The following is a 57,671-nucleotide window of genomic DNA, read 5'->3' on the forward strand; positions in this document are numbered from 1 at the left end:
GTTATTGCTTATAATTATTAATGTTTAACTAACATTTAAACTTCAAACGTTTGATTCACAACTAAAAAGAAATTGATATTTTGACTGTATTTGAAAATTTGGCTTTAAATTTGCCTTATCATCTTAATCAAAAATCATCAATCATGTTAAAACAATTTTTTATTCTATGTTCAGGAGTCGATAGAGACCTCTTGAAAGACTGCTCAGAAGGCGAACAAACCAAATATGTTGGTATTGGCGCCACCGTATTCTTTACAGCAGTTATGGCTTTCTTGGCCAGCGCTTATGCGCTTTTTACCGTTTTCGATTCTATTTATCCGGCTTTAATTTTCGGATTTGTTTGGAGTTTATTGATTTTTAATCTTGACCGTTTTATTGTTTCTACGATTAAAAAAAGAGATCGTTTCTTAGACGAATTTCTGCAAGCAACTCCGCGTATTGCTTTGGCTATTATTATTGCTATCGTAATTTCGAAACCTTTGGAAATTAAAATCTTCGAAAAAGAAATCAATACCGTTTTGCTGAAAGAGAAAAATGAAATGAAATTGGCTAATAAAAAGCAAATTGGAACGTATTTCAAAACAGACTTAGATAAAAATAAAGCTGAGATTGCCGCTTTAAAAGCTGATATTGTAAAGAAAGAAAAAGAAGTAAACGATTTGTATTCGGTTTATATTACCGAAGCAGAAGGAACTGCAGGAACTAAAAAACTAGGAAAAGGTCCAGTTTATAAAGAAAAACGAGAAAAGCACGATGCAGCTTTAAAAGAATTCGAAACGCTAAAAAAAACAAACGAAGCTAAAATTGCCGAAAAAGAAAAAGCAGGCGTTCAGCTTCAAGCTGATTTAGATAAAAAAGTTTCACAAACTCAGCCAATTATTGAAGGTTTCGACGGATTAATGGCGCGTATTAATGCTTTAAATAAACTGCCTTGGTTGCCGTCATTTTTCATTATGCTGTTGTTTTTAGCTATTGAAACTTCACCCATTATTGCCAAATTATTAGCACCAAAAGGAGAATTCGATTTCAAACAAGAAGAAGCCGAAACAGCAATGAAAGCGACTTTAGCTCAAAACAAATACCAACGTGAATTATTAGTTAAAACCAGCGCTGAAATGCATGATAAAGTTTACGCTGATATCGCAGAAGATAAAGGTTTGTTTGATCTGCAGCGAAAAAATGCAAAAGAGTTACTAGAACTGCAATCGCACAAATTTGTAGAAAAGCAGAAGGCGACTTTATAAGTACAAAGTGCAAAGTTTCTAAGTACAAAGTTATAAATGCAAAGCCCGAAATAGAATCTCTATTTCGGGCTTTTTTATTTTAGACAAAGTCAATAATCTTTGTACTTTGTACTCAGAACTTTGTACTTTAAAATTACATGTAACTTAAAATCTCTTTTTTGTAAGCATCATATTCTCCTTGCATGATTAAACCATTATCAAGAAGCTTTTTGTAATTCTGTAGTTTGTCAAAAAGTTCTTCTTTAGATAAGTCACTTAATCTACGTTCTCCAGCAGGTTGAGCTGGTTGTGTCGGAAGCGGTTCGTAAGTTTCTGTAACAGCAGGAGCAGCTGGTAAAATTTCAGCAAAGCTTGTTACTTCTTCTGTTTCTACTTCTTCGATTTCTTCCTCTGCTTCTTCTTCAAAAATTGGTTCAGCAGTTTCTTGAATTGGAGTTGCCGTTTGAACAGGATTTTTTAGTAAATCCAATTGTTCTTTAGCGTAAGTATAAATTTTTCTAGCTTGAATTTTTGGAATATAATCAATAGAAACGGCTAAATCTGTTTTTGTTCCAAATGAAAATTCAGAACCCAAAATATTCTCCTTTACAAAAGTACTTGCAATATCATCCCAAGTATAATCTGTAAAATCCATAGAAAGACCTAGATTTTTAGGTTTGCAGATAATGATACGTTTGTTTGTTAATACAATACTATCAGGAAAAACAGTAATTGCAGGTTTTTTTTGCACTGCAATATATCCAACTTCTTCGCCTTTCATCAATAAATCTGAGAGTTTCGAAGTGATTTTTTCAATCGCCTTTGGATCTTGTTCTTCGTTTAGAAATTTTTTAAATTGTTCTTTCATGATGCTATAAAATGCTAATTTGCAAACTGATTCGGGTTTTTAAGTTTTGATCTTACCCTGCAAATGTAATGCCTAATTTTTTAATTCGATAATTTCATTCTGAATTTTCTTTGTCAAACTTTTGAAAACCAAATCATACGAATGGTCTATCAATTCTTTGACGAATTTGTCTGGAAGATTTCCGTTTAAAGCGATCGTATTCCAATGCACTTTGCTCATATGATAACCGGGTTGAATTTCGTCATATTCAGCTCTGAGTTCCTGCGCGCGGTCTGGATCACATTTTAAATTTGCTGATTGCTCATTTTTTTCCCATTGAGAAAGAGAAGATAAAGCAAACATTTTTCCGCCTACTTTAAAAACCAAAGTATCTTCATCAAAAGGAAAATGTTCACTTACTCCTTTTTTCGACAGACAATATTCGTAAAACGTTTCTAAATTCATAATTGTTTATTTACCAATTTCACCCAAATGTGTGTATTTAAAACCTTTTTCATATTTAAGACCGTAACCAAAAATGCGATCCATTGCTGAATGTGAAAATAATATAATTCCAGCTAACTGAATACTTTCAATGTTTAAATAACATCCTAAAGCATAAATTAAAAGAGCAATTCCTTTATGATGAAATAAATTATAGGCAAATGCACCTGTTTTGTTTCCAAAAACATATCCAATCATCGATAAATCTGGAGCCAAAATTAAAACCAAAAACCACCACCATTCGTAATTCAAACGGTTAAAAAGAAATATTCCAAGAATAAATAAAGCGATTTCTTCTAGTTTTAAGATTGTTTTCATTTGACTATTTTTTCCATCATCTTTTCGGGATGATTCAGTTTTGTAAATCCGAATTTCTCATATAAAAAGTGAGCGTCAGTTGTTGCCAAGCGCCAGATTTTTACTTCTTGCAATTGAGGCTCATTCATCATAGCATCAATTAGAATAGATGAATAACCTTTTCCGCGATGTTCTTCATCAATAAAAACATCCATTAAATAAGCGAAAACGACATAATCAGTTATGACGCGTGCAAAACCAATTTGCTTGTCATCTAAATAAATTCCAAAACAAACCGAAGCATCAATCGTACGCTGGACTTCTTCAATAGTTCGTCCCGCAGCCCAGTAAATGTCTTTTAAAAAGTTCTGTATAAATGGAATGTCGAGTTTGGTTTTATCTGTAGAAACACTAATCATATTGTTTTTGTTTTTTTTGCCACGAATTTCACGAATTAATTTTTTGCCACAGATTAAAGGATTAAAATGATTAAATCTGTGCAAATCTTTTTAATCTGTGGCAAAAGAAAAAAAGAAATTCGTGCAAATTCGTGAAATTCGTGGCAAACCTTAAACCTTATATAAAATTGGTTTTGATGGACTTGCATCATTTTCAAACGAAGCGATTTGAAGATTTAGTATATAATTTCCATCTTCAATTTCGTCTGAAACATAAATCATTTCGGTTATTGTGGCATTAAATCTTGCATCAGAATTTAAATTGTGCGTGTCTTTTACATTCCAAAACGCTTTGTGCGCTAATAATTTTCCTTCGTCATGTTCTTTGTCTACACTTGGCAAATCGATCAATAAATGTTGAATTTCGCTTTCGCGGATGAAAATCGCAGCCTCTTCAGACAAATATGGTGGATTTGTATTCGAATATTTTCTTGATTTCTTTTCCTTCTGATTTGGAAGAGTCCGAATTATTATCGCTTCCAATTTTGTCACGCTGAGCGGAGTTGAAGCGCCCAACGCTTTTTCAATTAATTCTTTCGTAATCACAAAATCATCTCCAATCTTTTCAGGTTCAACTGTAATCAATTTAGCAGAAAAGAAAAACTGTTTCAACGACTGATTAATGCTATAAAAATCATTCGTAATATGACCTAAACATTCCGTGTGCGTTCCATGCCCATGCGGATTGAAGAAAATATTATTGAAATTAGTAGATGATTTCCCTTCTGAAACTTTTCCAATCCAGTCGCCAAAAACTACTGGTTCAATGACTGGTTTTTCAATATACCAAGCAATCGGATTTTCATCTGTATTGGTTAAAGGAATAGAAATATCAATAGGTTTTGATAAGTCGATTTGATATTTATTGTCGAGAATTACAATCATTTGGGACACGGATTTTACGGATATACTAACGCGGATTCTACGGATTTATCAGCGTTGCTTGCATCCGTTTTATCAGCGTCCTATTTTTAGTCTTCCAAATTTAAATAAAACAGATCACTTGCAATTCCATCCGTTAAAAATTTTCCTTTTGGAGTTGGTTTTAAAATGTTGTTTTCGATTGAAAGTAAATCGTCATTTAAGAATTTTTGAGATTGTTCAAGTAAATAATTCAAATATTCTGATCCAAATTCCTTTTCAATTCTGTCTAAAGAAACACCCCAAATCGTTCGTAAACCTGTCATAATATATTCGTTATAACGATCTGAAATGGTTAATATTTCTGTTTCAATAGGAAGTTCGTCGTTTTGAATCGCTTTCAAATACAAAGAATTATTGGCAATATTCCAGCCTCTTTTTTCACCATCATAACTATGTGCCGAAGGACCAATTCCGATATATTTTTTGCCCAGCCAATACGCCGAATTGTTTTTGGAGAAATAATTCTCTTTCCCAAAATTGGATAATTCGTAATGGATAAAACCATTTTTTTGAAGCATCTCAACCAAAATCATAAAATGGTTTGAAGCGACTTCGTCTTGCGGTTCAGCGATTTTTCCAGTTTGAATTAATTTGCTTAAAGCCGTTTTCGGTTCAACTGTCAAAGCATAACTCGAAATATGTGGAATGCCAAAATCCAAAGCAGTCTGAATATTCTGTTTCCACATTTCGTCGCTCAATCCTGGAATTCCATAAATCAAATCAAGCGAAATATTGTCAAAGTATTTTGTTGCTTCTTCCAAACATTTTTTGGCTTCCGCCGAATTATGAGCGCGATTCATCATCTTCAAATCTTCTTCGTAAAAAGATTGAATTCCGATGCTTAATCTATTTATTGGGCTTTTAGATAATTCTAAAATTCTTTCGGGCGACAAATCATCTGGATTTGCCTCAAGAGTAATTTCTGGATTTTCTACAACTTTATAGTTTTTATAAACTTCAGAAATTAAAAAGTTGATTTCGTTATTCGATAAAACCGAAGGAGTTCCACCACCAAAATAAATGGTTTCTATAATCTCATTGTCACTTCGAGCGGAGTCGAGAAGCTCATTTTTGCGCATGCCAATTTCTTTAGCCAGAGCCAAAACCATCTCGTCTTTCTTTTTCATTGAAGTCGAAAAATGAAAGTCACAATAATGACAAGCCTGCTTGCAAAAAGGTATGTGAATGTAGATACCGCTCATATTTTTAGTGTTCAGTGTTCAGAATATTAGTGTTCAGATTTTAGTGATCAGTCAGTGTTCAGTTTTTTAGTGATCAGTTTTTTACCAATTACAAACTGATCACTAAAAAACTGAACACTGATCACTCTTTTCTAACTCCAAACTTCTCCGGGTTTAAAAGCATATAGTTTAATAATTTACCTATTTCAATACTTTCGGATAAAAGTTCATCATAAGTTTCATTTGAAATATATTTACAAGCAAAAGCAAATTCTAGCCAAGTTTGTGTTTCAGAGTTTTCACCATCAGAATCGGTTAGTTTACTGTAGAAATGTTTTGGATAGATACGTTTTCTATAAGCTTCTGCAATAGTAACAGTAACACTTCTGGATGAGCGTCTAATTTGATCAGTTAATGAATAAGTTTCTTCTTTAGGAAACTGTTTTGTAATATTAAATATCTTCATCGCTAAAGAAAAAGATTTTTTGTAAGCTAATAAATCTTGAAATCTCATTATATTTTTTTAATCACAACGAAATATTTGAAAGAAAATTACTTCAAAATAAGATTGTTTTTTGGCAAGATCTGAATTAGCTGATCACTAAACACTGAAGACTGAACACTACTTCTTGACTCGATCCTCGTTTTGTTTCACAAAAGCATCCCAACCAGAATAGCTTTTTCCTGCCACAACTTTTCCTGAATTAAAGTGATGACAAACCGCAGCTGCCAAACCATCTGTTGAATCGAGATTTTTTGGTAATTCTTTTAAGCCTAAAAGCTGTTGTAGCATTTTGGCAACTTGTTCTTTGCTGGCATTTCCGTTTCCGGTAATCGCCATTTTTATCTTTTTAGGTTCGTATTCCGTAATCGGAATTCCTCTTGAAAGCCCTGCTGCCATTGCAACGCCTTGTGCGCGACCTAGTTTCAGCATCGATTGCACGTTTTTGCCAAAGAAAGGTGCTTCAATCGCAATTTCGTCTGGACAATGTGTTTCGATTAATTCGATGGTTCGTTCAAAAATGATTCTTAGTTTTTGGTAATGATTATCGTATTTGGATAATTGCAATTCGTTTAATTGCAGAAATTCCATTTTTTTATTGATTACTTTAATCAATCCAAAACCCATAATCGTGGTTCCGGGGTCAATACCTAATATGATTCGTTCTTGTGTCAATTTTTTTAATTGTAATAATAAGAGAATTTATTTTCTACTTCATTTTTGGAAAGATCCGATTTGATTACTTCATTTTTATTATTTATTATCGAATATTTTCCATTCTTCAAGACGTAAAATTCAGTTTCTTTTTTCTTTGAAAAGAAACTAGGCTCCAGATATATTTTTTCATAGATAAATGGAATTACCTGTTTATTTTGAATCGTAACAACACCATATTTACCATTTTTAGATAGAATAATTATTTTATCACTATCATAAAAAAGACTATCATAGATTACTGGGATAACGGTTTTTCCTTCTTTAGTAATTAAACCTTGTTTTTTATCTTTTGTTACGAAATGAAAGTTCGAGCCAGGGCCATATTCTACCCAATTTGACATTTCGGTATACTGAAAAGGAATAATAATTCCACCCAACCTATCTATAACACCATATAAACCATTTTGCTTGGCAATAAATTTATTAATCTGGTCATAAAAACAGGGTTGTAAATCTTGATAATCAAAATTTATTATTGTTTTTAATTCTTTGTTAATGATTCCAACTTTGCCATTTTTCTTTATGATATAATAAGCTAAATCCCGACTATTTTGCTCGATTTCTTCGTTGTCAATAGGATAAGTAGTTTTGTTGTTCAAATCAACAAGTCCAAATTTACCCTTATATTTTACGATTGCATTGTTATTGCTTCTAAAATCTCGAAATTCATCATACATAACAGGAATTACTAATTCCCCTTTGGTGTCAATTGCGCCATATTTTCCATTTAAGTCCTGAATATGGTAAATTTTTTGGATCTTGTTTGCTAAGGATGCATGATCAAATGAAAAGTCTTTTATCTTGTCGTAAATTTTCTTTCCATTCTTATCAAGTAAAACCAAATAATTGCCTTTTTTTGCAACAAAAATTTCAGATTCATGATATGATTCTTCAGGATGTTCTATAGTATCATATTCTGGTTTTACGCGTTCTTTTCCAAATTCATCAATGATGCCATATTTATGATTTTTTGAAACAATGGCAATTCTGTTTTTATTGAATCTTTCACCTGTGTTGTATTTTCCACAAGAAACTACTTCTTTTAAGTTTTTGTCCAAATAAGCAATTTGTTTGTTTTTTCGAACTAAGATCAATCCATTCTTCCAAAAGGTGCTTTCGCTTTCTCCGTCAATATTAATATTAGTTAAAGCAATTTCATCATAAATAAAATCAGATTTTTGCTTTCCAAATGAATCAAAAAATGCCCATTTTCCTTTTTTATTCAGAGAAACTAAACTGTCTGCTGTACCTTCGTTTGCGTTTTGATAAATGATAGGAATTATTTCTTTTCCTTGTTTATTTATAAAGCCATACAGTTTATTTTTCTCTACGAGAGCTAATCCTGTTTTTTGAAAGTACGTCTCATCTTCAAATTGAATTGGAATTACAATTTTTCCTCTTCGATTAACAAAACCATATTTATTGTCCTTTTTTATACAAGCTAAATCTTGACTAAACAGGCTAATGTCATCATAATCAAAAGGGACAATTACATTTTCATGAATGTCAATGTAGCCATGTTTGTTCTTTAATTCGGCTAATATCATCCCTTTTTCATCAATTGGATTTAGAAATTTATATTTTCCTAAAGGAATAATTACATTTCCTTTTTCATCATTATATCCCCAAGAGCCTTTGCCCATGATTCTAACATACTGTTTTGGCGCATTATTGTCAATTTTGCTACATGAGATCATTAGCATTAATAAAAAAGCAAATATGATGCGTTCTTGTGTCAAGAGATTGTGGTTTCAAGTTTAAGGTTTCAAGTTTAGAAAATTGCCTCATTTTCTCACTTCCTAATTGTCACATTTGATTACTTTTGCGGCATGATTTCAATTCCTCACAAAGCTAAGCAATTCCTAGTTCTTCTGGCCAAACTTTTAATTGTTGGCGGCGCATTTTATTTTATTTATAATCAGTTGGCTAACAACGATAAATTAGACTGGCAGAAGTTTATTGTTTTGTTTAAGAAAAATCAATCGGTTTTAGGGATTTCGTTTATCTTGCTTTTGAGTGTTTTGAATCGTTATTTCGAGATTTTGAAATGGCAGAATCTGGCACAAGTAATTCATAAAATATCGGTTTATGAAGCTACAAAACAGGTTTTAGCTGCTTTGACAGCAGGAATTTTTACGCCAAATGGAGTGGGAGAGTATGCTGGAAAAGCTTTGTATTATCCAAAATCGGAAGCTAAAAAAGTTGTTTTCTTAAACCTGATTTGCAACGGAATCCAGATGATTTTAACGATCATTTTTGGGATTTTCGGATTACTGTATTTTAATGCTGAATTTAATGTAATTACAACCAAAACGGTTCTAATTCTTTTTGGTGGATTTGCATTACTTTTAATTTTATTATTTTCAATAAAAAAGATAAAAGTAAAAGGATATTCAATTGAAAAACTGATTCACAAAATCAATGAAATTCCAAAATCTATTCATCAGAAAAATATCTTTTTAGGCATTTGCCGTTATTTGGTTTTCTCGCATCAATATTACTTTTTGTTTTTAGGTTTTGATGTCGATTTACCTTACTTAACTTTAATGGCAGCCATAACATCAGTTTACTTTTTAGCCTCTTCATTGCCAACTTTTCAGTTTTTAGATTTTGCGGTAAAGGGAAGTGTAGCAATATATTTCTTCGGAATTTTGGGTGTCAACGAATGGATTGTAATTTTCATCAGCACTTTAATGTGGTTTTTGAATGTTGTTTTACCAGTTGTTTTTGGAAGCTATTTTGTACTGAATTTTAGAACTAAAACAATAGAATGATATTGGCTCTATTTGTCATATTAGCAATTTATATTGTGAGCATTTCTTTGCTGATTTATGGTTTTTTCAGAGTGAAGAAATATCAAAAAACAGATTTAAAACCGCAAACGAGTTTTACGATTATAGTTCCGTTTCGGAATGAAGAAGAAAATCTGCCAAAGCTTTTAGAGAGTTTTTCAAAATTAAATTATCCAACAGATTTATTTGAAGTGATTTTAGTTGATGACGCTTCAATTAAAAAGTTTCAGGTTTCAAGTTTCAGGTTTCAAGTTTCAATAATTGAGAACATTAGAATTTCCAGTTCTCCCAAAAAGGACGCCATTACAACGGCAATACAGTACGTAAAAACCGATTGGGTTATTACAACCGATGCCGATTGTATTGTTCCCGAAAAGTGGTTGTTGACTCTTGATAACTATATTCAGCAGAACAAAGTTGCAATGCTTGCTGGAGCTGTAACTTATCAATGTGAAAATTCATTTTTAGATCATTTTCAGCAATTGGATTTAACCAGTTTACAAGGCGCAACAATTGGGAGTTTTGGTTTAAATAAAGGATTTATGTGTAACGGAGCCAATTTTGCGTACAGGAAATCATTGTTTGAAAAACTGAATGGCTTTGATGGGAACGACAAAATCGCCAGCGGAGACGATGTTTTTTTACTGCAGAAAGCAATTGAAAAGTTTCCTGATGAAGTTCATTATTTAAAAGCTCAAGAAGCAATTGTAGTTACAAAACCAACTGAAAATTGGAAGACATTATTTCATCAGAGAGTGCGTTGGGCGGCCAAAACTAGTTCGTATAGAAGTTCTTTCGGAAAACTATTAGGCTTAATTGTTTTCTTTGGAAATTTGAGTTTTGTAATTGGATTTTTCTTTCTCCTTTTTGGAATCTGGTCGTATCCGATTTTTGTGCTTTTTGCTTTTTCGAAGTTTGCAATTGATTGTGTTTTGCTTTCAATAACGAATCAATTTTTGACTAAAACCAGAATAAAAAGCCTTTTGTTGAGTAGTTTGCTGTATCCGTTTTTTAGTTCGACAGTTGCTTTGTACAGTCTTTTTGGTTCTTATGAATGGAAAGACCGTCAGTTTAGAAAATAGCTTCTTATAAAACTATTTATCGTCTTTTGCTTTTATAATAACAGGTAGAATAAATTGCGTTTTTACAGGAATTCCACGTTTTATTGCCGGATTTACTTTTGGGAAATCGACTAGACGCGCATGTAGAATACTGTCAATCTTTATGGTGTCATAAGCCACAGAGTCTTTTGGAAACTGAGGTTCGAACTTCATAGTCGAGTTTGGAAAAACAGTTACTTTGACTTCTATTGTGTCTAATTCTGGATATAATATAGAAAGAGTATCAACGTTTAATTTTTCTTGTATAAGGTTTGACATGACCTCAAAAAAACATTGCTGGCGCTTTTTTTTATCGGCAATTTTATCGCAATTTGGAACAGAAGGATATTCGTCAACTTCTTTCCAATTAATTGATTTTAATTCTTTTTGAAGTAGCTCTTTTTCAGACGGAACCTGCTTCTCAAAATATTGACAAGAATTAAAAAGAATACATATAAAAAAAGGGAAAAACTGCCTCAAAGTTTTAAAATTGAATGAATGAACAAAAATACGATTTTTTTTGCGAAGCTTACCGCTGTTATGAATCTTCCATACTTTAAAGATACATATTTTAAGGTTTGTGCGAAAAAAAATAAAGTAGTAATTTGTAAAAATAAATTGATAAAAATGATATGGATTTACTTTTAGTTCTGTTGGGTTTTATATGCGTAGTTGTGGGTGTTTTTGGGAGTTTTCTTCCTGTCTTACCTGGATTATCAAGTTGCTGGGTAGGGTTACTGTTGCTGTATCTGACCAAAGCAGTAGAAAATAATTACTGGATTCTAGGAGTCACTTTTGTTTTGATGGTAACGATTACAATTTTGGATTATGTGATTCCATCTAAGGGAACCAAAAAGTTTGGAGGAAGCTCTTATGGAGTCTGGGGAACTAACATTGGTTTGATTGTAGGGATTGTAGCGCCTATTCCGTTTGGAATCATCATAGGGCCGTTTGTTGGAGCACTTGTTGGTGAATTATTATACGATTCTCAAAATCACAAACGTGCGCTAAAAGCTGCTACGGGTTCTGTTCTCGGATTCTTAGCTTCGAGTTTTGTGAACTTCTTTTTTTCAGTAATTTATCTCGGGATTTTCTTGACTGTCCTATGGCAAAATAGGCAGCTTATTTTCTAAATGGTAATTTTGACTTTAAGCTTTTTCTTATATTTTTGATTTTTTGAAAAAAAACTCTTAAAATTTTAAAAATAAGTTTTGTATCTTATAAGTTACGCCAAGCTTTATATTTCCTCATTTTCCTATTTTTTAGGGCTAAATGCTTGAAAATCGACTACCTAAATTTTTAACTTAATTTTTGGAAATGTTAAAATATTTTATATTTTTATCACGATAATCGATGAAAAGCCTCACTTTATCGGTTATTTTAAATAAGTATAAATAATCATTTTTTAAGTTATGAGTATGACCCCAAACCTACAAATTGAACTTAGACGCTTTATTTCTTCTAATGTTGTCTCCAAGTTAAACAAGTTTTATTTTGAAAATGATGCACTTTTAATCAAGGGAATAGATGTCTCGATCGGCACAATTTTGATGGGACTCTACAACAAAGCCGAAGAATCTGATTTTTACTCCGAAATTGTTTCACTAATCCAAGAAGATTCCACTTTTTACCAAGAAGTAGATTTTAATGCAGGCAGAATTTTATCAGTCGATGACTGTTACCGTTTAGAAGGAAATGTATTGCTGAAAGAATTGTTCTCTAATAAAAAAGGCAGAATTTCAGAAATGGTTTCTAATGAAGTTGGCATTAAAAGCGAAACAGCCAGAGAAATACTTAACTTTTCAGCATTACTTGTAATGTCTTATTTAAGATACAATCTTCAATTAATAGAAAGTTTAAAACTCCTTTTAGAAGATCAAAAAAGAGATATTTTAAACAGCATTCCGCCCGGAATCAAAATCATCCTAGGTTTTTCAAATTACGAAACAGTAGAAGATAAAAACCAATCTATCGGAAGATCTATTTTCACCCTTTTCGGACATAATTTCTTTAGTTTTTAAAAATAAAAAATCCCATTTTCAAGAAGGAAAACAGGATTTATTATGGCTTAATTTGAAAAACGCTTAAACGTTTTTCAAATTGATAATTTCTTGGTCGGTCAAAAAGCGCCAGTTTCCGCGAGGAAGATTCTTTTTGGTCAATCCAGCAAATGAAACACGGTCAATTCTTAAAACATTATATTCGAAAGATTCAAAAATAGAACGCACCACTTTTACGTTAGCAGTACGCAGTTTAAGACCAACTTCGCTTTTTGGTTCGTTATCAATATAGCTTACTTCTTCAACAAAAACGCGGTGTCCATCTAGAACTAAACCTTTGCTGATTTTTTCTAAATCTTCAAATTTCAAGTTTTTGTCTAAAGAAACCTGATAGATTTTAGACGATTTCTGATTCGGCAATGTAAATTTACGAATCATATCAGTGTCGTTTGTAAACAAAAGCAAACCAGTTGTATTCTTGTCCATTCTTCCGACAGCAGCAATTTTTGCATTTGTAGCACCACGGACAAGTTCTAGAACGTTACGATATTCCTGGCCTTCATCTAGGGCAGTCGTGAAGTTTTTAGGTTTGTTTAATAAAATATATTCTTTCTTTTCAGGAGTTAGTGTAACGCCGTCAAAGTTTACAACATCATTCAGTTTTACCAAATAACCCATTTCTGTAACTACAGTACCGTTAACTTTAACGTTTCCAGACTGAATATAAATGTCGGCATCACGACGAGAACAAACACCAGAATTAGAGATGTATTTGTTTAGACGAATTTCATCTGAAGCTTTTTGTCTCTTAGCAGGCTGATTTTGTTTTCTAAATTTTTCAGCAGCAGCTTCCTGAGCAGCTTTAACTTCAGGTTTTACTTTTTTAGGCCCTTGCGCGCGCTTAGCCATAGGAGGTTTTGGCTTGTTAGAGTTTGATCGTGAGCTATTTGGTCTCGATCCGCCTCTTTTATTGTTGCCTTCCTTGTTGTTCATAGAATCATTAATTTGTGCAAAGATAGTTTTTTCCTGCTAATAAATCTTAAGTTCAATGTTCTTAGATTAATAGCACTTTATTTTAAAATGTTCAGGAGCAATGCAATTGGCTTTTTTTGAGACATGGTTTCCCGCTTTTCGTTTCAATTTTTTATTTTTTAAAGAAAAAAATAAAAAGATTTCCACTTCACTCGGGGCTAAAATCAAACAATTGGCTTCTTTTAAAGATTGTTATTACACATAGATTAGCAATCCCGATAGCTACACGAAAGAAAAAATCTGATAAATCTGCCAGATCTGCGAGAAAACTAAAAAGATTTTAGTAATTAGAAATCAATTCCTTTCCGTGCCATAAAACACTAGGGTTAATCAGTACAATGCAAAAAACGCCAGAAACAATCAGGAATTTTAAAACATTATGAAGCCTTAAAAACTGTTCTTTAGAATTGGATTGCCATAAATAAATTAGGAAGAAAAGCAGTACTCCAAAACATACATAAAAATAGATGTCCATATAACCTACATCGTGTATGTTGACCAAAACATACACAGGCACAATGGTTAAAAAAGTTAAAGCTGTAATGATTTGTTTCGAAATTTTTTCGCCATATAAAACAGGAATTGTTCTATAATCGGTTACTAAATCGCCTTTTAGATTTTCAAGATCTTTTATCATTTCGCGAATCAATAAAAGCAGAAATAAGAAAACAGCATGCGCAGAAATCACCACAAAATGACTCATGTGATTCTCAAGTTCTTCAAACGAAATTTTATTGTAGAAGTATAGTAAAATGGCAAAAAACGGAGTTACAGCAAGTAATGCTGACATTAAATTCCCAATAATTGGATACTTTTTAATTTTATGCGAATAAAACCAAATCATAAAAATATAGCCCGAAAAGAATAAAAAAGCTCTCCATGAAACTATAAAAGCCATTAGAACAGCAAGAAAATTCAAACTGAAATAAACATTCAATTTAGTTTTCTGACTGACCAAACGATCCAACATTGATTTATTCGGGCGATTAATTAAATCCTTTTGGCTGTCGTAAAAATTATTGATGATATATCCCGAAGCAATTGTAATAGCGGAAGCAAAGACAATTAAAAACAAATGAAAATCAAGCAAGATATCTAGTGCTCTAATTTCTGGAGCAAGTATAAAAATTGCTGATAAATATTGTGCTAAAACAATGATAGGAATATTGTAACCTCGAACTACAGAGAACAGACTAACAATTTTCATTACTAAAAGTTTTTGTTGTCTGCTTAACATAGATGATAGGGTAGGATTGATTTGATTTAGGGAAGTTAAAGTATATTTTTTGATTCTGAAAACTAGAGCTTGTTTTTTAACAATTCTTCAGATCCATAACCTAATTTTCGAATACAGGCTAAAGCTTGTTTTTGTGTAATGTCAATTTCTGTGATATCTTTTTTATCTACAAAAACCACCGATCCGCTCCACGGATTTGGAGCATCCGGTATAAAAACTGTAAATTTCTCATCACTGACTTGCTCTATTAAAAAAGCAAATTGCAAACCAGCATCTGTAGGAACTAAAATTACTTTTAAATCGTCTTTAGATTCTAAACCTAATATGTTTTCATTCATGCTTTTCATAAATGAATAACCAGGGACAAAACTTAAAATACCATCTTCTAATTTCTGAACTAATTTTTCAGCAGCTGCCGTTTTTGCCAATAATCCAGCAATAAAACAAATTAGGATTATGATTAATATTCCAACAAGCTCCTGAATTGCAAGGCCTAAAACGCTTACTTTTGGTAAAGTGCTTACAAGTGGCAGTGTAGTCTTTTGTACAAGACCATATCCTTTTTCCAAAACAATTAATAGTACAACCAGCGGTACTAAGAACAGAATTCCTCCTAAAAAAGTTGCTTTGAGAATCTTTAAAATACTTTTCATAGGCAATAATTTTTTAAGATTAAATGTTTAGGAAACGGTATTCAATAGCAATATTTTAAGAGGTTTAACTTTAAAACTGATAAACGACCTCTAATTTGTAGTCTTTTAAGGATGCTTTGGCTCTTTCTAAATCTTCGGTAAAACCAAGAATGTAACCACCACCGCCAGAACCGCAAAGTTTTAGGTAATAATCGTTTGTGTCAATTCCGTGTTGCCAGATTCCGTGAAATTGTTCTGGGATCATTGGTTTAAAATGATTTAAAACAACTTTAGAAAGCTTTTTAGTATTGGTAAACAAAGATTTCATATCGCCGTGCAGGAAGTTTTCTACGCAAGCATCTGTATATTTCACAAACTGGTTTTTAAGCATGGCACGGAAACCTTTATCTTTTAAGTTTTCCATAAAAATGCTAACCATTGGAGCAGTTTCGCCCACAATTCCTGAATCTAATAAAAAGACAGCACCTTTTCCGTCAAAACTCTGAGTCGGAATTCCAGTTGCTTCAATGTTATCTTTAGAATTAATCAGGATTGGAATACTCAAATAGCTGTTTAAAGGATCTAAACCAGAGCTTTTTCCGTGGAAAAAGCTTTCCATTTGAGAAAATATATTTTTTAGGTGTAATAATTTTTCACGAGTCAAATTCTCCAGAACAGTAATTTTGTTGGTAGCATATTTATCATAAATAGCTGCAACAAGTGCACCGCTGCTTCCAACACCGTATCCTTGTGGAATACTAGAATCGAAGTACATTCCAGTTTCAACATCATTTTTTAAAGTGTCTAAATCGAAAGTAACCAATTCTGGCTGCTGAGTATGTAGCACTTCAAGATAAGAAGCAAAACTTCTTAAGCTTCTATTTGATGAAATCGCTTCTTCTGTAGGCTCTTCAGATTTTTTTAAAGCGCCATTGTAAAAGTTATAAGGGATAGAAAGTCCTTTAGAGTCGCGGATAATTCCGTATTCTCCAAAGAGTAATATTTTTGAGTAAAATAGTGGTCCTTTCATGATTTATTTAATGTCTTTCTTAATTTTATTTGGGTTTTGCCTGGTATCGAAAATATTATGAATTCTGATTTCATTTGCGCTAAAACTATATAACAGACTTGATTGTTTTGTTATAACGCATTTTCGATATTTTTTGTTTACAGATGATTTTGGAAAAATCTCTGGATTCATCACCATTATTGAAATTGCTTTTTCAAATTTGACAATAAACATCTTTTTTGATTTTTCTGACCATCTTGCTTCAATGAACTTTAAAACTGAATCTAAATTTTTCTCCGCTGTTTTTGAAAAACTTACTTTAAGATCCACTATCTGTATTTTTTCATCACATCCTCATAGCTCGTAAATTCTCCTCTTTCAAATTCTAATTCACTTTGAGCTATATCTTCTTTTTGTTGATCAGTCAAATCGTCCCACCAATCTTTTTTATTTTTTCTAAGCAATTTTGCAACTGCCATAATGATTGAAGGATCATCAGTTTTTTTCAACATCTCCATCGCTTCGCGTTTTTCTAATTGAATGTCCATAACCAAAAATTTAACTAAAGATACGGAAAATTATAATGCAATCGCGCCGCTTCCAATTTTGTCGCAAATGTACTGACCATTCTGACAAAAAACAACTAATTCACTCTGAATAAATTGTAATACTTTTTCGCTAACGTTTTCAGGATAAAGTACATGAACATTTGCTCCAGCATCAAGCGTAAAACATACTGGAATCTTGGTTTCATTTCTAAATTTCCAGATTGCGTTTATGATTTGAAGCGTGTTTGGTTTCATCAAAATAAAATAAGGCATTGATGTCATCATCATAGCATGCAGCGTCAATGCTTCACTTTCTACAACTTTGATAAATTCTTCTAAATCTCCGTTTTCAAAAATGGCGATTAATTTATCCAGATTTTCGTGTGCTTGTGCAAAACGTCTTTCTGCATACGGATGGTTGTGCATTAAATCGTGCCCAACCGTACTAGAAACTTGTTTTTCGCCTTTGTCAACCAATAAAATGGTATCTTGATAATTCTTGAAGTTCTCGTGAATTGTATACGGAAATTCAACTCCAAATAAATCTGTACTTCCTTCGATATTAGCCTGATTTCCCCAAACTACTACATTTCCTTTTACACTTCGGCAAGCACTTCCTGAACCTAAACGAGCTAGAAATGAAGCTTTTTGATAGAAATAATCATCAGTCATTTCTGGATTCAATTTTCTTTCCAAACTCATAAAATTCATTGCCAAAGCCGCCATTCCAGAAGCCGAAGAAGCAATTCCCGAACTATGCGGAAAAGTATTTTGAGTATCAATTGTAAAATGATATTCTTTCAAAAAAGGCAGATAAACTTCAACTCTTTCTAAAAACTTCTGAATTTTTGGCTTGAAATCTTCTTTTGGTTTTCCTTCAAAAAGTAAATCAAAAGAAAAACTATTTGTCCCGCTAGGCGGAGTCGAAGCGTCTTTTTTAGAAAAAGCCAATTTCGTAATCGTTTTACAATTATTCAAAGTAAAACTTACAGAAGGATTTGCTGGAATCTGGTTGTTTTTTTTCCCCCAGTATTTCACTAACGCAATGTTGCTTGGAGCGCTCCATTCAAAGTTTCCGTTTTCGATTGTTGAAGTATATGGATTTGGTATAAAATCAGCTGCTGTTAACATGAATTACAAAATTTTGGCAAAGATAGTTTTTTCGCCATAAAGGGATAATTTTTTATCCATAATGGTTTAAACTTTTCTTTTGACTATTTTTGAATTCAAAATTTGATACAATGAATAAGTTCGTCAAAATCGCTATAGCTTTAGTAATTTGTTTAACAGTAGGATATTCTGCGGGATTGGTTACAAAGCCAAGTATAGAGACTTGGTATGTCATGCTGGAAAAACCAGTTTTTAATCCGCCGAATTGGGTTTTTATGCCAGTTTGGACTGTAATTTATATTCTAATGGCAATTGCGGCTGCATTAGTTTGGGACAGAATAAAAGAAAATACAGAAGAAGTTAAAAAAGCATTGCTGTTTTTTATCATTCAATTGATTTTAAATTCAATTTGGTCTTATTTATTCTTCGGACTAAAAAATCCGATGCTGGCTTTAATCGAAATCGTGCTTTTATGGTTAATGATTTATGAAACGTATTTAAAATTCATCAAAATCAATAAAACTGCAGGTTATTTATTGATTCCGTATTTAGCTTGGGTTGGATTTGCAACTGTTCTGAATGCTAGTATTTGGTGGTTAAACAAGTAGTTTTTTAATTTTTAATCTCCGTTTTCAGTTTCTTAAATTCTTCATTTTTAGCATATAAAAAATCCATTGTATAAAGTAGATTTTTTTGTTTTAGAATAACTTCTGATTGTGGATCAGCGGAACAAAATTCTAGAAAAAGAGCCTTTTCATTTGGATTTAATTTTAAGTCTTTTGTAAAGAAATCCAGAGGGCATGTTGCTTCCATGAATGTTTTGAAATCTAATTCGGGAGTTTTCTTTTTAGGTTTTTTATTGGTGCTGTCTTCTTTTTTAAACAAACTTAGAAGGCCTGCGCCCATAGCGCCAAAATTCATTCCATTTGAAATGGAGCCGTCATAAACTCCAGTGTATTTCCGTAAATCGCGAGAAGCTCTCTGTAATGCAATCGAATCTGAAACTTCTGCAGTAGGACCTACGTGAGGAAATTTTATGTTTGTTATTAAGACCTCATCTAGTTCTTCTGGTTTCAAAATCATATTCACCACAATATTGTTCTGATCTATATTTTCCTGTGAAATTTTTAGCCTTTTAAAAAAGTAATCTTTAGAGAAAAACAACACACTATCTTGCGGTCTTACCAGAATCGAAAATTCGCCAAGTTCGTTTGTTCTCGTGCTGGTCTTAGCAGTTTTATTAATTACCTCTACTTTATTAAGCGGAATATTTTGCGAAAGCACTTTTCCGTTTAATATTTTTTCCGTTTGAGAAACGCTTAGCTGATAAGTGAAAATAGAAATTGTGGTAAGTAATTTTACTCTCATATAGGATTAATTAGTTGAGAGTAAAATTATTAGAATACTCTTAACGAAAACTTACAGAATATGTAAATTCTTGTTAATAAAGCTATCGCGTATTTTGAACAAATTTTTCCAGTTGTCCATTATTAAATAAAACAGGTCCGTGACCAAAACAAAGTATTTTTGGTTTTAGAGAAGCCAATTTGAGAATAGATTTTCTATTGGTTTCTTTATCAGTGGTAAATAAATGGGGAGGTTCATGCAAGCCTACTTTGGTTGTCAATAAGTTCATATTGATCATAACATCTCCAACGATTAAAACGCCATCTTTTTCTCTAAAAAATGAGATGTGACCTCGTGAATGTCCTGGAGTTTCAATAACCGTGAATCCGCCAATTTGATCGCCTTCTTTTAAGGTTTGAGAAACTGGATGTCCTTTTCCTGCCCAGAAATTCTTCTGAAATTTCGAAATGATATGATTCGGATTTGGGTATTCTGTAATTACATTTCCGTTTTCTGCAAATGCTTTTTCAGGTTCACTGCATAAAAGAGGAATATTAAAGGTTTCGCAGATTATTTTACTGCTTCCTTGATGATCGGCATGAGCGTGTGTCAGCGCGTGCTTTGTTATTGATTTATCTTTTAAAGCCTTTAAAATAGTATTTGCAGAACTGCGAATTCCGGCATCGATTAAAACATCTTCAGTCAAATAACAATTGATAGCATTTCTTGGAAATAATGGAATTTGGTAAACGTCTTTGGCAATATTCTTCATCTTTTTCAAATTTTATTTTGACAAAGATTCGAATTCGGTTTTTCAATACACTTGATAAATGTTAAGAAATGTCCTGACGGATTCTGCTTAAAGATTCGGGCGTAATTCCGAGAAAAGAAGCGATATAAATTAAAGGTGTTCGTTGAATTATTTTGGCTGGAGCCGAAGATAAAAAAGTCTGGTATTTTTCTTTAGCTGGAATCATTTGCAGTTTTAAAACGCGATCTGCCATGCAAAGGTAATTTTGTTCTGCCAAAATTCTTCCAACGCGTTCCCAATTCGGAATTTCATTATACAAAAACTGCATTTTTTCGAAAGTAATCGAAAGCACTTCACAATCTTCAATACATTGAATATTTTCAAAAGAAGGAGATTGATTTATGAAGCTAGAATATGAAGCAATAAAACCTTCGTCACAACTTAAATAAGTGGTAATTTCTTTTCCGTCTTTTAAGTAATAAACACGAGCTAGACCTGCGACAATAAAAAAGATTTTACTGCTGGTTTTTCCCATTGAAGAAAGAAATTCTTTAGCTGTAAATCTTTCATATTCAAAACAAGAAGCAATTGTCTCAATTTCATTTTCAGAAAACGAAGCGATTGATTGTATTTGTTTTTTTAAAGAGGGATTCATGATTTTATAAAATAGCAATCAGTTCCGAAGCATTATTAATAACCATTTTTGCTCCGCTAGATTTCAATTCATCTTCCGTTCTATACCCCCAAGTTACACCAACAGGAAACATATTGGCATTTACTGCCGTTTTCATATCAATATCAGAATCGCCGACAAATAGGATTTCTTCTGGTTTTAAATTCCATTTTTTACTGATTTCAATTGCTTCAAACGGATTTGGTTTCTTAAGTGCTTCCGTACTTAATCCAATCGCTGTATCGAATTGCTTTGGAAATAATTCGTAGGCTATTTTCTTCGTCAATTCGTCGGCTTTGTTGGAGAAAACTGCCATTTTGATGTTTTGCGATGTCAGTTTTTCAAGCAATTCAACAATTCCGTCATAAGGTTTTGTTTTCAATGTGCAGATTTTTGAGTATTCATCAACCATGCATTCAAAACAACTTTCGATTTCATCATCAGAACTGTTTGAAGCGGGCAAAGCTTTGCTTACCAAATTTCGTAAACCACTTCCGATAAAATATTGGTAAGTATCGTAATCATGTGTTGGGTAACTTAGAGCGGTAAGCACTTTATTCATCGCATCTGAGATATCGTGTAATGAATCTACTAGTGTACCGTCTAAATCAAAAATAATTCCTTTAAATTTCATTTTGTATTAAATATTTTGAGCCAGAATAAATCCGCTTGTCCAAGCATTCTGAAAATTAAATCCGCCTGTAATAGCGTCTATATTTACAATTTCACCAGCAAAATAAAGGTTTTCATGAATTTTGCTTTCCATGGTTTTGAAGTTGATTTCTTTTAAATCGATTCCGCCAGCCGTTACAAATTCTTCTTTAAAAGTACTTTTTCCGTTTACTTTAAATTCGGCTTTTGTTAATTGTGAAGTCAGATTTTGCAATTGAATTTTAGATAAATCCGCCCATTTCGTTTCAGAATCAATTCCCGAAGCCAGAACCAAACTTTCCCATAAACGATTCGGAAAATCAAAAGGAGATTTTTTCGAAACGGCTTTTTTAGCGTGTTCTTGTTTTAAATCTTTTAGAATATTTTCTGCATCTTCAAAATCAACATCATTTAGCCAATTAACAAAAATGGTAAACTGATAATTTTTATCATGTAAAATGCGTGCGCCCCAAGCCGAAAGTTTTAAAATCGCTGGACCGCTCATTCCCCAATGCGTGATTAATAAAGGACCTGTAGATTCTAGTTTGGTATCTTTTACATTTACGGTAACTTGTGCCGCAACTCCAGGTAATTCTTTAATTCTTGAATCTTTTATATTGAAAGTAAATAGGGAAGGAACAGGGCTTACAATTGCGTGTCCGTGCTCCTGAAGCATTTCCCAGATTTTAGGGTTACTTCCAGTTGCCATTACCAATTTTTCGGCAGCATAATTATCACTTTGTGTATCAATTTTCCAATGATTTTCTTTTTTGAAAATGGATTGTACGCTTTGTCCTGTCAAAACTTTTATGCCTAATTTTTCTGTTGCTTTTAAGAAACAATCAATAATGGTTTGTGACGAATTGGAAACTGGAAACATTCGTCCGTCTTCTTCGATTTTTAATTCTACGCCGTGCTTTTCGAACCATTCAATTGTATCTCCCGAACAAAATTGATGAAATGGTCCTCGAAGTTCTTTTTCGCCGCGTGGATAAAACTTTACTAATTCGTTGGGTTCAAAACAAGCGTGCGTAACGTTGCATCGTCCGCCACCAGAAACGCGGACTTTAGAAAGGACTTCTTTTCCTCTTTCTAAAATGGCAATTTTCAGTTTCGGATTTTTCTCTGCAATATTAATTGCAGTAAAAAAACCTGCAGCGCCTCCGCCAACAATTATTATGTCGAAATTTTTGATCATATTTTTTTTGGTTGCCACTAATTACACGAATTGGCACTAATTTTTTTTCTGCCACTCCCGATAGCTATCGGGATAAAATGATTAACACAGATTTCTCAAATTTAAATACGAATAAATTAATTCGTGGAAATTCGTGTTATTTGTGGCAAAAGAAAAAATCCTTTTAATCCTAATAATCTGTGGCTAAAAATTTTATACTTTATATTTTATCTGGATTATCAGAGATAATTCCGTTTACTTGATAACTTTTTACTTTTTGAATGTCTTCTTCTGTGTTTACTGTCCATGGTAAAACTAAGAATCCTTTTTCCTGCATTTGATGAACATTTTCAATATTCAATAATTGAAAATCAGGATTTATGGCTTTTGCTTTTATTTTTTCGGCGAAAGCCAAAGCAGTATCTATATTTTCTTCTGTTAAAACACCAATTGGGATATTCGGGTTTAGGTTTGATGTTTCCTCCAACATATTCCAATTAAAACTTGAAATGATAAATTGATTGTAATTCCAGTTTTTTTCTGCAATATATTCTTCAATTAAACTGACAACTTTTGGGGCAGTTCCTAAACCTTTTAATTCAATATTGATGAGGCACTTTTTGTCAACCAAATCAAAAACTTCATTTAAAGTTGGGATTTGATATTTTCCATCAATTAAAAATGATTTTAATTCTGCTAAAGTAAAATCATTTACAAGACCTTTTCCATTAGTGGTTCGGTCGATGGTTTCGTCGTGAATTACGATTATGTATCCGTCAGAGCTCAAATGAACATCTAGTTCGATTCCGTCTGAATTTAAGTCTAATGCTTTTTGAAAAGCTTGTAAAGTATTTTCAGGTTCGTAGGCTTTAGCACCTCGATGTCCAATTTTAAGCATTTGTTACGAGTTTAACCGCAAAGGTCGCAAAGTTTTACGCAAAGGTCATAAGGATTATAAAAAAAGTTAGCCACAGATTATAAAGATTAGCACAGATTTTTAAAAATCCTTTTAATCCTAATAATCTGTGGCTAAAAACCTTTGCGAACATCGCGTAAATCTTAGCGTTCCTTGCAGTTAAATCATCTCTAATAAAACTATATCAAAATCATTGTCGATAATCACTTTTCCATCAACAACCTCAACTTCTTGATTTGAATAAGCATCTTTAAGTTTTGTTCCGTTTGGAAAGATATTGCCAACAGGAAGTTCTTTTCTGCCTTTTGGTAAATCTACTCCCATAACTACTTTATCTGTAAAAGAACCTTTTGTAAATGTTCTAGAAAAAGTATAAGGATACGGATTAATCAGTTGATGAACTCCAGCTCCAACAGCTGGATGGTTTCGTCTAAACTGACCTAATTTCTGCCAATGCAAAAGTGTTTTTTGTGTTTCAGGATTGTTCTGAATATCCGTCCAATTCATATTGGAGCGTAATGTTGCATCGCCTTGCGTTCCTTCAATAACTAAAGATCTTGCCGATTCGTCTCCATAATAAACCTGAGACATTCCAGGAGAAAGCAATAGTTTATTGGCTGTTTCAATGCTTTTTGTTCTGTTGGCATCAAAAGGCTGTCCATCGTCATGAGAAGACATATAGTTAAGGACAGAATATCCTTTTAAATCATTATTTAAAGCGTTTGAATATTTAGAAAATAAACCTTCATAATCGTTTTGAGCAGCATTCCATTTAAATTCAAAATTGATCATGCTGTTGAAACCATTTTGAAAATAATTGACTTTTCGATCTCCAAAATCATAATCCTGTCCGCCGCTAATCCCGTAACCGTAAACTTCGGCAATAGTATAAAACGGATTTTGATCTAAAACTTGTAAAGGATGATGTTTTTTCCAAGTTTCAAAAGCGTAATCACATTCTTTTTTGAAATCGGCCCAAACGGCTTCTTCAGTGTGTTTTACAGTATCGGCACGGTAGCCGTCAATTCCAAATTCCAGAATGTAATCTGTAAGCCATTTTATGATGTAATATTTCGGAGTTCTTGGGTAACCTGTTCTTTTAAAGAATTCGTCAAGAGAAGCAATTTCTTTTTCGTAACGGCCTTCTTTTTTCCATTTTTCAATTAAAAGAGAAGGGAGTTCAACTTCTTGTACACTTTCAGTTCTAATATCTGGAAGATTGTCAACCAAAGTACACATTGTAGTATTTTCAAACGATTTATAATCGCAGACAACGCCCGTTCTAACCCAATCTGAAGGCCAAACAGGATCTTCGGGAGTTACTGGGCCAGTATGATTAATTACGCCATCCAGAATTATTCTGATATCTTTTTCGTGTGCTTTTTTAACGAGATTTGCTAAGTCTTCTTTTGTTCCAAAGTTGGGATCTAAGGCGGTCCAATCTTTTGCCCAATAACCGTGAAAACCATAACTCAATCCAGTTCCTTCATCAACGCCGTCGTGAATCTGCTCGACAATCGGCGTAAGCCAAATGGCATTAATTCCTAATTTTTCAAAATATCCAGATTCGATTTTTTTAGTGATTCCGATGATGTCACCGCCTTCAAATCCGCGTAATTTTCCGGGAGTTTTGGTTCGGTTGAAATTGACATCGTTTGAAGTGTCTCCGTTGTAAAAACGATCTGTAAGTAAAAAATAAACATTTGCTCCTTCCCAAACGAAAGGTGTCTTTGAAGTATTATTCATTGTAACTGATTTTGAGCCAGAACAACCCATTATTAAGAATACTAAAGATAGATAAAGGAAAGTGTATTTTTTCATTCTTTAAGAGTTTTTTAGATAAACATCATGTTGAAAAAAAATAGCCACAGATTACACAGATTAAAATGATTTTTTTCTTTTGCCACGAATTACACGAATCTCCACGAATTAATTTATCATATTTAAATTTGTGAAAATTAGTGAAATTAGTGGCAAACAAATCTGTGCTAATCTTTATAATCTGTGGCAAAAAGATACTGCGAACTTCGCGGTTAAGCTTTATTCCAATTCTAAAACCAAAGCCGATTTTGGTTCTAAAGTAATTTCAGAAGCTAAATCGAATGTTTTTCCTGTGATAACATCTTTTCCTGATTTGTAGTTTTTGATGCTTTCTCTAAAACGATTTGTTTTTACAACCTGTTCTTTTGCATTGTTATTGAAAACTACCATAACCGTTTTATTATCAGTATATCTGAAATATACATACGTGTTATTTTCTGGAATGTAATGTGTCATTTTTCCAAAATGAACCGCTTCGTTTGTTTTTCTCCAGTTGAATAATTTTGCACTGAAATCAAAGTAAGCTGCTTGTTCTGCAGTTCTTCCTTCTTTGGTGAAAGCGTTGTTTTTATCTCCAGCCCATCCGCCTGGGAAATCCTGACGAATATCGGCATCTCCGCCTTTGCCTTTATCACCACCCATTCCGATTTCTGAACCATAATAAATTTGTGGGATTCCGCGAACTGTTGCCAATAAAGTCATTGCCAGTTTGTATTTTGGAAGGTCATATTTGAACTTTTCGTTCATACGATCTGTATCATGATTTTCGGAAAAAACCAAAATATTATTGGTGTTTGGATATAAAAAATCCATTGCAAAATTGTTGTAGAATTTTATCAATCCATTGTCCCAGCTTGGTTCATTTTCGTTAAAAGCAGAAGTAATCTGACTTTGAAGTGTAAAATCCATTACACTTGGAAGATTTGAATTGTAGTTTTCAATTGCTCCAATTTTACTGTCTTTCTGCCAAAAAGCTAAATTCGCCTGATTGTGCATCCAGATTTCACCTACAATATTAAAATTCGGATATTCATCTGTAATAGATTTTGCCCAATTTGCCATTGCCGTTTTATCTGAGTAATTATAAGTATCAACTCTGAAACCATCAAGATTTGCAAATTCAATCCACCAAATAGCGTTTTGAGTTAAGTATTTTGCAACCAAAGGATTTCTAAGATTCAAGTCTGGCATTGAAGGTACAAACCATCCATCAACACAAACTTCCTGATCTATTTTTGAAGCATGAATATCGGTAATTACTTCACGACGGTGATGCGTTTGTGTGAAAGTTTCGAATTGATTGAACCAAGTTTTAGTTGGAATATCTTTCATCATCCAGTGTGTAATTCCCCAGTGATTGGTAACATAATCCATAACCAGTTTCATGTTCTTTTTGTGCATTTCTGCCGATAAACGAGCGTAATCGTCATTAGTTCCGTAACGAGGATCTATTTTATAAACATCAGATTGTCCGTACGTATGATATGAATGTTGTTTGTCGTTGTCTTCGCATAAAGGCGTGCTCCAGATTGTAGTCGCGCCAAGAGACGAAATATAATCTAGGTTTTTGATGATTCCTTCGATATCGCCACCGTGACGTCCACTTGGGTCTTGACGGTTTCCTTTTTCAGTTAAAGAAGCATCGCTATCGTTTTTCGGATTTCCATTCGCAAAACGATCCGGCATAATTAGGTAAATCAGGTCAGAGGCGTCGTAACTTTTTCGTTCTGCTGAATTTGCTCTTCTTTCTTTAAGAGCATATTTTTGAGTAAAAGCAACTTTATTTTTGTTTTTGAAAGAGAAAACCAATTCAGAAGCCTTTACGTCTTTTGTGTCTATGGTTACGAAAAGATAGTTTGGATTTTCTGTTTTCTCAACATTTTTGATTGACACATTATTAGAAACCGAAGCTTCATATTGTGCAATATTCTTTCCGTAGAACATAATCTGCAGTTCCGAATTTTTCATTCCTGTGTACCAAAATGGCGGTTCTACTTTTTGGATTTGCGCTTTCGCGGAAGCGGAAAACAACAAAACCATTAGGATTAATCTAAAGATATGATGGTTTATTTTTAGGCTGTTCATAGTTTTTGTTTTTAGTTCGATTTCCTGCAAGGTTTCAAAAACCTTGTAGGTATATCAAATTGAGTAAAGTTGTAGAAGACCTACAAGGTTTTTGAAACCTTGCAGGACAACTATAAAGGATTAAAAAAAAGACAAGTAATTATGGGGGAAAATTACTTGTCTTCAAAAAAATTATTTGTTTTCAATAATGCTTATCGCATAACCTCCTCCAGGAGCAGAAAACTGAGATAATTTTGATTTGTTTGTTACAGCAATTTTTTTGATAGTATAAGCCTGCGGATTAGTTTTGTAATGCGCATCTTTTGCATCAGCATAAATTGTTGCGGTGTATTTTTTACCTTTTTCAAGGAAGCTGAAATCGATGTTTGAAGTACGAGAAGTTTCTCCGTTTACGTTTCCAACGAACCAGTTGTTTGTTCCTTTTGCTTTACGCGCAACAGTGATGAAATCTCCTGGCTCAGCCTCGATATATTTACTTTCTGACCAATCTACAGCTACATCTTTAATAAATTGGAATGCATCTGGAAAACGGTTGTAGTTTTCTGGAGTATCAGCAGCCATTTGTAATGGACTGTACATTGTAACGTATAAAGCTAATTGGTTAGCCAATGTACTGTTTACATGCGATTTGTTTTCAGGATTCATTTTGCTGATATCCATTTCGAAGATTCCCGGAGTATAATCCATTGGACCACCAATTAAACGTGTAAATGGTAAAACCGTTACGTGATTTGGTTTAGAGCCTCCAAAAGCTTGGTATTCTGTTCCTCTTGCTGCTTCGTTTCCAATTAAGTTAGGATAAGTTCTTGCAATTCCTGTTGGGCGAACTGCTTCGTGAGCGTTCACCATAATTTTGTAATCAGCTGCTTTTTCTATAGCGTATTGATAGTGGTTTACAATCCATTGGCTGTAGTGGTTTTCGCCTCTTGGTAAAATATCACCTACGTAACCACTTTTTACAGCATCATACCCGTTATCGTTCATGAATTTGTAAGCAGCATCCATGTGACGCTCGTAATTACGAACAGATCCAGAAGTTTCGTGGTGCATGATGATTTTTACACCTTTAGATTTTGCGTATTCGTGAAGACCTTTTACATCAAAATCCGGGTAAGGCGTCAAGAAATCAAAAACATAATCTTTTGAATGTCCAAACCAGTCTTCCCAGCCTTCGTTCCATCCTTCAACCAAAACAGCGTCGAAACCATTTGCAGCAGCGAAGTCAATGTATTTTTTTACGTTAGCATTGTTTGCACCGTGAGTTCCGTTTGGTTTTGCTTTCGCGAAATCAGTAACGCCCAATTGAACTGTTGGGTAGTCATTAGTATAAGACCAAGAGCTTTTTCCTGTAATCATTTCCCACCAAACACCAACGTATTTTACTGGTTTAATCCAAGAAGTATTTTCAATTTTTGATGGATCGTTTAAGTTGTAAGTCATTTTTGAAGCTAAGATTTCTCTAGCATCATCGCTCACGATAATCGTTCTCCAAGGAGAGTAATTTGGAGCTTGCATATGCCCTTTGTCTCCTTTTGCATCTGGAGTTAACCAAGATTCGAAAACCAAGTTTTTATCATCTAAATTCAAGTGCATACAAGAATAGTCAATCAAAGCCGCTTCGTGTAAGTTGATGTAAATTCCGTCAGCAGTTTTTAACATCAAAGAAGTCTGAACTCCTGTTGGTGAAAAAGATTTTTGAGAAACGTTTGCTGTATATGCTTTTTCAGATAAACCTCTAATTTCAGATAATTTTGATTTTGTATAATCGTATTCCTGAGTGTCATAATCTCCTGGAATCCAGAAAGCAGTATGATCTCCAGTCATAGCAAATTGAGATCTTTCTTCTTTGATTACAAAGTAAGTAAGATTCTTTTGCGCTGGGAATTCATATCTAAATCCAAGTCCGTCGTCGAATAAACGGAAACGGATAACGATTTGTCTGTCTGTACTTTTTTGGTTTAAAGTTACAGCCAATTCATTATAATGATTTCTGATGTGATCTACTTCTCCCCAAACTGGTTTCCAAGTTTCATCAAAAGTTGAAGTCTTAGTATCAGTGATTGTAAAGTCGTTCAACAAAGATTTTTTGTCATCTTTAAGTTCAAGACCTAGTTTACTGGTTTTTACAACTTCTTTGTTTTTGTATTTTAAATTGTACGTTGGAGTTCCGTCGTTTTGAAGAGAAAATTCCATTACGAACTTTCCTTCGGGTGATTTTAATTGCTGCGCTTTTGCAACGGAGCTAAACGCAAACAAAATTAAACTTGCGAAAAATAAGTTTTTCATGTTTTTTGATTTTTAGAGTATTGTATTTAATTTATTTGTACAAATTTACTTGCAATTACAGGATTTCCATTTACGATAATTGTTAAATCTTGATCGCCGTCTACAGTAAAAGTTGTTTCGTTGTGATTTACAGCTACTTTTAAAATTTGATTTCTGAAATTAATTTTAAAAGAGTAGCCTTTCCATTCTTTTGGGATTTTTGGAGAGAAATGAAGCTGGTCATTTTTAACACGCATTCCTCCAAAGCCTTCCACGATACTCATCCATGTACCGGCCATTGACGTGATATGGCAACCTTCTTCCACTTCTTTATTATAATCGTCCAAATCCAAACGAGAAGTTCTTAAATAAAATGTATATGCCATGTCCATTTTATCTAAAGCTGCAGCCTGAATCGAGTGTACGCAAGGCGAAAGCGAACTTTCATGAACCGTAAATGATTCATAAAATTCGAAATTGCGTTTTAATTCTTCTTTAGAAAAATGATCTTCGAAGAAATAGAAACCTTGTAAAACGTCGGCTTGTTTGATGTAAGGCGAACGTAAAACGCGATCCCAAGACCATTTTTGGTTAATTGGACGCTGTGAACGATCTAGATCTTTTACTGGAACTAAATCTTTGTCTAAGAAACCATCTTGCTGTAAATAGATTCCAAGTTTTTCAGAAACTGGGAAATACATATTATCAGCTACTTTCTTCCATTCTTTGATTTCTTCAGATGAAAGATTTACTTTTTCCAAAACACGTTTGTGATCTGCAGGATATTCTGAAGCTACTTTTTCGATTTGTTCAGCAGCAAAATCAATACACCATTTTGCAATATAATTGGTGTAGAAATTATTGTTGATGTTGTTTTCGTATTCGTTTGGACCTGTAACTCCAAGAATTACATATTGATTTTTTTCGTTAGAAAACGAAGCTCTTTGATGCCAAAAACGAGCAATTCCGATTAAAACTTCTAAACCTTTTTCTGGAATATAAGAGTAATCTCCCGTGTAGCGGTTATAATTATAAATTGCAAATGCAATCGCACCATTTCTGTGGATTTCTTCGTGCGTGATTTCCCATTCGTTGTGGCATTCTTCACCATTCATGGTCACCATCGGGTATAATGCAGCACCGTTTTTGAAACCTAAATTATCTTTAGCATTTTCAATCGCTTTGTCTAATTGATTGTAACGGTATGTCAACAAGTTTCTTGCAACTTGTTGATCTTTTGTAGCCATATAAAATGGAATACAATAAGCTTCAGTATCCCAATAAGTCGATCCGCCATATTTTTCTCCAGTAAAACCTTTTGGACCAATGTTTAAACGAGAATCTTTTCCTGAATACGTTTGGTTTAATTGGAAAATATTAAAACGAATTCCTTGTTGTGCTTTTACATCACCTTCAATTGTAATATCTGACATTTCCCAAACTTTTGCCCAAGCATCAATTTGGTTTTGAAGTAAGGTTTCATATCCTAAAGCAACAGCAGATTTGATTACTTTTTCGGCTCCAGCCAAAGTGTTTTCGTGGTTTAAAGAAACGGTATATCCGCCAATTTTTTGAATTGTTGAGGTTTGCCCTTTTGCAATAATAGTTCCGTAAGTGTACTGAACTTTATCTACAGTTGAATCTATTGTTGACGGTGAAATATTTGCATTTTCTCCGTTAGCAAAAATCGTATTGTGCATGAAAGTCGTAACCTTGAAATGCGTTTTGAAAGTTTGAGCCGTTACAAAAGCTTCGTTTGTGCCTTTTTTTACTTCAAGAGGTTCCCAGAATTTTTCTTCCCAGTTGGCATCTTCATTGGTTACACCAGCGTCGATATACGGTTTGTAAACGATTTTTGCATCTTTGTTTAAAGGTGTAATATCGTATTTGATCACTCCAGCTTCGTCTAAATCTAATGAAAGAAAACGACGAACGTTTACAGCGATTTCAGTTCCGTTTTTTAGAACTGCTTCAAAAGAACGATTGTACCATCCTTCTTTCATATTCAATTCTCTGCGGAAGTTTCTAACTTCGGTACACGTATTTAAATCAAGGTTTTCCTCGTTGATTTCAATATCAATTCCTATCCAATTTGGAGCATTTAATACTTTAGCAAAATATTTCGGATACCCGTTTTTCCACCAGCCCACTTTTGTTTTGTCTGGATAGTAAATTCCAGCAATATAACTTCCTTGGAAAGTTTCCGCAGAATAGGTTTCTTCAAAATTTGCACGCTGTCCCATAGCGCCGTTTCCGATACTAAAAAGACTCTCAGAAGATTTTACTCTCTCTGCATCAAATCCTTCTTCAATAATAGACCAATTGTCTGGTTTTATATAATCTTGGTTCATCTTTTAAATTAGATAATTCGGCAATTTGGTAATTAGATAATTGCCTTGGTTTCTTATTAACTTTTTACATTCATTTGAGTAATTGCTGCATTAGAATATTTGTCGATGAGAAGAATTATCTCATTGACACATTTTCTAACTATCCAATTAACTCTTCAATAAAGCTTGTTTCGATTTGGGTGAAATCTTTAAAAATGTGATCAGCTTCATGTAAAATTGTTTCCTCACCAATTCCCACACTTACCATTTCTGCGATGTTTGCTGCCTGAATTCCGGCAACAGAATCTTCAAATACGATTGAATTTTTTGGATCAATGTTTAATAATTGAGCCGCTTTTAAGAATACTTCAGGATCTGGTTTTGCATTGCTAACATCATTTCCGTCAACAATAATATCGAAGTAAGACAGAACCCCTGTTTTTTCTAAAATTGGTCTTGCATTTTTACTGGCAGAACCCAATGCAATTCCTTGGTTTTTATCTTTTAATAGTTTTAGAATTTTTAAAACTCCTGGAAGAACCTCACTTTCATCCATGTCAACTAAATAAGATAAGTAGTCTTCATTTTTTTGAATTAACCATTGATCTTTTTGTTCTTGAGTGGCTTGAACATTTCCTAACCCAAGTATAATGTCTAACGAACGAACACGGCTAACACCTTTTAGAAGTTCGTTGTCTTCATGTGTAAAATTGATATTTAACGATTTGGCAATTTTCTGCCAAGCCAAAAAGTGGTATTTAGCGGTATCAACGATCACTCCGTCAAGATCGAATATGAATGCTTTTTTGCTCATTGTATGGAAAATTCTTTGTTATGATTTTTGAGTAAAGTCGTCTACGTCTTTTACTTTAGAAACTAAAGCAGCAGCAATTAGAAAACTAACTCCGCTTGTAACTAAGGCGTAAATAGCGTCTCCGTTGTAAAGGTATTTTACAATTGGACCACCGATTAGAGCATTTACAATTTGTGGAATAACAACAAAGAAGTTGAAGATTCCCATGTAAACTCCCATTTTTTTAGGTGTAATGGAACCCGCAAGAATAGCGTAAGGCATTGCCAGGATACTCGCCCAAGCAATTCCGATTAAGATCATTGGTAGTACAACCCAGTCTTCATTTGGCATGAAATAAATGGAGATTAATCCAATTCCTCCAATGACCAATGAAAGAGAATGTGTTGCTTTTCTTCCAATTTTTTTAGCGATATAGGGCAAGAAAAACAAAGCGACAATGGCAGAAACTAAGTTGTAAACACCAAACAAAATTCCAACCCAGTCACCAGCATCTTGATATTGCTGGCTTGAAGTGTCTTCTAACGACAAACCGTAAATATGATGCGCGATTGCTGGAGTGGTAAAAACCCACATTCCGAATAATCCGAACCAAGAGAAGAACTGAACCCAACTTAACTGACGCATTGTAACAGGCATTTTTGCAAAATCGGTAAAAATGTCTGTGATTTTTGATTTTTCTTCAGAATCAGGAATTGCATCATTTTGTGGATCTTCAAATTTTGCCAATTCTTCTGGTGAATATTCTTTTGTTGTGAATAGCGTAACTAAGATTGAACCGATTAAAACTGCTGCTCCAATGATGAAAGACAACGTTAGGTTTAACGGAACGCTTCCTGGAACTGTACTGTTTGGCACGCCAAAATATTTCGTAAGAATGTATGGCAATGCAGAACCAATTACGGCTCCAAAACCAATTAATGAAGTTTGAATACTAAATCCCGCAGTGCGTTGATCTGTTCTTAAATTGTCTCCGACAAGTGCTCTGAAAGGCTCCATTGCAATGTTGAAAGAAGCATCCATGATCATTAACATTCCCGCTCCAACCCATAAGGCAGGTAAAACAGAAATGAAAATGTTAGCCTGCGGCATCAGAATTAATCCTACCGAAGCTAAAACGGCTCCTACTAAAAAGAAAGGTTTTCGTCTGCCGAATCTTCCCCAGGTTTTGTCGCTATAATGACCAATGATAGGCTGAACTATTAATCCCATAAGAGGAGCAATAATCCAGAACCACGAAAGTTCATGTACATCAGCACCAAAAATTTGAAGAATTCTGCTGGCATTTGCATTCTGAAGTGCAAACCCCATTTGGATTCCCAAGAATCCGAAACTCATGTTCCAGATTTCCCAGAAACTTAATTTACGCTTTTCCATTATCGTAATTTGTGAAAATTATACGATAAGCGCTTTGCTTATCAAAACTTTGTTTCTTTCGAAGTAAAACTAAAAGCCTTGACGGGCGTAAAATTATAAATTATTTTTTTATATATACTAATAAAAAAAGCATAAATATTTTTTCTGGCTTTAAAAAGTGTTGATTTTAAGGTTTTTAGTCAGTAGATTCTCGTTTTATTAGATGGGTTTCTATAACCTCTGTTATATAATTTTCATTGTGTTCTTCGTCATCATCATCCTCGGCTTCTATTCTTTCTATAAGCATTTTAGCTGCTTTATTTCCCATTTTTTCTCCACTCTGACTAACTGTTGTAATGGTTGGAGTAGAGTATTTCGAAATAATTCCGTCTGTAAATGCAATTACCGCTAAATCTTCAGGAACTTTCAATCCCATCTTATTTGCTGTTTTGATAATAGTTACTGCAAAAAGCTCATTTACAGCAAAAACAGCATCGAAAGCTCTAGCGTGTAGAAGCTCAGAAATGGTTATTTCGCAGGTATCTACATCTTCAATTTTTATGATTAAATCTTCATTGAAAGGAAGACCGTTATCTAGTAAAGCTTTTTCGTAACCGTCAGTTCTTAGTTTTCCGACACTTACATAATCAACTGTTGTTACGAGTGCGATTTTTTTACGTCCGCTGTCAATTAAACTCTGAACGGCTTCATACGCTGCAGATTTATCGTCAATAATTACTTTATCACATAAAATATCATTTGTAACGCGGTCAAACATTACAACTGGCATTCCTTGATTGATAACTTCTGTAATATGATGGAAGTCGCCTTTGAACTGGGTTTCTTTAGAAAGAGACATGATAAAGCCGTCGATGCTTCCGTTGGCCAGCATCTCCATATTTAGGACTTCTTTATCAAAAGAATCATCAGATACACAGATCACAACACTATAGCCGTATTCGTTCGCAACCTGTTCAATTCCGTTGATTACCGTAGAGAAAAAGTAGTGTACAATTTCGGGAATAATGATGCCAATACTCTTCGTTTTTCGGTTTTTTAAACTAAGAGCAATATTGTTTGGTTTGTAGTTATAAAACTTCGCAAAAGCTTGAACTTTTAACCGTGTTTCTTCTCCAATTTCAAGACTGTTTCTAAGTGATTTTGAGACAGTTGAAATAGATACATCAAGTTCCTTTGCAATCTGTTTTAGGGTTATTTTGCGTTTCATGGAGTTAATTCAAAAAAATCTAATTAATAATAAAGGTGTATAATATTTTTTGTATTTGCAATTTTAACGCTAAAAGATTACAAAAAATAGAAAGTTTTCAACACTACCACGTTTTCGTAAAGCAATAAAAAATGCCTGCGGTTGAGCATGTTAATAAATTCATAATTTTGAAATTCGAAGTAAAATTAAAAACTTAACTAACATTCAAAAACTCAAAACTAATTTAAACAAAAAGTATGAAAACAATTTACAAAAAGTTGTTATTTTTATTCCTATTGTTGCCTTTTACAGTGTTGGCTCAGAACACTTTAAAAGGGACTGTTGTTGATAAAACAACAGGTCAGCCAATACCAGGAGTAAATGTAAATGTACAAGGTGCTCCAAACGGTGCATCAACTGGATTTGATGGAAATTACCAGCTATCAAATGTTAAAAATGGTAACAAAATTGTTGTTTCTTTTATTGGTTACAAAACAGAAACAATTGAGTACACAGGTCAAAAAACACTTAACGTTACTTTAGAAGAAGACACCAATCAGCTTAAAGAAGTTGTGGTGCAAGTTGGTTACGGAACTGTGAAGAAAAAAGACGCAACAGGATCTGTTTCTCAAATTGCGGCAAAAGACTTTAATAAAGGGATTAACGTAACTCCTGAGACATTAATCAGCGGACGTATTGCTGGTGTAAATGTAGTTGGAGGTGGAGCTCCAGGAGCAAAAGCAGATATTAGAATTCGTGGAGGATCTTCATTAAGTGCTTCTAATGAGCCATTAATTGTTATTGACGGGCTTCCAATGAGCAATGCTGTACCGGATGGTGCTACAAGTGTTTTGTCTACTATTGATCCTAATGATATTGAATCTTTCACTGTTCTTAAGGATGCATCTGCAGCAGCAATTTATGGTTCTCGTGCTGCAAATGGAGTAATTGTAATTACAACTAAAAAAGGAACTAAAGGTGGTGTAAAAGTAAATTTCAGTTCACAAGTTGGTATAAATACAGTTGCTAATACTGTTGATGTGATGAATGCTGATGAATATCGTGCAATTGTAAATACAAACGGTACTCCAGCTCAAAAAGCTTTACTTGGTACAGCAAATACTAATTGGCAGGATGAAATTTTTCACACGGCTCTTACAACAAATAATAATATATCGGTTAGTGGTTCATTATTTAATAAACTTCCAGTGCGTTTATCTGTAGGGAATGTTGATAATCCTGGAATATTAATGAATACTTCTTTTGAGAGAACTACGACATCGTTATCGTTAAATCCAGTTTTATTTGACAATCATTTAAAAATCGATATTACAGGAAATTTAGCTTTTGGAAAAAATCAGTTCCAAAATGAAGGAGCAGCAATTAGTAGTGCTATTATATTTGATCCAACGCAGTCAGTTTATCAAGAAGGTTCTAGATATGGAGGATACTTTGAATGGTTAGAAGCAAATGGGAATGTGCCATTGTTGCCAGCAAGAAACCCTGTAGCGAGATTAAATCAAGAAGACAGAAGAGCAACTTCTACAAGAAAATGGGGTAATATTAGATTAGATTATAAATTTCATTTCTTTGAAGATTTAAGAATCGTTGCCGAAGCAGGTATTGATAAATTTGATAGTGATGGTTATAATGCAATCAGTACTGAAAGTATCTTAGGATACCAGCCGAACACATTTGATAAAGGTAACTGGGTTAATTTAGGAGGATATACTCATTATACAGATACTCGTCAGAACAAAAATTTAAATACATACTTTAATTATACTAAAGATATAGGTAAGTTTAAAATTGATGCTACAGCTGGTTACAACTATCAGCTATTCCAGAGAGAAGGATTTAACTCAGGAGATATTAAACAGCCTAATCCGCCTGCGGATGTTACAACAGATGCAGACGTTAACTTGCAGTCGTATTTTGGACGTTTGAATTTAGGATATGACAGTAGATATTTATTAACTGTTAACTATAGAAGAGACGGAACTTCACGTTTCTCTAAAGAAAACAGATGGGGTAATTTTGCAGGAGGTGCTTTTGCATGGAACTTAGCAGAAGAAGCATTCTTAAAGGACAATGAAACTTTATCTAGTTTAAAATTAAGAGTTGGATACGGAACTACTGGGCAGCAAGATATTCCGCGTGCATATGATTATTTGCAGCGAGTAACATTAGGAACGCTAAATACACAATATGTTTTTGATGGTGTTATTTATAGAGCAGCAAGGCCTGAAGGGTATAACAAAGATATTAAATGGGAAGATTTAGCAGAAATGAACCTTGGGGTTGATTTTGGATTCTTTCAAGAAAGATTGACAGGTTCTGTTAACTATTTTGATAAAAAATCTAATGATCTTTTGGCTGAGATTCCAGTTCCAGATGGAGCAAATATTAGAAATCAAGGATATAGTAATATTGGTAGCGTAAGAACAAAAGGGGTTGAGTTTAGTCTTCAATCGGATATTATCAAAAATGATAAATTAACATGGAATCTTGCTGCTAACGTAACGTACATTGATCAGAAAATTTCTGATTTAGGAGTTCAGGTTCCTGGATTCCAAGGGTATATTACTGGTGATGTAATTGCTGGTGGTACAGGGAATCAGGTGTTAATTCACTCAGAAGGATACGCACCAAATTCATTCTTCGTATTTGAGCAATTGTATGATGCGAACAAAAGACCTATTCAAGGTGCTTACGCTGATAGAAATGGTGACGGTGTAATTACAGATGCTGACCGTTATAAATATCATAAACCAACAGCAGACTATACTTTTGGACTGTATTCTACATTGAATTACAAAAAGTTCGATTTTACAATGAACTGGAGAGCTAGTTTAGGAAATTATATTTTCGATAACGTAAGTTCTGATAAAGGATATTTGCAAGCAGGTTTAAGAAGAGATTCAGATCTAGCAAATATTACAAAAGATTATTACAACACAGGTTTTACAACTGAAAGTAACTCTAACGGAACACAACGTAATTATTCCAATTATTACGTAAAAGATGCTTCTTTTATTAAGTTAGACAACATTGTATTAGGATACACATTTGATAAAACATTATTAAAAGCAGCTTCATTAAGATTTACAGCTGGAGTTCAAAATGTGTTTGTACTTACAAAATACGATGGTTTAGATCCTGAAAAATTCAACGGAATAGATAATAATGTTTATCCGAGAGCGAGAACATTCTTGTTTGGAGTAAACGCGAATTTCTAATAGTACATTGAAAATTAAATTTAAAAAATAAACAAAATGAAAATATCATTTAAATATATATCTTATTTTCTCCTATTTATATTAGGATTAAGTATGACACTTACTTCATGTACGAGTGACTTAGATGTGAAGCCAACAGATGATGATGAGTTTCTTTCTGATGACTTTTTTCAAGATCCAGCATCGTACAAGCAAGTAATGGCAAAATTATATGCAGGTTTGTATGTAGGGGGTAATGATGGTGACGGACAAGCTGATATTTCTGGACTTGGAGGAGATTTCAGTAGTTACCTTAGATTGATGTTTGTTACTCAGGAGTTTCCAACAGATGAAGCCATTGTTGCTTGGAGTGATGATGGTTTGCCAGCTATAAATGGACAAAAATGGAGCCCAAGTAATCAGTTCTTGTACGGAATTTTTTCACGTGCTTTTTATGAAATCAGTGTGGCTAATGAGTTTTTAAGACAATCAACAGATGAGAAGTTAACTGCAAGAGGCGTTGATGCTAATTTAAAAGCAGAAGTGAGTACTTTAAGAGCAGAAGCACGTTTTTTAAGAGCATTCTCTTATGTTAACTTAATGGACTTGTTTGGAAATGTACCAATTACTACTGAAAATGATCCTGTTGGATTTTTCTACCCAGAACAGAAAACAAGAGCAGAAGTTTTTGCTTTTGTAGAGTCAGAATTAAAAGATATGGATGCTACTTTGGCTCCATCTGGATCAAATGAGTATGGTAGAGTTGATAAAACAGCTGCTAAATTTTTATTAGCACAAATTTATTTAAACTCTAAAGTATATACAGGAACGGAAAGATATAATGAAGCAGCTACAATATGTAACGAAATTGTAACGGGTTCTGCTTATACTTTTGCAAATGTACCTTACCGTTACTTATTTTCTGCTGATAATAATAGAAATGGAGCGCAAACTGAAGTTATTTTCCCAATTGTTGGAGATGGAAATGCAATTAGAGCAATAGGTGGAGGTATGAGTTTTATTTTGCACGCATCTATAGGAGGAAAAATGGTTAGCGCCGATCAAGGAATGGATGGAGGTTGGTCTGGTATCAGAACAAGACCAGAATTTGTTCAATTATTTCCTGATGTAAATGCAGCTTCCGATAAGAGAGGGACATTTTTTACTGATGGACAAACCTTGGATATAGCTGATTATGGAGTATTTACTAACGGTTATGCGGTGACAAAATTTACAAATATAAATTCTGATGGTTCTAAAGCACAAAGACCAGATATGCCAGACACAGATTTTCCAATGTACAGATTGTCAGATGTGTATTTAATGTACGCTGAAGCTACACTAAGAGGTGCGTCGTCTGGTAATGCTGCATTGGCTTTAGAATATGTAAATAAAATTAGAGCAAGAGCTGGTGCTGGTGTTATTACAAATTCTGAATTAACATTAGATTTTCTTTTAGATGAGAGAGGACGTGAATTGTTTTGGGAATGTCATAGAAGAACAGATTTAATTCGTTTTGGCAAATTCACAGGATCGTCTAAAATCTGGCAATGGAAAGGTGGCGTAAAAAATGGTAGTGGTACAGACTCATTCAGAGACTTGATGCCTATTCCGTCACGAACTATTCAAGCAAACCCAACTTTAAAACAAAATCCAGGATACTAACTAACCCTTATAAAAAGTAAATAAAATGAAAAATATATATAAAATTTTAATCGCATTCATTGGTGTATTAGCAGTGTCGTGTAATGCTGATGATGTAGAAGATAGACCGGTAATTACACCAGAATCGGCACCGGTTTTGCTTAGCCCGCAAAACGATTTTAATATTGTCCTTACAAAGGAAAATGAAAAAGAGATTGCAACTACAGTAATTTGGGATTATGCAAAATACGATGGTACAGCAACTGTTATTAATTATACGATTGAAATTGCAAAAGCAGGAACAAAATTTGCTGCACCTGTTGCAGTTACTACAACAACAGCACGTTACAGAGCTTTAACTGTTGCAGAATTAAATTCAGCTTTAGTTAACGGAGGTTTTATAGAGAAAGAAGAAAACAATGTTGATATTCGTATTAAAGCTACAGTTGGTACTGGAGCAGAAGCGCAATATTCTAACTTCTATACTTTTAAAGCAACTCCTTATCACACTCCATTAGCAACTTCTCACTGGTTAGTTGGTGCTGCTACTCCAGGAGGATGGTCATGGGATGGTGATGCTGAAACAGAATTCCCGTTAGTAGTTGGTAAAACAGATGTTTATCAAGTAAAAGTTGTTCTTAAAAGTGGAGAAGCATTTAGAGAATTCTTAGGAAATAACTTTACAAGTAATGGTAACTGGGATGCAAGTCACAATTATACTTATTATTCAGGATTGGGTTACACTATCGATGACGAATTAGTAAACGCTGGCGACGGTGATAGTAACTTTAAATATACTGGACCAACTGGAGCAAGAGTTTTAACTATTGACAATGGTGCGAAAAAAATTACATTAGACTAGTTTTTTAATGGAATCTGTAAAAAAAAAGGGCTATCTCCAGATAGCCCTTTTTTAATCAAACTAACTAACCAAACAAAGCACGAGATTATGAAAAAAACATTACTTTTTATTTTCTTTTTATTGTCGATTATTGTCGATGCTCAGCAGATAACAGTTTCACCAGCAGTATTTCAAGTCAATGAGCCTATTACGATTACGGCTTCATTTGCATCAAGCACTTGCAATACAATGGGAACTAATCCAACAAAAGTATATATGCATTCGGGAATTGGTACTGATGCAAGTCCTTGGCAAACCGCCAAAGGAAATTGGGGTGCAGATGATGGTGTTGGTCTAATGACTAAAAATGCGAATGGCACTTGGAGCATTACAATTACTCCTAGTATCTATTTCGGATTAACATCGGCTCAGCAAATTGCAGCAACCAAAATGGGAATTGTATTTAGAAATGCTGAAGGTTCTCAAACTTTAAAATTGGCTCCATCGTGCTCTGATTTTTTCCTTAATGTGGGTTCTTTTCAGGTAACATTGACTTCCCCAGTTGAGAACAGTACTACAATTATTAATTCTGGTTCAAATTTTACCATTAGTGCCACTAACACTGGCGGAGCAGGGAGTTATACCTTAAAAGCCAACGGGGCAATCATAAATACAAATGGCAGTACTTCAAGTTATTCTTATACACATTCTAATATTACAGCAAATCAGAGTTATGAATTAATTGCAACTCAAGGAGCAACCGTAGTTTCAAAGAAGTTTGCAGTAGTTATAAATCCAAACACTGTTTCAGAAGCTATGCCAGCAGGTTTGGTTGACGGAATTAATTATAATCCTGCCGATTTTACAAAAGCAACTTTGGTGTTGGATGCACCTCTAAAAGATTTTGTATATGTAGCAGGAAGTTTTAATAATTGGCAACCTACATTAGTCTATGCCATGAAAAAAGATCCGTCTTCAGGAAAATTTTGGTTAGAAATAACAGGTTTGGTTTCAGGTGAAAATAATACATATCAGTATTGGGTTGTCGATGCAACGCCACTTGCCAATTCGCCATCAATGGTAAAAACAGCAGATCCTTATTCTACTTTAGTATTATCTCCGTATGATGATTCTTCGATTCCAGCTGCTAAATATCCAAATATGCCAGTTTATCCTGTGGGACAAAATTTTGAGGTTACAGTCTTAAAAACAGGGCAGACTCCGTATAATTGGCAAGTAACTAATTTTGAAAAACCTCAAAAAGAAAAATTGGTAGTTTATGAAGTTTTGGTTCGCGATTTTGATGCATCAAGAAGCTATCAAAGCTTAATTGATAAAATAGATTACTTTAAAAATCTAAAAATCAATGCGATTGAATTAATGCCAGTAATGGAATTTGAAGGCAATGAAAGTTGGGGTTATAATACCTCATTTCATATGGCTCTGGATAAGTTTTACGGAACTTCAGATAAATTAAAAGAGTTTATTGATTTGTGCCACCAAAACGGAATTGCTGTAATTCTCGATGTAGCTTTAAATCATGCTTTCGGAAGAAATCCGATGGTGAGAATGTGGATGAATGATCCAGATGGAGATGGTTTTGGTTCGCCAACAGCAGAAAATCCGTATTTTAATACTGTAGCAAAACACAGCTATAGCGTTGGTGAAGATTTTAATCATCAATCTCTAAAAACGCAGTATTATGTAAATCGAGTGATTAAGCAGTGGATTGAAGAATATAAAATTGACGGTTTCCGTTGGGATTTAACCAAAGGCTTTACGCAATTATGCACAGCAGGAGATAATGCTTGTACCGATTCGTACAAACAAGATCGTGTTGATATTCTGAAAAAATATGCTGATTTTTCATGGGCGATAGATCCGACACATTATACCATTTTTGAACATTTAGGAACTGATGCAGAAGAAAAAGAATGGGCAAATTACAAGGTAGAAGAAACACCGAGTAAAGGTGTAATGATGTGGGGAAAAATGACAAAAGAGTACAATCAATTGTCGATGGGATATGCTTCTGAAAGCAATATTTATAGAATGAATAGTGCAAATCGTGGTTTTGCTGCCAATCGTTTAATGGGTTATGCAGAAAGCCATGACGAAGAGCGTCTGATGTATAAAAATGTACAGTATGGAGCTGTAAATGGTGCTTATAATGTGAAAACATTAAATACGGCTTTGTCTAGAATGTCGGCCATTGGCGCGGTTTCTTTATTGATTCCAGGGCCAAAAATGATCTGGCATTTTGGAGAACTAGGCTGGGAAAGCTCTATTTTTACTTGTAATGATAATTCCGTAAATACAGATTCAGATGCTACAGGAGGAGATTGTAAATTAGATACTAAACCACAGCCTCAATGGGTAAATAATTGGTTAGGGAATTCTAATCGAAGTAAAATTTACAACGATTGGGCTAAGATGATTACGCTTAAAAAAACTGAGCCAGTATTTTTAGGAACAGCAACAATGAACAATGCGGCGACTTTAGCAGTAAACATTAAAATTACCAACAGCAGCTTAACTTCCGCACAGTTAAAAGACGTTTTGATTTTAGCCAATTTTGATACTACGGCTCAAAACATTGCAACTGGCTTTCCGTATGCCGGAACTTGGTATAATTTAATGGACAATACTACTATTACAGTAACAGATGTAAATGCTCCAATAAATTTACCAGCTGGTGAATATAGAATTTACGGTAACAAAGTGGCAAACTTAGCAATAGAGGATTTTGAAAAAGGAAATGCTGTTAATCTATATCCAAATCCAGTGGCAGATTATTTTACGCTAAATGCTGGTTTTGTAAAAGTTCAAATTTATTCTGTTTCAGGTCAATTGGTAAAGACTTTTAATTCAAATGGCGATGTCGGTTCTCAATTTGGGGTAAGCGAATTACAATCTGGATTGTATATAGTAAAAGCTTCTGACGAAAACAACAAAACTCAGATGATGAAGTTTATTAAAAGATAAACATAAAAATAAATCTTAACAGATTAAAAATTTGGTTAGGTTAGTAATGAAAAAGGGCTGTTCTGCGTATTGCAGACAGCCTTTTTTTTGTTAATTTAATAATTAAGACGATTAATTAAATCTTGAATATTTTGTTTCCACTTTGGATACAATTCTTCATTTTCAGACCATAACTCATTTAGTTCAGAATTATCACTTATGATTTTTTCTAATGCACTTACGGCTAATGGTCTTAAATTATCAATTTTTAAATCTCTATTTAAAGAGCCAAAAAGATTAACATTGGTTTCATCTTCATTATCTTCATTGTCATTTCTGTATTTAGTTCCATTTAGAAGATTATCAATGAATGCTCCAGAAACTGTGACAGCATGGCAGTCATCATAATCTACATATTCTGAATTAATAGCTTTTTCAAATGATGATTTAAAGAAAGTCTGAGCATTTTCTGTTATTTCATCAAAAAAGTCATAAGCGGTATCGTCATCAAATATTCCGTAATCCCAAGCCCCCATATATAAATATTAAATTAGTAGTTTTTAGATTACAAAAATAACTTTTTTTTTGATTTAGATAATTATTTCTTTTTATTGTTATATTCTCCAATTAGAGAATAATATCCAAATGTTCCTAAACCCATAACAATAAGCGGCGTAAGTATAAATAGAATAATGGCACCAAATACCAAATCATCCTGCTGGTCCGAAAGTAGTTTAGGTAAACCAAACTCAAAGACACAGAAATAAGCCGCTGCGGCCGCTAAAGCAATCCATAAAGCCCCTAAAACTTGTTTAATCGCATTCATTTTTTAAATTTTAAAGGTGAGTAGTTTTGTTTTTGTTGTCAATATAAATCATTCCAATTACAAAGCAGATTCCTGCAATAATTATCGGATACCATAATCCATCCAAATAAAAATCGGTTTTGCCTGCTGTCTTGGTGTGTGATACAAAATAAGTTGATATGGCAGGGAGCAATCCGCCAAAAATGCCATTTCCTACATGATAAGGAAGAGACATGGAAGTATATCTAATTTTGGTTGGAAACATTTCTACTAAAAATGCCGCAATCGGACCATAAACCATGGTTACAAATAATACCTGAATAAAAACTAAGAAGGTTAATGTCCATTTATCGCTTGAATTAATTGTTGTTGAAATGCTGATTTGAGCATCTTTTTTGTCCAAGTACGTTTTTTTCTCCACCATGGATGTACCGTCTGTATATTTTTTTTCTACAATCGTAACCGAACTTCCGTCAACTTTATTTTCAGTTGTGATTTTTGGAGTTCCAAGAATCTCTGTTTTCTTGCTTACATCAGTTGTGTCGTACATCGTCTTATAAATAGGTCTGTATGATAGTATAGCAATCAACATTCCGAACATCATTATATATTTACGGCCAACTTTGTCGCTCAGCCATCCAAAAACAATAAAAAATGGAGTTCCAATTAAAAGAGCAATTCCTAATAGTTCATCAACTTGCGAAGAATCAACATTCATAACGGTTTTCATAAAACTCATCGCATAGAATTGTCCCGTATACCAGACTACGCCTTGTCCCATAGTAGCGCCAAATAAAGCTAAAAGAACAAATTTTAAATTGTATCGGTTTCCAAAACTTTCCTTTAACGGATTTGTACTTGTTGTTCCCTCTTTTTTAGCTTTCGCGAAGACAGGAGATTCATCCATATTTTTTCTAATCAGATACGAAACTCCAACCATAGCAATAGAGACCCAAAAAGGAACACGCCATCCCCAAAGATCAAAAGCTTCGGGAGAAAGCACACTTTTGGTTGCTAGAATAACCATCAGCGAAATAAATAAACCCACAGTCGCAGTAGTCTGAATCCAAGAAGTCCAATATCCTTTTTCTCCTGCTGGAGCATGTTCGGCTACATAAGTTGCGGCTCCGCCATATTCTCCTCCGAGAGCAAGTCCCTGAAGTAATCGTAAAATCAAAACTAATAAAGGAGCGAGAAAGCCAATTGTTTCATAACTTGGAATACAACCAATTAAAAAAGTAGAACCACCCATTAATAATAAGGTAGCCATAAAAGTATATTTGCGTCCAATAATATCACCAAGCCTTCCAAAAAATAAAGCCCCAAATGGACGAACTACAAATCCGGCCGCAAATGTGGCTAAAGTAGATAAAAACGCTGCAGTTGGATTGTCACTAGGAAAAAATTTTGTCGAAATAACGACAGCCAAACTGCCAAAAATGTAAAAATCGTACCATTCAATCATGGTGCCCATTGAAGAGGCTGAAATTACTTTCCAAATACCTTTAGTAGAAGTTTTGCTCATAAAACTGCTTTGAGATCTTGTTAATGAATGAAAAAGAAAAATACAGTTTTACGAATATAGAAGATATTTTTTTATTCAGTCAATACTTTTTTAACAAAAACTATTTATTTGTTGACATTGTGATTTTTATAGCTAAAGGGAAATTTGAAGAGGTTTTTAACCGCAAAGAGCGCAAAAGATTTACGCAAGGCTCGCAAAGTCATTTTTAAACTTTGCGAACCTTTCGCTTTTTTCCTTTGCGCTCTTTGCGGTTAGACAAAACAGAAAAGTATAAAAACAAAAAACCCGAATATTTCTATTCGGGTTTTGTGGTACCTCCAGGGATCGAACCAGGGACACATGGATTTTCAGTCCATTGCTCTACCATCTGAGCTAAGGTACCGTGCTTGTTGCGGGTGCAAATATATAATCATTTTTGGTTTGTGCAAAACATTTTTTAGAAAAAATCAATTCGTATCTTCGCAAAAGCAAAAAAGGAAATATGATTTTAACGGTTGATGTTGGAAACACCAGAATTAAAGCGTCTGTATTTGAGGATAATACTGCTCTCGAAAATTTTGTTTTTGAGAAAAACGAACTCGAAAAAAAAATTGAAAAAATTTTAGAAAAATATCCAAAATGCTCCGATTTGGTTGTTGCTTCAGTAGGAAATATCGAAAAACAGGCCTTTTTAACTTTTGAAAATAGACTCAAAGTCCATTTTTTTACCCACGAAGATGTTTTTCCTTTCCATAATAAATATGCGACGCCAAAAACTTTGGGAATAGACAGGATGATTTTGGCTGCAGGAGCTACATTGCAATTTCCTAAACAAAACCGTTTAGTTATAGATGCTGGAACTTGCATTACCTACGATTTTATCGACGAAAATGACAATTATTTAGGAGGAGCCATCTCTCCAGGTCTTCGTTTACGATATGAATCATTGCATAATTTTACAGCCAGACTGCCGTTACTAACCTTAGAAGAACCCGATTCTTATGTAGGAAACTCTACGGCACAAGCTATACATTCTGGTGTTGTTAATGGTTTCGTCTATGAGATTGACGGTTTTATCGATGAATATCGTAAACAGTTTTCAAATTTTATCATAATTTTAACGGGAGGCGATGCAGATTTTTTGGCTAAACGATTAAAAAATACCATATTTGCCAATTCAAATTTCCTTCTGGAGAGTTTGAGCCAAACATATCAATATAAAATCGACAATGATTAAAAAAGTAATACTAAGCGCTTGTTTGCTTATATCGTTCGTTTCATTCGCTCAACAAGGTACTGCTTCACCTTATTCTTTTTTCGGAATAGGAGATGTGAGATTCAAGGGAACTCTTGAAAATAGATCTATGGCAGGAGTTGCAGTAGAGCAAGATACGATTCACTTAAATTTAGAAAATCCGGCAAGTTATGCCAGCTTAATTCAGACAACTTTTACAGTTGGAGGAACATTTGCGACTTCAAATTTAAAAACGGATTCTGCATCAGAAAAAGCACAGCGTTCTACTTTTGATTATTTAGCATTAGGAATCCCAATGGGAAAATTTGGTGCTTCATTTGGTTTAATTCCTGTAAGTTCAGTAGGATACAAAATTCGTAACGACAATTCTGCAACAGAAGGAGCTACGAGTTCACAGCTTGACGGAAAAGGTGGTGTGAATAAGGTATATTTTGGTTTATCATATAAAATAATGAAAGACTGGAATATCGGAGTAGATGCGCAGTATAATTTTGGAAAAATTACAACAACAAGCGTTGAAGCAATTACTGGAGTTCAAAATGGAACAGCGGAAGTGAATACTTCTGAACTTTCAGGTATGGGATTCAGTTTCGGGACTATGTACCAGAAGAAGATCTATAAAAAGATGAGCATATTCTCTAGTTTGAGCTATTCTTTTGCGAGTAATCTTAATTCAGACAATACGAGAGTGATTTCAGTTCAAGGTGATCCAGAAGCTTATGCAGTTCCAACAGAATCAACAAAACTAAAACTTCCAAATAAATTAAGTATTGGATTAGGAGTTGGAGAAGCTAGAAAATGGCTTGTAGGAGCAAATATGACTTTTCAAGGAGATGGACAGTTAGGAAATTATTACAATGCAGCTGATAATGTAAGGTACGAAAGCTATTCTAAATATGCGCTTGGAGGATATTATCTTCCAAACTATGCTTCTTTCACAAGTTATATGAGCAGAATTACTTATAGAGCTGGTTTGAAATACGAAAAAATTGGTCTAATTGTAAACAACGAATCAATTAAAGATATCGGAATGTCATTAGGAGCAGGAATTCCAATTCCTGGATCTTATTCAAACGTAAACTTTGGAATTGAATTTGGTAAGCGTGGTACAACTGCTGCAGATTTAGTGCAAGAGAATTATGTTAATTTCAGCGTAAGTTTCTCTTTCAACGATAAATGGTTTGTGAAGAGCAAATACCAATAATCAAAACATATTATCTTTTAGAAGCTCATTACAATTTACTACATTTGGCAAATGAATTTACCAAAAAGATATAGTCTCATAGCTGTCACAGTTTTTGCTGTGACACTATTTTTTGGATGCGAAAGTAATTTTAAAGAAGTTCAGAAAATTAACTTCTCAGAATTTGTTCCTGCCAGCGATGCAGACACTGTAAATATTAAATATACAGATTCTGGACGCATTACAGGTGTTTTGATCAGTCCGAAAATGCTAGATTATTCTAATCTTGATTTTCCTTTTACAGAATTCCCAAAAGGAATCGATGTTACTTTATATGATAAAAAGCAAAAGCGTACCTTTATAAAAGGTAATTATGCTGTTTCGTATAAAAATACTGGAATCATTGATTTGATAGGAAAAGTAAAAATCACTTCAGAAGCAGGACAGGTTTTAGAAACAGAACAATTGTATTTCGACCAGAAAAACGAGTGGTTTTATACAGAAAGAAAATTTAAATTGACCGATATAAAAGGAGTTTCCTACGGTCAGGGAATAGATTTTAGCAAAGATTTTAAAGTGATCAATTCGCAGCGAATAAGCGGTGAGATTGAATCAGACAAAGAATTATAATATTATGGGTTATTTAAAATATACACAATACGTTTACATCCTTTTTGCAGTTTTCTTTACTTATGATGGTATTGTGAAACTAAATGAGGGAGATGAGAGCTATCCTTTTTATTTTGTAATTGCGGGAATGGCTATTTTTATGTTTTTCTTTAGGAGAAGATTTCTTAATAAGCATAACGACCGAAACAAAAACCAATAAAAATGGAAATTAGTATTATAATAATATGTTTAATACTAGCAGCCTTTTTCTCTGGGATGGAAATCGCTTTTACATCCGCTAACAAAATTTATCTTGAGATTGAAAAGAAACAAGACGATTTTCTGTCTCGAATCTTAACCAAACTAACCGAAAATCCATCCAAATTTATTGCTGCCATGCTTATTGGCAACAATGTGGCCTTGGTGATTTACGGTTTTTTTATGGGCGATCTTATTTTAGGTTGGATGGCTTATTTTGGATTGATTTTTTCTGATTGGTGGAATATTCTCATTCAGACACTTCTTGCCACATTTGTAGTTTTATTGACTTCAGAATTTTTTCCGAAGGTTTTTTTTCAGATTTATGCCAATTCTTTAATTAAAATTTTGGCGCTTCCGGCCTATTTATTCTACCGATTATTTTATTATATCTCCACATTTTTTATTTGGATTGCAGATTTTGTGCTAAGTAAATTCTTTAAGACTGAAGGAAATCAAATCCATTTGTTTAGTCGTATCGAGTTGGGGAATTACATTACAGAACAAATGAGTACCGTTGAGGAAGATGAAGAGGTTGATTCTGAAATTCAGATTTTTCAAAATGCTTTAGAATTTTCAAATGTAAAGGCGCGTGATATTATGACGCCCCGAACAGAAATTGTAGATATAGATCTTTTTGATACTGTTGATGATCTTAGAGCCTTATTTATAGAAACGGGTTATTCTAAGATTATTATAAGTCAGAATTCATTAGACGATATTGTCGGTTATGTGCATTCGTTCGATTTGTTTAAAAAGCCAGCGACTATAAAATCGGTTTTGATGACAGTAGAGTTTGTTCCAGAAACTATTCTAATTAAAGACGTTTTGAATTTATTAATCAAAAAACGAAAAAACGTTGCAGTTGTTTTAGATGAATACGGAGGAACTTCTGGAATCATTACAATTGAAGATATTGTGGAAGAGCTTTTTGGTGAAATTGAAGACGAACATGATTTGGATGAAGAATTAATTGAAGAAGAGATAGGAGAAGGGAAGTATTTGTTTTCTACTAGATTGGATGTAGAGTATCTAAACGAAACCTATAAATTAATGATTCCAGAAGAAGATTCTTATGGCACATTAGGTGGTTTTATTGTAAATCATACAAAAGAAATCCCACAAAAAGGAGACAAGATTGTAATAGATAAGTTTCATTTCTTTATTGAAGAGGCGTCAAATAAGAAAATAGAACTAGTCAAATTGACAATTAAAGAGTGATTTTTTAAATTAATGAAAAAAAATGTTGAAAATAAAACGCTAGTTGTATTGTTATTAACTAGATAATTGTATTTTCGCAAACTGAATATAAAATTAACGATAATAAAATGGCAGTTTTAGCAAAAATTAGACAGCGTTCCGCTTTATTGATAGGAGTTATTGCACTTGCATTATTTGCATTTATAATACAAGATCTATTCACAAGAGGAACATTTGGTCAAAGTTCAAAAGATGTAGGAAGCATCGATGGAAAAGATATTTCATTTGAAGACTTTAGAGTTAAAGTTAGTAATGTTGAAAAAAGTGGGCAAGGAATAACTTCCACTGAAGCTGCAAACAGAGTTTGGGATCAAGAAGTTTCAATCGCTTTATTGTCATCACAATTTGACAAATTAGGATTGAGAGTTGGTGAAAAACACATTTTAGAGGTTTTAAAATCAGATCCAAATATTGGTAAAAATCCAATGTTCTTAAACGCAGCAGGAATGTTTGATGTTGTTAAGTTCAAAGATTATTTTAAATCAAATCCAGAAGCTGCACAATACATCTCTCAAAAAGAGAAAGATGCTGAATTGAACGCAAAATTTCAAATCTATAATACTTTAATAAAATCAGGACTTTACACAACTGCTAGTGAAGGAAAATTAAAGTATGAAATGGAAACTAATAAAGTAAGTTTTGCTTTTGCAGCTGCTCCTTATTCTTCTATTAAAGATAGTGAAGTAAAAATCTCTGATGATGAGATTGTAGCTTATATGAAGAAAAACGAGAAAAAATTCAAAGCAGATGCAACTCGCGAAATTCAATATGTTTTAGTTGAAGATAAAGCATCTAAAGAAGATGAAGCTGAAATTAAAGCTAAATTAACTGCACTATTATCAGGAAGTGTTGTTTACAATGCAAAAACAGGTAAAAACGATTCATTGCCAGGATTCAGAAGCGCTACAAACATTGCTGAATTTGTAAACGCAAATTCTGATGTTCCTTACGATTCTACTTATGTTCCTAAAAATGCATTGCCAGCTGTTGATGCTGACAAATTATTCAGCTTACCTGCTGGAGCAATCTACGGACCATACGTTTACGGAAGATACTATGCAATTTCTAAATCTCAAGGATTTAAAGCTGGTGTTAATGCAAAAGCTAGTCATATCTTAATTGGTTACGAAGGATCTCAAACTCCAAATCCAAAAGAAAAAAGAACAAAAGAAGAAGCTAAAGCTAAGGCTGAAGAAATTTTAGCACAAGTTCAAGCTAATCCAGATAGTTTTATGATGTTGGCTTTTACAAGCTCTGATGATTCATCTGCACAGCAAGGTGGTGATTTAGGATATTTTGGTCCTAACCAAATGGTAAAACCTTTCAATGATTTTGTATTCAGCAACGGAATTGGTAAAGTTGGTCTAGTTGAAACTCCTTTCGGATTTCACATTATCAAAATTACAGATAAACAAGACGGAATTCGTTTAGCTACAATTGCGCAAAAAATCGAGCCATCTGAAGCTACTTCTGATAAAGTATTTACATTAGCAACTAAATTTGAAATGGATGCTGCTGATAAAGATTTCAATGCTGCAGCTAAAGAATTAGGTTTAAAAGTTGCTCAACCAGTTAACGCAAAAGCTATGGATGAAGCGTTTGGACCATTAGGAAACCAACGTAACATTGTAAGATGGGCTTTTGATAAAGAAACAAGCAAAGGTGACGTTAAACGTTTTGAAATTGCAAACATCGGACACGTTATTGCACAATATAAAGGAGAAAATAAATCAGGTTTAGTTTCTGTTGATATGGCAAGACCTTACGTAGAGCCAATCTTGAAAAACAAGAAAAAAGCAGAATTATTGAAAGCTAAAATGCAAGGTTCAAGCCTTGAAGCTATCGCTAAAGCTGCGGGAGTTGCTGTTCAGCAAGCTGCTGATGTAACTCTAGATAATCCAGTTTTACCTGGTGGAGTTGGACAAGAGCCAAGAGTTGTAGGTAATGCATTTGCTTTAACTGCAAACAAAATCTCTGCTCCAATTGAAGGAAATACTGGAGTATATGTTGTAAAAAACATCAAAACTGTAAAAGCTCCAGCAATTGCTAATCACGCTGCTTATGTAGAGAAAGTAAAAGCTCAAAGCGCATCTGATGTAAACAGAGTGTTGCCAGCGTTGAAAAACAATGCTAAAATTGAAGATAACAGATTACAATTTAATTACTAATTAAAAAGTAATTCATCTCATATAAAACCCGAAACGCTTTAAGTGTTTCGGGTTTTCTTTTTTTTTGGAAGTCAGAAATTTGGTTGTGCTTTTTTACTGTTAATTTTCTAAAAGTATATAGGAATTATCGAAATTTAATTTAAAAAACTTGTGATTTTCAAAATATTACAGTTAATTTGCTCGATTTTTAATTTTAACATATTTTTGGCTTTTGCCACACAATAAAATAAAGAAGAAGAAATTTCCAAAAACAAAAGCTTTAATAACCAGTCATTTAATGTTTTTTACTTTTAAAATTTTTAGAAGAAAGCAGAGGGTATATACCAAAATAGAAAGTCATATTTACGGTATTATTATCGAGCTTTTAAAAGTAGGTAGCACCGACATCAATGTTGATGAATTGGGTGGGAAGTATTATTTGAGTAATGAAGAACAGCATTTTAAAGTTACCATTTTGAGTAATGATAATGTGATTAGATTAACCAATACGCATGATTCTGTTGCTGAGAAATATGATAAAATCTTTGTAGAAGATGTTTTAAGAGCTGTAAAAGAAGAGAAACACCGCCGAATGGAAGTGGTGTACGATTCTATTACCAATAGCATCGAAAAGATGGCAGAACGTTTGCACAATAGACTTATAGAGTCAAATGAACAAGACAAATCTGTTCGCCGTTTAGAGACAAAAGAGGTTAAAAGCAGTAAAAAAGTAAACTAATGGCTTTTCTGAAATGATTTATAAGATCATTTCTTCGTAAGTCAGAATAGTCTCGTATCCTTTGTTAAAGAAATATTCTTTTGGGTCTTCTTTAGAAACCACCAAAATAAAATCGCCTCCCCAAGCTCCTAAACTTTTTATTACACCCTTAAAATCAGGAAAAATTGCCTCTTTTATGGTTTGCATTTCTAAAACCTTACTCAGATGAATTTCATGTTTCTGAATTCCTGCAGCAAACTCTTTTAATGTTTTAGCATGAAGAATAGCATTAGTGATTTTGTTGTTTTCTACAATATTAGCTGCTAGATGATTGCCTTTGTGGTTGTTGTATGAGTATATGGCAGATTTACTGTTTTGTTTTTTGTTTAGATAAACAAAATAAAGGTGTTCTTTAAAGTCAGGATTAAATTCAACTTGCTGTACAAAATTATCTTTTATTCGATATAAAACAGGAGTGTTGTTTTGCGCACATGCAATATCATAACCGCTTCCGCCGAAACTATTTTTTAGTAGTGTGAAAGCATTGATTTCAGCCCATTGTGCAATATTATTGATAAGGGTAGAAGAAGTTCCTAGTCCCCAGTTTCTTGGAAAACTCAAATGTGTGCTAACTTTATATCCGTTAGCATTATCAATGAATTTTGGGTTTAAAATATAAGCTTCATGCAGAATATTAACCAAAGTTGTTTTTACGGTGTCAATTTGCGAATCTGAGCCTTTTATAACTTCATCAAATGAGATTGTTTCTTCAAACCATAAATGCTTGTCGTAATCATAACTTTTCCATTCGATCTGTTTGTTATCTAAATCTTCAATGACCAAATCCTGACCAAATTTTGTTGGTAGTGCAAATGCATCTGCTCCATCCAAAACTAGATATTCTCCAGCAATAAATAATTTTCCGTTGCTATAAAAAGTTGTTGACATACTGCGTCTCTATGATTGTATAAATTCCAATATTTTAAATTCCAAACCCCAAAATTGGAATTTGGAATTTTAGATATTGAAATTTTTAGATTTTGTTATTTTCTTAAACTTTCAATAAATTCTACTACAGCACTGTGAGAAACGGCTGTTTTTTTGAAGTGTGATTTGATTAAATGACGCTCTTCATCAGTAGCTTCAAATTGATTGATGATATTATTAAGGTGCATTTTCATGTGGCCTTCTTGGATTCCTGTTGTAGTTAAGGAACGCAATGCAGCAAAATTTTGGGCTAAACCGGCAACCGCTACAATTTCCATTAACTCTGGAGCAGAAGGTTTTTCTAAAATTTCTAAGCACAATTTTACTAAAGGATGTAAAGAAGTTAAACCGCCAACAGTACCGACTGCGAGAGGAATTTCAAGCCAAAAAGTGAAAATTCCGTTTTCGATTTTAGCATGCGATAAACTTGAATATTGTCCGTTTTTAGCTGCATACGCATGTACGCCAGCTTCTACAGCTCTAAAATCATTTCCTGTTGCTAGAATTACGGCATCAACCCCATTCATGATGCCTTTATTATGTGTAACGGCTCTAAAAGGTTCAACTTCTGCTATTTGCACTGCTTGAACAAAACGCTCTGCAAATTCTTGAGGATTGGTAATGTGTTTTTCTGTTAGATCTTCAATAGGGCAAGAAACTTCTGCTCTAACAAGACAATGAGGAACATAATTCGAGAGAATGCTCATAATGACTTCTAGCTTTTCATCATTTTCACATAAGTCAGAATTTTGAGCTTCTTCTTTTAAAGTTGTTGCGAATTGCTCTAAACAAGAATTTATAAAATTGGCTCCCATACTATCTTTGGTTTCAAAAGTAGTATGAAGCTGATAGTAATTTTCTAGTAAACTTCTTTTGTCTTTTAGTTTAATATCAAGGATACCTCCGCCACGCTGTTGCATGTTTTTGGTAATGCTTTGCGTTTCTGAAAAGAATTTCGGTTTAATCTCATCAAAGAAATGGCTTAATTTTTCTGCATCCCCACTATAAGTAAAATGAACTTGGCCAATCTTTTCGGTATCGATAATGGTAGCTTTAAATCCACCTCTTGTTGACCAGTATTTTGCGGCTTTAGAAGCAGCTGCAACCACAGAACTCTCTTCAATTGCCATCGGAATTGTTTTGTATTTTCCGTTGATCAAAAAGTTAGGCGCAACACCAAGTGGAATATAAAGGTTTGTAATGGTGTTTTCTATAAATTCGTCATGAAGCTGCTGAAGCTTTTCGTCTGAATTCCAGTAATTTCTTATAATATTTTGCGCCTCTTCGGGATTTGAAAAATACTCATTTGCAATCCAGTTGATTTTTTCTTTTTTGGATAATTTAGAAAATCCGGCAACAGCGTTGTTCATTCTCAATGTATTAAATAATAATGTTGCGGCAAAGATACTATTTTAAGAGTTTTGATTGCAATCTATTTCAGACATGAAAGCACGCAATCGTTATTTTTTTTAACATTTAACACTTAAAATGTGTATTATGTTTATTTTTTTTACTAAAATTGGGCTCTTTTTATATTTAAAATAATTCTAATGAATACAAGCAAATTTACTGCAGTACTTTTATTCTTAACTGCAGTTGTTTTTGGACAGCAGAAGATAACTGTCGAGAATGTTTTTAGCGGTACTTTCCGGGCTAAAGGAATGGATGAACTGCAATCGCTGAAAAATACAAATCAATATACTGTTTTAAATGTTGATCAGGCAAGCAGAAGTATGCAGATTGATTTATATGATTTTGCTACACTAAAAAAGGTATCAAATCTTATTGATACTAAAAACTACAAAGAACTTGCAAGCGGAATTAACAGCTACACCTTTGATGCTTCTGAAAAAAAGATCTTAATTGCTTGTAATACTAATAAAATCTTCCGTCACTCATTTACTGCTGATTATTTCCTTTATGATATCGCAGCAAAATCTCTGATTAAACTTGTTGATTTTCAAATTCAAGAGCCAACATTTTCACCTGACGGAACAAAAATCGCTTACGCAAAAGAAAATAACTTATATGTATATGACGTAGCTTTAAAAAAATCTACGGCTATTACAACAGACGGGAAGAAGAATGCGGTAATAAACGGTATTACTGACTGGGTTTACGAAGAAGAATTTGCATTTGTACGTGCTTTTGACTGGAGTAAAGACAGCAAAAAAGTAGCTTATATTCGTTTTGACGAAAGCCAGGTTCCAGAGTTTTCAATGTCAATCTTCCATAAAGATTTATATCCGAAAATTGAAACTTTTAAGTATCCTAAAGCAGGAGAAAAAAACTCAGAAGTTTCGTTGCATATCTATGATGTAGCTGCGGGAGCAACTAAAAAAGTAGATTTAGGAAAATATAATGATTTCTACATTGCTAGAATGCAGTGGACAAATGATGCAAATGTACTTTCTGCGCAGGTTTTAAACCGTCATCAAGATAATTTAGATATATTGTTTATTGATGGTAATACAGCAACTTCGAAAGTGGTTTTAAATGAAAAAGATAAAGCTTATGTAGATATTACTGATAATTTGACTTTCTTAAAAGACAACAGTTTTATCTGGACTAGCGAAAAAGACGGTTTTAATCATATTTATGTGTATGATAAAAACGGAAAACTTAAAAATCAAGTTACAAAAGGAAACTGGGAAGTGGTTTCATACTACGGTTTCGACGAAAAAACAAAAACTATTTTCTACCAATCTACAGAAAATGGTTCTATCAACAGAGATCTTTACAGAATTGGTTTAGACGGAAAAAATAAAGTGCGTT

At 33.6% G+C, this 57,671-nt stretch carries 53 protein-coding genes and 1 tRNA gene (1 of these 54 running past the window's edge); 19 read left to right on the forward strand and 35 right to left on the reverse strand.

Going from position 1 to position 57,671, the window contains the following annotated elements; genetic code table 11:
- The first annotated feature begins 143 nt into the window (after nucleotides 1–143).
- Complete coding sequence (locus DMA14_RS18260) at nucleotides 144–1,244, forward strand: DUF4407 domain-containing protein (RefSeq protein ID WP_111426239.1); 1,101 nt, start codon at nucleotides 144–146, stop codon at nucleotides 1,242–1,244.
- 133 nt (nucleotides 1,245–1,377) lie between these two features.
- On the opposite strand, the gene DMA14_RS18265 is transcribed toward DMA14_RS18260, so the two are convergent.
- From DMA14_RS18265 to DMA14_RS18305, 9 genes are all read right to left on the reverse strand, one after another.
- Entirely contained in the window at nucleotides 1,378–2,091 is a 714-nt protein-coding gene (locus DMA14_RS18265) for a PH domain-containing protein (RefSeq protein WP_111425998.1), read from the reverse strand.
- A 72-nt stretch (nucleotides 2,092–2,163) separates the two neighbouring features.
- The gene (locus tag DMA14_RS18270) at nucleotides 2,164–2,535 is read right to left on the reverse strand and encodes an MmcQ/YjbR family DNA-binding protein (protein ID WP_111425999.1); all 372 of its coding nucleotides are present in this window, start codon (nucleotides 2,533–2,535) and stop codon (nucleotides 2,164–2,166) included.
- A gap of 6 nt (nucleotides 2,536–2,541) precedes the next feature.
- A complete protein-coding gene (locus DMA14_RS18275) occupies nucleotides 2,542–2,892 on the reverse strand; it encodes a DUF4260 domain-containing protein (RefSeq protein WP_111426000.1) in 351 nt (116 codons plus the stop codon).
- Entirely contained in the window at nucleotides 2,889–3,290 is a 402-nt protein-coding gene (locus DMA14_RS18280) for a GNAT family N-acetyltransferase (protein WP_111426240.1), read from the reverse strand. The genes DMA14_RS18275 and DMA14_RS18280 overlap by 4 nt, the downstream gene beginning before the upstream one ends.
- 150 nt (nucleotides 3,291–3,440) lie before the next feature.
- On the reverse strand, nucleotides 3,441–4,214 hold the full coding sequence (locus DMA14_RS18285) for a cyclase family protein (protein ID WP_111426001.1): 774 nt from the start codon (nucleotides 4,212–4,214) through the stop codon (nucleotides 3,441–3,443).
- Nucleotides 4,215–4,300: 86 nt separating this feature from the next.
- Nucleotides 4,301–5,455: a radical SAM family heme chaperone HemW gene (gene hemW / locus DMA14_RS18290; RefSeq protein ID WP_111426002.1), complete on the reverse strand. Its 1,155-nt coding sequence runs from the start codon at nucleotides 5,453–5,455 to the stop codon at nucleotides 4,301–4,303.
- A 121-nt stretch (nucleotides 5,456–5,576) separates the two neighbouring features.
- Nucleotides 5,577–5,948, reverse strand: coding sequence for a four helix bundle protein (locus DMA14_RS18295; RefSeq protein ID WP_111379597.1), 372 nt, complete (start codon nucleotides 5,946–5,948; stop codon nucleotides 5,577–5,579).
- A 108-nt stretch (nucleotides 5,949–6,056) separates the two neighbouring features.
- A complete protein-coding gene (ruvC, locus tag DMA14_RS18300) occupies nucleotides 6,057–6,611 on the reverse strand; it encodes a crossover junction endodeoxyribonuclease RuvC (RefSeq protein ID WP_111288456.1) in 555 nt (184 codons plus the stop codon).
- 5 nt (nucleotides 6,612–6,616) lie between these two features.
- Nucleotides 6,617–8,392 carry a WG repeat-containing protein gene (locus tag DMA14_RS18305; protein ID WP_157957736.1) on the reverse strand — a complete coding sequence of 592 codons (1,776 nt, stop codon included), beginning with the start codon at nucleotides 8,390–8,392 and terminating at the stop codon, nucleotides 6,617–6,619.
- A 90-nt stretch (nucleotides 8,393–8,482) separates the two neighbouring features.
- On the opposite strand from DMA14_RS18305, the gene DMA14_RS18310 reads away from it, so the two are divergent.
- Nucleotides 8,483–9,427, forward strand: a complete 945-nt coding sequence (locus DMA14_RS18310; RefSeq protein WP_111426004.1) for a lysylphosphatidylglycerol synthase transmembrane domain-containing protein — start codon at nucleotides 8,483–8,485, stop codon at nucleotides 9,425–9,427.
- Entirely contained in the window at nucleotides 9,424–10,527 is a 1,104-nt protein-coding gene (locus tag DMA14_RS18315; RefSeq protein WP_111426005.1) for a glycosyltransferase family 2 protein, read from the forward strand. The genes DMA14_RS18310 and DMA14_RS18315 overlap by 4 nt, the downstream gene beginning before the upstream one ends.
- 12 nt (nucleotides 10,528–10,539) lie before the next feature.
- Here DMA14_RS18315 and DMA14_RS18320 read toward each other — a convergent pair whose 3' ends face one another.
- On the reverse strand, nucleotides 10,540–11,025 hold the full coding sequence (locus DMA14_RS18320) for a hypothetical protein (protein ID WP_111426006.1): 486 nt from the start codon (nucleotides 11,023–11,025) through the stop codon (nucleotides 10,540–10,542).
- A 152-nt stretch (nucleotides 11,026–11,177) separates the two neighbouring features.
- On the opposite strand from DMA14_RS18320, the gene DMA14_RS18325 reads away from it, so the two are divergent.
- Nucleotides 11,178–11,678 carry a DUF456 domain-containing protein gene (locus DMA14_RS18325; protein WP_111426007.1) on the forward strand — a complete coding sequence of 167 codons (501 nt, stop codon included), beginning with the start codon at nucleotides 11,178–11,180 and terminating at the stop codon, nucleotides 11,676–11,678.
- A gap of 285 nt (nucleotides 11,679–11,963) precedes the next feature.
- Nucleotides 11,964–12,566: a DUF937 domain-containing protein gene (locus DMA14_RS18330; RefSeq protein ID WP_008466405.1), complete on the forward strand. Its 603-nt coding sequence runs from the start codon at nucleotides 11,964–11,966 to the stop codon at nucleotides 12,564–12,566.
- Between the two features lie 63 nt (nucleotides 12,567–12,629).
- Here DMA14_RS18330 and DMA14_RS18335 read toward each other — a convergent pair whose 3' ends face one another.
- The 6 genes from DMA14_RS18335 to DMA14_RS18365 all read right to left on the reverse strand — a co-directional run bounded on the left by DMA14_RS18335 (nucleotide 12,630) and on the right by DMA14_RS18365 (nucleotide 18,134).
- Nucleotides 12,630–13,538 (reverse strand): pseudouridine synthase, encoded by a 909-nt coding sequence (locus DMA14_RS18335; protein WP_111426008.1) that lies wholly within the window; start codon nucleotides 13,536–13,538, stop codon nucleotides 12,630–12,632.
- Between the two features lie 319 nt (nucleotides 13,539–13,857).
- Nucleotides 13,858–14,814 carry a geranylgeranylglycerol-phosphate geranylgeranyltransferase gene (locus DMA14_RS18340; RefSeq protein ID WP_111426009.1) on the reverse strand — a complete coding sequence of 319 codons (957 nt, stop codon included), beginning with the start codon at nucleotides 14,812–14,814 and terminating at the stop codon, nucleotides 13,858–13,860.
- A 62-nt stretch (nucleotides 14,815–14,876) separates the two neighbouring features.
- Complete coding sequence (locus DMA14_RS18345) at nucleotides 14,877–15,467, reverse strand: DUF502 domain-containing protein (RefSeq protein ID WP_111426010.1); 591 nt, start codon at nucleotides 15,465–15,467, stop codon at nucleotides 14,877–14,879.
- Nucleotides 15,468–15,537: 70 nt separating this feature from the next.
- Entirely contained in the window at nucleotides 15,538–16,476 is a 939-nt protein-coding gene (locus tag DMA14_RS18350; protein WP_111426011.1) for a mevalonate kinase family protein, read from the reverse strand.
- Nucleotides 16,477–16,784: 308 nt separating this feature from the next.
- A complete protein-coding gene (locus DMA14_RS18360) occupies nucleotides 16,785–17,003 on the reverse strand; it encodes a hypothetical protein (protein ID WP_095928167.1) in 219 nt (72 codons plus the stop codon).
- Nucleotides 17,004–17,033: 30 nt separating this feature from the next.
- Nucleotides 17,034–18,134 carry a diphosphomevalonate/mevalonate 3,5-bisphosphate decarboxylase family protein gene (locus DMA14_RS18365; RefSeq protein WP_111426013.1) on the reverse strand — a complete coding sequence of 367 codons (1,101 nt, stop codon included), beginning with the start codon at nucleotides 18,132–18,134 and terminating at the stop codon, nucleotides 17,034–17,036.
- A 110-nt stretch (nucleotides 18,135–18,244) separates the two neighbouring features.
- Here DMA14_RS18365 and DMA14_RS18370 point away from each other — a divergent pair, with 110 nt between their 5' ends.
- Nucleotides 18,245–18,721 carry a TspO/MBR family protein gene (locus DMA14_RS18370; RefSeq protein ID WP_111426014.1) on the forward strand — a complete coding sequence of 159 codons (477 nt, stop codon included), beginning with the start codon at nucleotides 18,245–18,247 and terminating at the stop codon, nucleotides 18,719–18,721.
- Nucleotides 18,722–18,725: 4 nt separating this feature from the next.
- Here DMA14_RS18370 and DMA14_RS18375 read toward each other — a convergent pair whose 3' ends face one another.
- The 13 genes from DMA14_RS18375 to DMA14_RS18435 form a co-directional block, all read right to left on the reverse strand.
- Nucleotides 18,726–19,481, reverse strand: coding sequence for a hypothetical protein (locus tag DMA14_RS18375; RefSeq protein ID WP_111426015.1), 756 nt, complete (start codon nucleotides 19,479–19,481; stop codon nucleotides 18,726–18,728).
- 82 nt (nucleotides 19,482–19,563) lie between these two features.
- On the reverse strand, nucleotides 19,564–20,232 hold the full coding sequence (locus tag DMA14_RS18380; protein ID WP_111426016.1) for an MBL fold metallo-hydrolase: 669 nt from the start codon (nucleotides 20,230–20,232) through the stop codon (nucleotides 19,564–19,566).
- A 61-nt stretch (nucleotides 20,233–20,293) separates the two neighbouring features.
- Complete coding sequence (locus DMA14_RS18385) at nucleotides 20,294–20,866, reverse strand: Crp/Fnr family transcriptional regulator (RefSeq protein ID WP_111426017.1); 573 nt, start codon at nucleotides 20,864–20,866, stop codon at nucleotides 20,294–20,296.
- Nucleotides 20,867–20,870: 4 nt separating this feature from the next.
- Nucleotides 20,871–21,518: an HAD family hydrolase gene (locus DMA14_RS18390; RefSeq protein ID WP_111426018.1), complete on the reverse strand. Its 648-nt coding sequence runs from the start codon at nucleotides 21,516–21,518 to the stop codon at nucleotides 20,871–20,873.
- A 6-nt stretch (nucleotides 21,519–21,524) separates the two neighbouring features.
- Nucleotides 21,525–22,733: a BaiN/RdsA family NAD(P)/FAD-dependent oxidoreductase gene (locus DMA14_RS18395; RefSeq protein ID WP_111426019.1), complete on the reverse strand. Its 1,209-nt coding sequence runs from the start codon at nucleotides 22,731–22,733 to the stop codon at nucleotides 21,525–21,527.
- Nucleotides 22,734–22,932: 199 nt separating this feature from the next.
- The gene (locus DMA14_RS18400) at nucleotides 22,933–23,610 is read right to left on the reverse strand and encodes a glycerophosphodiester phosphodiesterase (protein ID WP_111426020.1); all 678 of its coding nucleotides are present in this window, start codon (nucleotides 23,608–23,610) and stop codon (nucleotides 22,933–22,935) included.
- 177 nt (nucleotides 23,611–23,787) lie between these two features.
- A complete protein-coding gene (locus DMA14_RS18405) occupies nucleotides 23,788–25,449 on the reverse strand; it encodes an alpha-amylase family glycosyl hydrolase (RefSeq protein WP_111426021.1) in 1,662 nt (553 codons plus the stop codon).
- Nucleotides 25,450–25,668: 219 nt separating this feature from the next.
- Nucleotides 25,669–27,534 carry a glycoside hydrolase family 13 protein gene (locus tag DMA14_RS18410; protein WP_111426022.1) on the reverse strand — a complete coding sequence of 622 codons (1,866 nt, stop codon included), beginning with the start codon at nucleotides 27,532–27,534 and terminating at the stop codon, nucleotides 25,669–25,671.
- A gap of 171 nt (nucleotides 27,535–27,705) precedes the next feature.
- On the reverse strand, nucleotides 27,706–29,820 hold the full coding sequence (locus DMA14_RS18415; RefSeq protein WP_111426023.1) for a glycoside hydrolase family 97 protein: 2,115 nt from the start codon (nucleotides 29,818–29,820) through the stop codon (nucleotides 27,706–27,708).
- Nucleotides 29,821–29,846: 26 nt separating this feature from the next.
- On the reverse strand, nucleotides 29,847–32,150 hold the full coding sequence (locus tag DMA14_RS18420) for a glycoside hydrolase family 65 protein (protein ID WP_111426024.1): 2,304 nt from the start codon (nucleotides 32,148–32,150) through the stop codon (nucleotides 29,847–29,849).
- A gap of 139 nt (nucleotides 32,151–32,289) precedes the next feature.
- Entirely contained in the window at nucleotides 32,290–32,943 is a 654-nt protein-coding gene (gene pgmB, locus DMA14_RS18425; protein WP_111426025.1) for a beta-phosphoglucomutase, read from the reverse strand.
- A gap of 18 nt (nucleotides 32,944–32,961) precedes the next feature.
- Nucleotides 32,962–34,317: an MFS transporter gene (locus DMA14_RS18430; protein ID WP_111426026.1), complete on the reverse strand. Its 1,356-nt coding sequence runs from the start codon at nucleotides 34,315–34,317 to the stop codon at nucleotides 32,962–32,964.
- 175 nt (nucleotides 34,318–34,492) lie between these two features.
- Nucleotides 34,493–35,524, reverse strand: a complete 1,032-nt coding sequence (locus tag DMA14_RS18435) for a LacI family DNA-binding transcriptional regulator (RefSeq protein ID WP_111426027.1) — start codon at nucleotides 35,522–35,524, stop codon at nucleotides 34,493–34,495.
- Nucleotides 35,525–35,760: 236 nt separating this feature from the next.
- Here DMA14_RS18435 and DMA14_RS18440 point away from each other — a divergent pair, with 236 nt between their 5' ends.
- From DMA14_RS18440 to DMA14_RS18455, 4 genes are all read left to right on the forward strand, one after another.
- Nucleotides 35,761–38,742 (forward strand): SusC/RagA family TonB-linked outer membrane protein, encoded by a 2,982-nt coding sequence (locus tag DMA14_RS18440; RefSeq protein ID WP_111426028.1) that lies wholly within the window; start codon nucleotides 35,761–35,763, stop codon nucleotides 38,740–38,742.
- Between the two features lie 36 nt (nucleotides 38,743–38,778).
- Entirely contained in the window at nucleotides 38,779–40,386 is a 1,608-nt protein-coding gene (locus tag DMA14_RS18445) for a RagB/SusD family nutrient uptake outer membrane protein (protein ID WP_111426029.1), read from the forward strand.
- Nucleotides 40,387–40,411: 25 nt separating this feature from the next.
- Nucleotides 40,412–41,227 carry a SusE domain-containing protein gene (locus DMA14_RS18450; RefSeq protein ID WP_111426030.1) on the forward strand — a complete coding sequence of 272 codons (816 nt, stop codon included), beginning with the start codon at nucleotides 40,412–40,414 and terminating at the stop codon, nucleotides 41,225–41,227.
- An 87-nt stretch (nucleotides 41,228–41,314) separates the two neighbouring features.
- Nucleotides 41,315–44,191: an alpha-amylase family glycosyl hydrolase gene (locus DMA14_RS18455; protein WP_111426031.1), complete on the forward strand. Its 2,877-nt coding sequence runs from the start codon at nucleotides 41,315–41,317 to the stop codon at nucleotides 44,189–44,191.
- Between the two features lie 95 nt (nucleotides 44,192–44,286).
- On the opposite strand, the gene DMA14_RS18460 is transcribed toward DMA14_RS18455, so the two are convergent.
- From DMA14_RS18460 to DMA14_RS18470, 3 genes are all read right to left on the reverse strand, one after another.
- Nucleotides 44,287–44,706, reverse strand: coding sequence for a DUF4259 domain-containing protein (locus DMA14_RS18460; RefSeq protein WP_111426032.1), 420 nt, complete (start codon nucleotides 44,704–44,706; stop codon nucleotides 44,287–44,289).
- Between the two features lie 62 nt (nucleotides 44,707–44,768).
- Nucleotides 44,769–44,996, reverse strand: coding sequence for a DUF6814 family protein (locus DMA14_RS18465; protein WP_111426033.1), 228 nt, complete (start codon nucleotides 44,994–44,996; stop codon nucleotides 44,769–44,771).
- Between the two features lie 10 nt (nucleotides 44,997–45,006).
- Nucleotides 45,007–46,500, reverse strand: coding sequence for an MFS transporter (locus DMA14_RS18470; RefSeq protein WP_111426034.1), 1,494 nt, complete (start codon nucleotides 46,498–46,500; stop codon nucleotides 45,007–45,009).
- Between the two features lie 23 nt (nucleotides 46,501–46,523).
- On the opposite strand from DMA14_RS18470, the gene DMA14_RS18475 reads away from it, so the two are divergent.
- Entirely contained in the window at nucleotides 46,524–46,709 is a 186-nt protein-coding gene (locus DMA14_RS18475) for a hypothetical protein (RefSeq protein WP_111426035.1), read from the forward strand.
- Nucleotides 46,710–46,809: 100 nt separating this feature from the next.
- On the opposite strand, the gene DMA14_RS18480 is transcribed toward DMA14_RS18475, so the two are convergent.
- Nucleotides 46,810–46,882 (reverse strand) — tRNA-Phe (locus DMA14_RS18480).
- A 99-nt stretch (nucleotides 46,883–46,981) separates the two neighbouring features.
- On the opposite strand from DMA14_RS18480, the gene DMA14_RS18485 reads away from it, so the two are divergent.
- The 7 genes from DMA14_RS18485 to DMA14_RS18515 all read left to right on the forward strand — a co-directional run bounded on the left by DMA14_RS18485 (nucleotide 46,982) and on the right by DMA14_RS18515 (nucleotide 53,930).
- Nucleotides 46,982–47,716 carry a type III pantothenate kinase gene (locus DMA14_RS18485; RefSeq protein WP_111426241.1) on the forward strand — a complete coding sequence of 245 codons (735 nt, stop codon included), beginning with the start codon at nucleotides 46,982–46,984 and terminating at the stop codon, nucleotides 47,714–47,716.
- Nucleotides 47,709–48,938, forward strand: coding sequence for a hypothetical protein (locus DMA14_RS18490; protein ID WP_111426036.1), 1,230 nt, complete (start codon nucleotides 47,709–47,711; stop codon nucleotides 48,936–48,938). Before DMA14_RS18485 ends, DMA14_RS18490 begins: the two co-directional genes overlap by 8 nt.
- Before the next feature lie 51 nt (nucleotides 48,939–48,989).
- On the forward strand, nucleotides 48,990–49,547 hold the full coding sequence (gene lptC / locus DMA14_RS18495; protein WP_111426037.1) for an LPS export ABC transporter periplasmic protein LptC: 558 nt from the start codon (nucleotides 48,990–48,992) through the stop codon (nucleotides 49,545–49,547).
- 4 nt (nucleotides 49,548–49,551) lie between these two features.
- Nucleotides 49,552–49,746 (forward strand): hypothetical protein, encoded by a 195-nt coding sequence (locus DMA14_RS18500; RefSeq protein ID WP_111426242.1) that lies wholly within the window; start codon nucleotides 49,552–49,554, stop codon nucleotides 49,744–49,746.
- Between the two features lie 2 nt (nucleotides 49,747–49,748).
- The gene (locus tag DMA14_RS18505; protein ID WP_111426038.1) at nucleotides 49,749–51,005 is read left to right on the forward strand and encodes a hemolysin family protein; all 1,257 of its coding nucleotides are present in this window, start codon (nucleotides 49,749–49,751) and stop codon (nucleotides 51,003–51,005) included.
- A gap of 107 nt (nucleotides 51,006–51,112) precedes the next feature.
- Nucleotides 51,113–53,212 (forward strand): peptidylprolyl isomerase, encoded by a 2,100-nt coding sequence (locus DMA14_RS18510; RefSeq protein ID WP_111426039.1) that lies wholly within the window; start codon nucleotides 51,113–51,115, stop codon nucleotides 53,210–53,212.
- 277 nt (nucleotides 53,213–53,489) lie between these two features.
- Nucleotides 53,490–53,930 carry a hypothetical protein gene (locus DMA14_RS18515; RefSeq protein WP_111426243.1) on the forward strand — a complete coding sequence of 147 codons (441 nt, stop codon included), beginning with the start codon at nucleotides 53,490–53,492 and terminating at the stop codon, nucleotides 53,928–53,930.
- Between the two features lie 18 nt (nucleotides 53,931–53,948).
- Here the strand turns inward: DMA14_RS18515 and DMA14_RS18520 are convergent, their stop codons facing one another.
- A complete protein-coding gene (locus DMA14_RS18520; protein WP_111426040.1) occupies nucleotides 53,949–54,857 on the reverse strand; it encodes a GYDIA family GHMP kinase in 909 nt (302 codons plus the stop codon).
- A gap of 95 nt (nucleotides 54,858–54,952) precedes the next feature.
- A complete protein-coding gene (locus tag DMA14_RS18525) occupies nucleotides 54,953–56,266 on the reverse strand; it encodes a hydroxymethylglutaryl-CoA reductase, degradative (RefSeq protein ID WP_111426041.1) in 1,314 nt (437 codons plus the stop codon).
- A gap of 180 nt (nucleotides 56,267–56,446) precedes the next feature.
- Here DMA14_RS18525 and DMA14_RS18530 point away from each other — a divergent pair, with 180 nt between their 5' ends.
- A protein-coding gene (locus DMA14_RS18530; RefSeq protein WP_111426042.1) for a S9 family peptidase crosses the window boundary here: on the forward strand, nucleotides 56,447–57,671 show its 5' portion. The gene runs 947 nt beyond the window's last position; only the first 1,225 of its 2,172 coding nucleotides appear in the window; it begins with the start codon at nucleotides 56,447–56,449; the stop codon falls past the right edge of the window.

The organism is Flavobacterium sharifuzzamanii, from assembly GCF_003254585.1.
Taxonomy (GTDB): Bacteria; Bacteroidota; Bacteroidia; order Flavobacteriales; family Flavobacteriaceae; genus Flavobacterium; species Flavobacterium sharifuzzamanii.

Excerpts from the sequence above, each read along its gene's own strand:
- DMA14_RS18260 (WP_111426239.1), top strand. The coding sequence starts at position 144 with ATGTTAAAACAATTTTTTATTCTATGTTCAGGAGTCGATAGAGACCTC.
- DMA14_RS18265 (WP_111425998.1), bottom strand. The coding sequence starts at position 2,091 with ATGAAAGAACAATTTAAAAAATTTCTAAACGAAGAACAAGATCCAAAG.
- DMA14_RS18270 (WP_111425999.1), bottom strand. The coding sequence starts at position 2,535 with ATGAATTTAGAAACGTTTTACGAATATTGTCTGTCGAAAAAAGGAGTA.
- DMA14_RS18275 (WP_111426000.1), bottom strand. The coding sequence starts at position 2,892 with ATGAAAACAATCTTAAAACTAGAAGAAATCGCTTTATTTATTCTTGGA.
- DMA14_RS18280 (WP_111426240.1), bottom strand. The coding sequence starts at position 3,290 with ATGATTAGTGTTTCTACAGATAAAACCAAACTCGACATTCCATTTATA.
- DMA14_RS18285 (WP_111426001.1), bottom strand. The coding sequence starts at position 4,214 with ATGATTGTAATTCTCGACAATAAATATCAAATCGACTTATCAAAACCT.
- hemW (WP_111426002.1), bottom strand. The coding sequence starts at position 5,455 with ATGAGCGGTATCTACATTCACATACCTTTTTGCAAGCAGGCTTGTCAT.
- DMA14_RS18295 (WP_111379597.1), bottom strand. The coding sequence starts at position 5,948 with ATGAGATTTCAAGATTTATTAGCTTACAAAAAATCTTTTTCTTTAGCG.
- DMA14_RS18310 (WP_111426004.1), top strand. The coding sequence starts at position 8,483 with ATGATTTCAATTCCTCACAAAGCTAAGCAATTCCTAGTTCTTCTGGCC.
- DMA14_RS18315 (WP_111426005.1), top strand. The coding sequence starts at position 9,424 with ATGATATTGGCTCTATTTGTCATATTAGCAATTTATATTGTGAGCATT.
- DMA14_RS18325 (WP_111426007.1), top strand. The coding sequence starts at position 11,178 with ATGGATTTACTTTTAGTTCTGTTGGGTTTTATATGCGTAGTTGTGGGT.
- DMA14_RS18330 (WP_008466405.1), top strand. The coding sequence starts at position 11,964 with ATGACCCCAAACCTACAAATTGAACTTAGACGCTTTATTTCTTCTAAT.
- DMA14_RS18335 (WP_111426008.1), bottom strand. The coding sequence starts at position 13,538 with ATGAACAACAAGGAAGGCAACAATAAAAGAGGCGGATCGAGACCAAAT.
- DMA14_RS18340 (WP_111426009.1), bottom strand. The coding sequence starts at position 14,814 with ATGTTAAGCAGACAACAAAAACTTTTAGTAATGAAAATTGTTAGTCTG.
- DMA14_RS18345 (WP_111426010.1), bottom strand. The coding sequence starts at position 15,467 with ATGAAAAGTATTTTAAAGATTCTCAAAGCAACTTTTTTAGGAGGAATT.
- DMA14_RS18350 (WP_111426011.1), bottom strand. The coding sequence starts at position 16,476 with ATGAAAGGACCACTATTTTACTCAAAAATATTACTCTTTGGAGAATAC.
- DMA14_RS18360 (WP_095928167.1), bottom strand. The coding sequence starts at position 17,003 with ATGGACATTCAATTAGAAAAACGCGAAGCGATGGAGATGTTGAAAAAA.
- DMA14_RS18365 (WP_111426013.1), bottom strand. The coding sequence starts at position 18,134 with ATGTTAACAGCAGCTGATTTTATACCAAATCCATATACTTCAACAATC.
- DMA14_RS18370 (WP_111426014.1), top strand. The coding sequence starts at position 18,245 with ATGAATAAGTTCGTCAAAATCGCTATAGCTTTAGTAATTTGTTTAACA.
- DMA14_RS18375 (WP_111426015.1), bottom strand. The coding sequence starts at position 19,481 with ATGAGAGTAAAATTACTTACCACAATTTCTATTTTCACTTATCAGCTA.
- DMA14_RS18380 (WP_111426016.1), bottom strand. The coding sequence starts at position 20,232 with ATGAAGAATATTGCCAAAGACGTTTACCAAATTCCATTATTTCCAAGA.
- DMA14_RS18385 (WP_111426017.1), bottom strand. The coding sequence starts at position 20,866 with ATGAATCCCTCTTTAAAAAAACAAATACAATCAATCGCTTCGTTTTCT.
- DMA14_RS18390 (WP_111426018.1), bottom strand. The coding sequence starts at position 21,518 with ATGAAATTTAAAGGAATTATTTTTGATTTAGACGGTACACTAGTAGAT.
- DMA14_RS18395 (WP_111426019.1), bottom strand. The coding sequence starts at position 22,733 with ATGATCAAAAATTTCGACATAATAATTGTTGGCGGAGGCGCTGCAGGT.
- DMA14_RS18400 (WP_111426020.1), bottom strand. The coding sequence starts at position 23,610 with ATGCTTAAAATTGGACATCGAGGTGCTAAAGCCTACGAACCTGAAAAT.
- DMA14_RS18405 (WP_111426021.1), bottom strand. The coding sequence starts at position 25,449 with ATGAAAAAATACACTTTCCTTTATCTATCTTTAGTATTCTTAATAATG.
- DMA14_RS18410 (WP_111426022.1), bottom strand. The coding sequence starts at position 27,534 with ATGAACAGCCTAAAAATAAACCATCATATCTTTAGATTAATCCTAATG.
- DMA14_RS18415 (WP_111426023.1), bottom strand. The coding sequence starts at position 29,820 with ATGAAAAACTTATTTTTCGCAAGTTTAATTTTGTTTGCGTTTAGCTCC.
- DMA14_RS18420 (WP_111426024.1), bottom strand. The coding sequence starts at position 32,150 with ATGAACCAAGATTATATAAAACCAGACAATTGGTCTATTATTGAAGAA.
- pgmB (WP_111426025.1), bottom strand. The coding sequence starts at position 32,943 with ATGAGCAAAAAAGCATTCATATTCGATCTTGACGGAGTGATCGTTGAT.
- DMA14_RS18430 (WP_111426026.1), bottom strand. The coding sequence starts at position 34,317 with ATGGAAAAGCGTAAATTAAGTTTCTGGGAAATCTGGAACATGAGTTTC.
- DMA14_RS18435 (WP_111426027.1), bottom strand. The coding sequence starts at position 35,524 with ATGAAACGCAAAATAACCCTAAAACAGATTGCAAAGGAACTTGATGTA.
- DMA14_RS18440 (WP_111426028.1), top strand. The coding sequence starts at position 35,761 with ATGAAAACAATTTACAAAAAGTTGTTATTTTTATTCCTATTGTTGCCT.
- DMA14_RS18445 (WP_111426029.1), top strand. The coding sequence starts at position 38,779 with ATGAAAATATCATTTAAATATATATCTTATTTTCTCCTATTTATATTA.
- DMA14_RS18450 (WP_111426030.1), top strand. The coding sequence starts at position 40,412 with ATGAAAAATATATATAAAATTTTAATCGCATTCATTGGTGTATTAGCA.
- DMA14_RS18455 (WP_111426031.1), top strand. The coding sequence starts at position 41,315 with ATGAAAAAAACATTACTTTTTATTTTCTTTTTATTGTCGATTATTGTC.
- DMA14_RS18460 (WP_111426032.1), bottom strand. The coding sequence starts at position 44,706 with ATGGGGGCTTGGGATTACGGAATATTTGATGACGATACCGCTTATGAC.
- DMA14_RS18465 (WP_111426033.1), bottom strand. The coding sequence starts at position 44,996 with ATGAATGCGATTAAACAAGTTTTAGGGGCTTTATGGATTGCTTTAGCG.
- DMA14_RS18470 (WP_111426034.1), bottom strand. The coding sequence starts at position 46,500 with ATGAGCAAAACTTCTACTAAAGGTATTTGGAAAGTAATTTCAGCCTCT.
- DMA14_RS18475 (WP_111426035.1), top strand. The coding sequence starts at position 46,524 with ATGAATGAAAAAGAAAAATACAGTTTTACGAATATAGAAGATATTTTT.
- DMA14_RS18485 (WP_111426241.1), top strand. The coding sequence starts at position 46,982 with ATGATTTTAACGGTTGATGTTGGAAACACCAGAATTAAAGCGTCTGTA.
- DMA14_RS18490 (WP_111426036.1), top strand. The coding sequence starts at position 47,709 with ATGATTAAAAAAGTAATACTAAGCGCTTGTTTGCTTATATCGTTCGTT.
- lptC (WP_111426037.1), top strand. The coding sequence starts at position 48,990 with ATGAATTTACCAAAAAGATATAGTCTCATAGCTGTCACAGTTTTTGCT.
- DMA14_RS18500 (WP_111426242.1), top strand. The coding sequence starts at position 49,552 with ATGGGTTATTTAAAATATACACAATACGTTTACATCCTTTTTGCAGTT.
- DMA14_RS18505 (WP_111426038.1), top strand. The coding sequence starts at position 49,749 with ATGGAAATTAGTATTATAATAATATGTTTAATACTAGCAGCCTTTTTC.
- DMA14_RS18510 (WP_111426039.1), top strand. The coding sequence starts at position 51,113 with ATGGCAGTTTTAGCAAAAATTAGACAGCGTTCCGCTTTATTGATAGGA.
- DMA14_RS18515 (WP_111426243.1), top strand. The coding sequence starts at position 53,490 with ATGTTTTTTACTTTTAAAATTTTTAGAAGAAAGCAGAGGGTATATACC.
- DMA14_RS18520 (WP_111426040.1), bottom strand. The coding sequence starts at position 54,857 with ATGTCAACAACTTTTTATAGCAACGGAAAATTATTTATTGCTGGAGAA.
- DMA14_RS18525 (WP_111426041.1), bottom strand. The coding sequence starts at position 56,266 with ATGAACAACGCTGTTGCCGGATTTTCTAAATTATCCAAAAAAGAAAAA.